This is a genomic window from Roseateles sp. GW821-FHT09G09 (assembly GCF_059415965.1).
Genome location: NZ_JBWKOG010000001.1, coordinates 620,596 through 676,601 on the forward strand (window position 1 = coordinate 620,596; position 56,006 = coordinate 676,601).

Here is a 56,006-nt window from a genome sequence, read left to right on the forward strand (position 1 = left end):
ATCCGCCCCGCCTGTTCACCCGATTGCTGCGTCCGTCCGGATGCCGTCCGGGGGCAACCTCTTCAACCGCCAATCCAAAAGCTTCCCATGACTGATATTCGCCGCACCATCTTGTGGGTGGTGTTCACGATGTCGCTGGTCCTTCTGTGGGACGGCTGGCAGCGGCACAACGGACAGCCTTCGCTGTTCCACCCGGCGCCGGCGAAGGTCGCCACCGCGCCGGCCGGCCCGGCCTCGGCCGCGTCCGCCGCCGCGCTGCCGGCTGCTGCCGGCGCTTCCGCGGCCGGTTCGACCGCCGCGGCCCCGGCACCGATCAAGAACGAGCTGGTCACCTTCACGACGGACGTCGTCAAGGCCACGATCGACACCCGCGGCGGCAGCCTGGTGCGCGTCGAGCTGCTCAAGCACGCCGACGACACCAACCCCAGCGGCCATGTCGTCGTGCTGGACCCGGTCCGCAACTACAGCGCCCGCTCCGGCCTGCTGAACGTGCCGAATGCGCCCAGCGACCAGACGGTGCTGACGCTGGTCGACGGTCCGCGCGAGCTGAAGGACGGCCAGGACACGCTGACCGTGCGCCTGGAAGCGGACCAGGGCGGCGTGAAGCTGGTCAAGACCTACACCTTCAAGCGCGGCGACTACGCCATCGCGGTGAACCACGAGGTGACCAACACCGGCACCGCGCCGGTGACGCCGCAGCTGTACCTGCAGTTGGTGCGTGACGGCCACATCGACCACACCGGTCCGTCGTTCGCGCCGACCTCGTTCTCGGGTCCCGCGATCTACACCGACAAGGCGAAGTACCACAAGCTGTCGTTCGACGACCTGAAGAAGGGCAAGGCCGAGTACGAGAAGAACGCCGAGGACGGCTGGGTCGCGATGGTCCAGCATTACTTCGTCAGCGCCTGGATCCGCAACGAGGCAGGCCCGCGCGAGTTCAACGTCCGTCCGCTCAACGAGAACCTGTACACCGCCGGCGTGGTGATGAACTTCGCCACCGTCGCGCCCGGCGCGTCGGCCAAGCTGGACGACGTGCTCTACGTGGGTCCTCAGGAAGAGAAGAAGCTGGAAGTCCTGGCCCCCGGCCTGGAGCTGGTGAAGGACTACGGCATCTTCAAGATCCTGTCCAAGCCGCTGTTCTGGCTGCTGGACGTGCTGCACTCGCTGCTGGGCAACTGGGGCTGGGCGATCATCCTGCTGGTCGTGATGCTGAAGGCCGCGTTCTACGGCCTGAACGCCAGCGCGTACCGCAGCATGGCCAAGATGAAGGCGGTGAACCCGCGCATCCAGGAAATGCGCGAGCGCATGAAGGACAAGCCGCAGCAGATGCAGCAGGAGATGATGCGCATCTACAAGGAAGAGAAGATCAATCCGCTGGGCAGCTGCCTGCCGATCTTCCTGCAGATGCCGTTCTTCATCGCGCTGTACTGGGTGCTGCTGTCGAGCGTCGAGATGCGCGGCGCCCCGTGGGTGATGTGGATCCACGACCTGTCCAAGCCGGACAGCCTGTTCGGTCACCTGTTCGGCGCGCCGATCGGTCCGCTGCCGCTGCTGATGACGGCGTCCAGCCTGCTGCAGGTGTGGCTGAACCCGCAACCGGCCGACCCGGTGCAGGCCAAGATGATGTGGATCATGCCGCTGGCCTTCAGCGTGATGTTCTTCTTCTTCCCGTCGGGCCTGGTGCTCTACTGGCTGGTGAACAACATCCTGTCGATCGCCCAGCAATGGATGATCAACAAGCAGATCGGCGGAGCCGCCGTGAAGAAGTAAGGGTGACCGTCGCGGGAGGGGTTCGGCAATTCCTCACGCGCAGCCCCGAGCCCCCGCACACCGGGGGCTTTTTTTCGCCTGTGCGAGGGTGCTTAATGGGCTTCATGCGGGGGTCGCTTCTCCACCCGGCTTGAGGGGGTGGAGAACCGGAGGCGCCAGGCGTCGGCTCACGAGAGACGGCGACGAGGCCTACCCCGCGCCATCCACGACAACGGCGATGCCGCCCACGGGCGCATCGCCGTTTTTCATGGGCGCTGCGAGACAATCGGGCCCATGCTGTCGCGCCACCAGGACCCCATTGCCGCCATCGCCACCGCACCCGGACGTGGGGCGGTCGGCATCGTGCGGGTGTCCGCGCCTCAAGACCTGACCCCGCTGGTGACGGCGATCTGCGGCCGGGCGCTGAAGCCGCGCGAGGCGACCTATCTGCCCTTCCGCAGCGCGTCGGGCGAGGCGATCGACCACGGCTTGGCGTTGCTGTTCCCGGCCCCGCACTCGTACACCGGTGAACATGTGCTGGAACTGCAGGCTCACGGCGGACCGGTGGTGTTGCAGCTGCTGCTGGCGCGATGCCTGGAGGCCGACCCCGCGTTGCGGATGCGCTTGGCCGAGCCCGGTGAATTCACGCGGCGCGCGTTCCTCAACGGCAAGCTGGACCTGGCGCAGGCCGAGGCGGTCGCCGACCTGATCGATGCGAGCACCGAAGCCGCCGCCCGCAGCGCCGGTCGCGCGCTGGCCGGCGCGCTCAGCGGCGAGGTCGGCGGCTTGCGCGAAGCGTTGATCCAGCTGCGGATGCTCGTCGAGGCGACCTTGGACTTCCCGGAGGAGGAGATCGACTTCCTTGAGCAGGCGGATGCGCTGGGAAAGCTGCGGCGCTTGCTGGTGCGCGTGGAAGCCTTGCTGGACCGCAGCCGGCAGGGCGCGATCCTGCGCGAGGGCATCAAGGTCGTGCTGGCGGGGCAGCCGAACGTCGGCAAGAGTTCGCTGCTGAATGCGCTGGCCGGCGCCGAGCTGGCGATCGTGACGCCGATTCCCGGCACGACGCGGGACAAGCTGAGTCAGACGATCCAGATCGACGGCGTACCGCTGCACATCAGCGACACCGCTGGGCTGCGCGACACCGAGGACGAGGTCGAACGCATCGGCGTGGCGCGCAGCTGGGATGCGATCGCGGACGCGGACGTGGTGCTGTTCCTGCACGACCTGACACGCGTCGGCCATGCGGACTACGAGTCCGAGGACGCCGACATCCGCGGACGCCTCGCGAGTGTCGACCCGGCGCGGATCCTTCAGATCTACAACAAGGCCGATGCGCACGCGCCGACGTCGTTGCCTGCAGGCGCGCTCACGCTGTCGGCGAAGACCGGCGAGGGCCTGGATGCGCTGCGGCGCAAGCTGCTGGAGCAGGTGGGCTGGCACGCCGTGCCGGAGGGGCTCTTCATCGCCCGTGAGCGCCACGTGCAGGCGCTGCGCCGGACGCGCGAACACATCGAGCTGGCGCTGCTCCAGGCCGAGTCGCAGCCGCCGGCGCTGGATCTGATGGCGGAGGAGTTGCGCCTCGCGCATGACGCGCTGGGCGAGATCACCGGAGCGTTCACCGCCGATGACCTGCTGGGGGAGATCTTCAGCAGGTTCTGCATCGGGAAGTGATGGGGTTGTTCAAGGACGTTCCAGGTGATCTCATGATGGCCCTGACCCGGTCCAATTTCTATTCACGCAAACTTCTGACGCTAGAGAAATGAAAAAGCTGCTCTGCTTGATTCTCGCCACCGTTGCACTCGAAGCGTCTGCTGGCGGTTCCATCACCGCCAAGGTTCTCTCGGTGAGAACGGATCAGGACGGAAAGGGAATGATCATGTTCGACAAGTCGGTGGTTGGAACCGTTGCTGGCTGTCGAGTCGCGGACTATTCAAATGCGCTGGCATTCAATGCCAATACGCCCGGTGGGCGGCTGATTGCCGCCATGGCTTTGACTGCGAAAGCAACTGGCGCGGAGGTGACTGCTTATGGAACCGGAACGTGCGCGACGTACGGCTCTTACGTCGAGGATATGGACTACGGCGCCCTCCGCTGAGGATAGGCGCCACGCATTTGTCCAGTGGCGGGGGCTGTCGAGCTCGAGAACATCTTCCAGCAGTTCAATGAGGCCGCCCTGGAGCGCGCGCTGGGCACCGAGATGAGCCATCACCTGGGCTACGCGCCCGGCACGAGGCTGGCCTGACGGTGAGAGTGATCCAGGGATTCCTCGCCGCGATGCACTCGGTGGACGTGTCGCCCGAGCTCATTAGCCGTGGCAACGAGGAGGCGATGACCGAGGTCCCGGCCTGGCAACGCTGCCGCTAGAACCGATGTATCAGGTGGTGTTCTTTGACGCGCTGCGCGTCAAGATCCGAGAGGATGCCGTGGTGCGCTCCAAGGCCGTGTATTGGGCGTTGGGCGTGCTGCCCGACGGCACACGCGACGTCCTCATGCGCGCACCGACGGGCTCAAGGGCATGCCCGAGGCACCGGAATCGGAGTTCCCGTCCACAACGCTGCAGGCCTGCATCGTGCACCTCATCCGCAATAGCCTTGACCTCGCCAGTTTGAAGGATCGTAGGGCGAGTTCGCTGCGGCCATCAAGCCGGTCCGTGAACGCTGAGGCGGCTGAGGTCGAGGTGGACGTGTTTGAGGCGGGCCTCTGGGGGCAGAGATTCCCCACCATCGTCAGCGCTTGGCGGAGGGCCTGGGACAAGGTCATCCCATTCTTGGCTTCCCCGCCCAAAGTGCGTCGCGTGATCTACACGACCAATGCCATCGAGAGCGTGAACGCGGGACTGCGAAAGAACATCAAGACTCGCGAGCACTTCCCCAGCGACGATGCGGCGACCAGGCTGATTTGGCTGGCCGCGCAACATCACCGAGGACTAGGGACGAGCGGCCCCAACTGGAAGTCCGCGATGAACCAGTTTGCGATCCTGTACGAGGATCGCTTCAAGAAACTGACCCCGTAACATCGTCCACCCGCTTCACGTGTTCGGTGAAGGTTCAATCAGCCGCACACACAGAAATTCGGACAGGCCCGGTGGCGGCGACGCAAAGCGAGCGATGGACCGCTGAAATCAGCGAGCGGTGCTCAGTGCCCGTCGAACTCGACGAGCGAGAACACCTTCAGTCCTCCGTCGCGCAGGCGTTTCGACCCGCCCAGTTCCGGCAGGTCCACGATCGCCGCGCCTTCGATGACCTCCGCGCCAAGGCGCTCCAGCAAGCGCTTCCCAGCCATCATCGTGCCGCCGGTCGCGATCAGGTCGTCGATCAGCAGCACGCGGTCGCCGGCTTTCACCGCATCCGTGTGCATCTCGACCGTGGCGCTGCCGTACTCCAGCTCGTAGGTCTCCTGCAAGGTCGTGAAGGGCAGCTTGCCCTTCTTGCGGATCGGCACGAAGCCGACGTTCAGCTCATACGCCAGCACCGAACCGATGATGAAGCCCCGCGCGTCCAGGCCGGCGATCGCGTCGGGGCGGGCATCGAAGTAGCGATGCACGAACTGGTCGATTAGCACCCGGAACGCCCGGGGATTCGAGAGCAGCGGCGTGATGTCGCGGAACTGCACGCCCGCTGACGGCCAGTCCGGCACGGTGCGGATCTGCTGCTTCAGGAAAACGATGGGATCCTGGGTGGGGTCGGCGTGCGGCATGGACGCGATTGTCGCGCTGCCGTCGTCGCGGCCTTGTGGCGCCGCCGGTTCAGGCCGTCTGCTGCTGGCAGATCAGGCGCGCCCGGCCCGCCTGCTTGGCCTCGTAGAGTGCGGAGTCCGCCGTCTGGATCAGGCGTTGCGCCGCGTCGCCGTTCTGCGGTATGAAGGACGCCACCCCGATCGACAGGCTCACCGAACGTCTGACCGGCGAGCCCACATGCTCGATCGCGGCCAGCCGCACGCTGTCCAGGCAGCGTTGCGCGACCACCTGGGCGCCGGCCAGGTCGGTGTCGACCAGCAGCACCGCGAACTCCTCGCCGCCGTAGCGGCAGACCGATTCGCCGCCGCGGCCCGCGCAGCTGCGCAGCAGCGTCGCGACGCGGCGCAGGCAGTCGTCGCCGGAGACGTGGCCGTAGCAGTCGTTGTATTGCTTGAAGTGGTCGATGTCGACCATCAGCAGCGCGAGCGGCCGGTTCGCCCGGGTGGCGCGGTGCCATTCCGTCTGCAGCAGCTGGTCGAAGAGCCGCCGGTTGCCCACGCCCGTCAGGCCATCGGTCGTCGACTGCCGCGCGAGCAGTTCGTTCGCGCGCCGCAGCCGCTCCTCCTGGCGCTTGCGCTCGGTGAGGTCCGTGACGATGCAGACATACAGGTGGATGGTGTCGGTGCGGACCTCGGCGAGCGCCAGTTGCAGATGCAGCGCCTCGCCGCTGCGATGCCGTGCCGTGAACTCGCGGGGCTGGCCGAGCAGTGCGCGCGGGTCCAGCGCGGCGTCGGGTGTCGCGCCGGGTTCGGGGGTCGTCGCGGTCGCGGCGCCGAGCAGCATGCCGAGGTGCACGCCCTGCAGCTCCGCCGCGGTGAAGCCGAACAGCAGCTCGCAGCTCGGATTGGCCTCGAGTACATGGCCGCCCGAATCGAGCGTCAGGATGCCGTTGGCCGCCGATTCGATCGTCGCCCGGAGCTGGGCCCGGCTGGCGGCCAGGCGCTGCTGCTCGTGGATCAGGTCCGTCACGTCCATCCGCACGCCGACGATCCCGCCCGACGGCGTGCGCGACTCGTAGATGCGCAGCCACATGTCGTCGTGCACGCGCTGCAGCAGCGGCGACATCTGCTGGCCGCGCGCCTGCTTGCGCTCCTCGAGCCATTCGGGCTCGCGGCCGCGGGCCTCGGGGATGCCGCCGCGCGCGAGGGATTCGCGCACCAGGTCCTCGAAGGTGCACTTGTGCTGGAAGTGCCGCAGCATGTGCGGATAGATCTCCACCAGGCGCTTGTTGTAGGCGATCAGGCGGTCCTCGGCGTCGAAGATCTCCACGCTGGCCGGCAGCGCGTCGATGGCTTCCTCCATCGTGCGCTGCGCCAGCCTGGCCCGGGCCTGCGTGCGTGCCAGCGTCGACACGACCGCCGCCGCCAGCAGCACCGTCAGGACCAGCGAGGCCATCCCGATCCACGCCAGCCAGCCGTCCACCGCATAACCGCCCAGGGTCACCGTGAGCACGATCGCCTGCAGGCCGACCAGCAGCGCGAACGCGAGCAGCGGCCAGGTGCGGACTTCGGCGAATCGGTTCATCGCGGGAGCGGCGCTCGGGAGAACGCCCGGAAAAAAGGGTGGCTGATCCTAGCCACCGCGCTCCTCGATGGAAACCGCTCTCCGGGGGGAGAAGCGGGTTCCAGCGACGTCCCCCCGTTGGTGGGGTGCCACGCTTTTTGCGTGACGGTGTACGGAACCTCAGCCGCCGCGGGTGACCGGCATGTCGCCGGCGTTGGGCAGCGTCATGTGGCGGGCCAGCTCCAGCTTCGCCAGGGAGTTGCGATGGACCTCGTCCGGACCGTCGGCGAAGCGCAGCGTCCGCTGGCCCGCCCACATGTAGGCCAGCGGCGTGTCGTCGCTGACGCCCATGCCGCCGTGGACCTGCATCGCCCAGTCGATGACCTTGAGCGCCATGCTCGGCGCCACGATCTTGATCATCGCGATCTCGGCCTTGGCGACCTTGTTGCCGACCGTGTCCATCATGTAGGCCGCCTTCAGCGTCAGCAGGCGCGCCTGCTCGATGCTGCAGCGCGATTCCGCGATGCGTTCCTGCGTCACCGTCTGCTGCGCGATCGTCTTGCCGAAGGCGACCCGCGAGACCGCCCGCTTGCACATCAGTTCCAGCGCCCGCTCCGCCGCGCCGATCGACCGCATGCAGTGATGGATGCGTCCCGGGCCGAGGCGGCCCTGCGCGATCTCGAAGCCGCGCCCCTCGCCCAGCAGGATGTCGTCCACCGGCACGCGCACGTTCTTCAGCTCGATTTCCATGTGGCCGTGCGGCGCGTCGTCGTAGCCGAAGACGCTCAGGTGGCGCTTGACCGTGATGCCCGGCGTGTTGGCCGGGACCAGCACCATCGACTGCTGTTCATGGCGTCCCGCGTCGGGATTCGTCTTGCCCATCACGATGTACAGCGCGCAGCGCGGATCGCCGGCGCCCGACGACCACCACTTCGTGCCGTTGATGACGTACTCGTCGCCGTCGCGATCGATGCGGCATTGGATGTTGGTCGCGTCCGACGAGGCCACGTCCGGCTCCGTCATCAGGAAGGCGGAGCGGATCTCGCCGCGCAGCAGCGGCTCGAGCCAGCGGTCCTTGTGGGCCTCGCTGCCGTAGCGCTCGATCGTCTCCATGTTGCCGGTGTCCGGGGCCGAGCAGTTGAAGACCTCGGGCGCCCAGTACACGCGGCCCATGATCTCGCACAGCGGCGCGTACTCGAGGTTGGACAGGCCTTCCGGCGCGCGCGGCGAGCGCGGCAAGAACAGGTTCCACAGCCCGGCGGCGCGCGCCCTGGGCTTGAGTTCCTCGATCACCTTCGTCGGGATCCAGGCGTTGCCGCCGCGGCGGTTGGCCTCGATCTCCTCGTGGTAGCGCCGCTCGTTGGGATAGATGTGCTCGTCGAAGAACGCCAGCAGGCGCTCGCGCAGTTGCTCAACCTTGGGGCTGTAGTCGAAGTTCATGGGGAGGTCCTTCAGCCGCGTTGGCTGCGATAGCGGAGGTACTGCGCGTACAGCGCTTCCATCGTGGTGGCCCGCTCGTCCGCATGCAGCGGATGCGACGGGGCGAAATTGCAGACGCGCAGCAGCCAGCTGCCGGGGGAGTCCCCGGTCGGCGGCGCGACGTCCAGCACGTTGATGCAGGCCGGCGACTGCACCCAGCTGCCCAGCATCAGGCGCTGGCCGCCGGTCACCGCATGCGACAGGATGGCCGCGTTGACCACGCCGTGCAGGACCAGCAGCGCGCAGTCCCAGTCGGGATCGGCCTGCAGCCGCGCGACGCCGCCCAGCACGCGATCGAGCAGCTCGCCGACGCTCTCGCCGTTCAGGAAACGTTGCGACTCCGCGACCGGGCTGCGCTGAAGGCCGTTGAAGGCCTGGGGGAGGTCCTCGTCGGGAATGTCGCCGAGGCGGCCGCCGCGGATCTCCTGCCACTCGGGCCAGGTTTGCGGGGTCAACTCGGCTTGGCCGGAATGACGCAACACCAGGTCCGCGGTCTCCACGGTACGCGGCAGGCCCGACACGATCGCGCGGTCGAAGCGCACGCCGGCGGCGCGGAAGGCCTCGCCGGCGGCCTGCGCCTGGGCGATGCCGTCGTCGTTGAGTCGCACCTGCTCGGGCAGCACCGGTCGGCCGGTCGAACCGTCGAAGTAGGTCACCGCGCCATGGCGCATCAGGTAGATGCGGCGGCGTTGCGGGCTGCGGGGCTGGGTGTCCAACATGAACGGCAGTGTGGCGCAACGGCAAGGACCACGGTGTCACGCAGGCGGCATGCCGCAGCCGGGCACAATTCGCCCGCCGCGCGATGCGGCATCGCCGACTCCGTTCCTCCCGCCGCCCTTCTGACGCCTTGGTGACAAGCCCTTTCCCGACGCCCTTCCATCGCCCGCACGGCTCGCAGGCAGCCGGTGAAGTCCCGCTGCGCGATGACATCCAGGTGTTGCGCGCGATCGCCGTGCTGTGGGTGCTGCTGTATCACGCGCAAGTCCCGGGCGCGTCGGGCGGCTACCTCGGGGTCGACATCTTCTTCGTCATCTCCGGCTACCTGATCACCGGCTTGATCCAGCGCGCGCTGCAGCGCGGCGACTTCTCCTTCCGCGCGTTCTACGGGCGCCGCGCGCGACGGCTGCTGCCGGCCGCGTATGTGGTGCTCGGCGCGACCCTGCTGGCGGCGCCGTGGGCGCTCAACCGCAGCGAGCAGATCGACTTCGTCGGCCAGTTGCTCGGGGCGCTGGGCTTCGCCAACAACCTCGTGCTGTGGAAACAGACTGGCTACTTCCAGGGGGCTTCCGACCTCAAGCCGCTGCTGCATTTCTGGTCGCTCGCACTCGAGGAACAGTACTACCTCGTGCTGCCGGCGCTTCTGTTCTTCAGCCCGGCGCGCCTGCGCACCGGCGTCGCCGTCCTCGTCACGGCGGCCAGCCTCGGCTTGCTGCTCTGGTGGCAGCCGATCGACGCCAGCGGCGCGTTCTACCTGCTGCCGACCCGCGCGTGGGAACTGGGTCTGGGATCGATCGGCGCATTGATGAGTGGCCCGCGTGCGGGGGCGGCCACGGCATCCGCGCAGCGCGCGCTGCGATGGCTCGCATGGCCGGCAGGGGGCCTGCTCCTCGTCGTGCCGATCGTGCCGCAGTGGTTCGGCACCGCGCATCCCGGACCGGCGGCGTGGGTCGTCGGACTCGCGACGCTGGTCCTGCTGTTGCGCGAGCCCGCCAACCTGCCGCGCGCGGCTGCGCCGCTGGTCCGCATCGGCGACTGGTCCTATGCGCTGTACCTCGTCCACTGGCCGCTGATCGCGATCCTGCACAACGCCTGGGTCGGACTGAAGGCCGATCCGCACGCGCTGATGGCCTGGCGCCTCGGCGCGGTGCTGCTCGCATTTCCGCTGGCGTGGGCCTTGCATCGCGCTGTCGAGCGGCCGGCCAAGGCGCTGCTCACGGGCCGACGCGGCGCGCTGATCCTGGGAACCGGCACGGTGTTGCTCGCACTTGGCGGCATTGCCTTGGCGCTGCACAAGCCCGCGCCGGGTTCGATCGACTTCGTTGAACTGCGCAAGGCCAACTATGGGCTGTCGGCCAACTGCGATGCCGAAGCCCCTTTCGACGGCAGCGAGGAGTGCCGGACGCGGCGCGGCGCGAGGTGGCTGGTGTGGGGCGACTCCTACGCGATGCACCTGGTGCCGGGACTGGTCCGCGTGGCCAGCGACCAGGGGCTGGCGCAGGCGACGAAGTCCTCGTGCGGACCGTTCCCCGGCCTGACGCCGGTGCGGCCGGAGATCGGGCGCGGCAACAGCTTCGCGTCGCCCTGGATCGAACAGTGCCAAGCCTTCAACGCGTCGGTGCTGGCCTGGTTGGAGCGACATCCCGAGATCGACACCGTGGTCCTGTCGAGCCTGCTGACGCAGTACCTGGATGACGCGAAATACGAGCTCCAGCGCACGCGAGGCGGGGAACGCCTGCGCGGTGAGCCGGCGATGCGCGCCGCGCTGCTCGACGACATGAGCGAGACCGTGAAGCGGCTGCGTGCGATGGGCAAGCGGGTGATGGTGGTGGCGCCGCCGCCCTCGGCGCCCTTCGACATCGCAGGATGCCTGGAGCGACGCCAGGCGCGTCGCTGGACGATAGGCGCGACGCCGGGCTGCATGATCGACGAGACCGACGACACCCGCCGCCGCGTGGCCGAACACCGCTTCATCGCCGATCTGGCGAAGTCGGATGCGCGCCTGCCCGTGCTGCGTTTCGAGCCGTTGCTGTGCGACGGCACCACGTGCCAGGTCGAGCGCGACGGCGTGCCGCTCTACCGCGACCAGGGCCACCTGAGCCGCGAGGGTTCGCGGCTGCTGATGCCGGCCGTGATGTCCGAGGCGACCGGCGAGACGCAGATTGCGATGACAGGAAACCTAACAGTGTTCGATCGAGGCATCGCGCTGACCCGATGACTCCCTCTCCCGCAAGCGGGAGAGGGAGTGCACAGACCGCGCCCACCGCGGACTCGAACTCGGACTCGGCGCCGTGGCTTCAGCCCACCAACAACCCGTGTTCAGCGCGCGCCAGCGCCTCGGGCGTCCCGGACACGACGAGCGTGTCGCCCCCCTGAAGCACCAGGTCGTCGCTCGCGTCCTTCACCGCCCCGTTGGGCCGGCGCACCGACACCACGCTGACGCCCCAGGCCACCAGCCCGATCTCCCCGAGCGTGCGTCCTTCGAGGATGCTGGCCATCGGCAAGCTGATGGACTGGAGTCGGGCCTGATCGCGCTCTTCGGACGTGTCGTCGTCCGCGCCATGGAAGTAGCCCCGCAGCAGCCCATAGCGACGATCCCGCGCATCCCGCGCGATGCGCAGCACCCGGCGCATCGGCACGCCGACGAGCGCGAGCGCGTGGCTCGCGAGCATCAGCGAGCCCTCGATCGCTTCCGGCACCACCTCGGTCGCGCCGGCGGCGCGCAGCTTCTCGAGGTCGGTATCGTCGATCGTGCGCACCACCACCGGCACATGCGGCGCGTGCCCGCGGACCTCGTGCAGCACCTTCAGCGCCGACGCCGTGTCGTGGTACGAGATGACCACCGCGCTCGCCCGTGTCAGGCCGGCGGCGATCAGGCTGGGCAGCCGCGCCGCGTCGCCGAACACGACGCTCTTGCCCGCCGCGGCTGCCTGCCGCACGCGATCGGGGTCCAGGTCCAGCGCCATGTACGGGATGTGCTCGGTCTCCAGCAGCGTCGCCAGGTTCTGCCCGCTGCGGCCGTAGCCGCAGATGATCACGTGGGCGTCGGTCTTGATCGACTTCTTGGCGATCGTCGTCAGCTGCACCGACTGCAGCAGCCAGTCGCTGGCCGACAGCTTCATGACGATGCGGTTGCTGTGCTCGATGATGATCGGCGTCAACAGCATCGACAGCACCATCGCCGCCAGCACCGGGCTGACCCACTGCGCCGCGATCAGGTTCTGTTGGGCGCCCAGGGTCAGCAGCACGAAGCCGAACTCCCCCGCCTGCGCCAGATAGAGGCCGGTGCGCAGCGCGACGCCTGTCGGCGCGCGGAACAGCTTGGCCAGCCCCGCCACGAGCACGAACTTCGCCAGCGTCGGCACCAGCGTCAGGATGATCACCAGCGGCCATTGGAAGACCAGCGTCTGCCAGTCCAGCCGCATGCCGATGGTGATGAAGAACAGCCCCAGCAGCACGTCGTGGAAGGGCCGGATGTCCAGCTCCACCTGGTGCTTGTATTCCGTCTCCGCGATCAGCATGCCGGCCACGAACGCGCCCAGCGCCAGCGACAGCCCCGCGTGTTCGGTCAGCCAGGCCAGGCCCAGCGTGACCAGCAGCAGGTTCAGCATGAAGAGCTCCTGGCTCTTGCGCCGCGCCACCAGCGTCAGCCAGCGCCGCATCAGGTGCTGGCCGCCGGTCAGCAGCAGCACCAGCAGCACGACCGCCTTCAGCGCGGCCCAGCCGAGCGATTCGATCATCTCGGCGCCGCTGCCGCCCAGCGCCGGGATCAGGACCAGCAGCGGCACGACGGCCAGATCCTGGAACAGCAGCACGCCGATCACGCGCCGGCCGTGTTCGCTTTCCATCTCCAGCCGTTCGGACATCAGCTTCACGACGATGGCCGTCGAGCTCATCGCCATCGCCGCCCCGAGCGCCAGCGAGCCCTGCCACCCCAGATCCCAGGCCCAGCCCAGCATCCCGAACAGCCAGCGCAGGAAGAGGTTGCCGGCCATTGTCCCGCCGATGGTCACGACCACCTGCAGCAGCCCGAGCCCGAACACCATCGACCGCATGCTGTGCAGCTTGGGGAGGTTGAATTCCAGGCCGATCACGAACATCAGGAACACCACGCCGAACTCGGCCAGGTGCTGCACGCCGGGCACATCGCTGGCGAGCGCCAGCGCGTTCGGACCGATCACCACGCCCACCACCAGGTAGCCCAGGATCGGGGGCAGCTTCAGCGAACGGCACACCACCACGCCCAGCACGGCGGCGATCAGATAGATGAGGGTCAGGTCCAGCGCGGTGAGCATGGCGGCGATGGTACTGGGCCGCACCCCCGGGCAGCCCCGGATGGGACAAGTCGGCGCGTCGTCGGCGCCCGCCGCCCGGCGTCCGTCGCATTCCACACACACCCCGGCGTGCGCGGCGCGGGGCGCGCCCCGTCCGCGGGGGCTTGGCTTTGGTCACTTCCCAGGCGCAAACTACCTGCCTTATGCATGGGGCGCATGCCCGCATGTGCACTCGGCTTTGCCGCACGTGGCGGACGGGCAGGGCTTCGGGGTACCGTTCGCGCCACCGAAAAGTTACGGAGCATTTCATGCCCAACCTGTCTTTCGTTTCCCCCACGCGCAACAGTCCCTGGGGCACCTACCTGTCCCAGATCGACGCCGTCGAGCCCTACCTGGGCAAGCTGGCCCGCTGGGTGGAAACGCTGCGCCGCCCCAAGCGCGCGCTGATCGTGGACATCCCCATCGAACTCGACAACGGCACCATCGCCCACTTCGAGGGCTATCGCGTCCAGCACAGCCTGACCCGCGGTCCCGGCAAGGGCGGCGTGCGCTACCACCCGGACGTCACGCTGGAAGAAGTGATGGCGCTCTCCGCCTGGATGACGGTCAAGAACGCCGCGGTGAACCTGCCGTACGGCGGCGCGAAGGGCGGCATCCGCCTGGACCCGAAGACGCTGTCGATGAAGGAGCTGGAGAAGGTCACCCGCCGCTACACCAGCGAGATCGGCATGATCATCGGCCCGACGCAGGACATCCCCGCGCCTGACGTGAACACCAACGGCCAGATCATGGCCTGGATGATGGACACGTACTCGATGAACGTCGGCGCGACCGCCACCGGCGTCGTCACCGGCAAGCCGATCGCGCTGGGCGGTTCGCTCGGCCGCGTGGCCGCCACCGGCCGCGGCGTGTTCGTCGTCGGCCGCGAAGCGATGCGCCGCCTGAACGTGAACCTGGAAGGCGCGCGCGTCGCCGTGCAGGGCTTCGGCAACGTCGGTTCCGTGGCCGCCAAGATGTTCGCCGCCAACGGCGCCATCGTCGTCGCGGTGCAGGACCACACCGGCACCATCCTGAACGAGAACGGCCTGGACATGACCGACCTGCTGGACCACCTGGCCCGCACGGGCGGCGTGGGCGGCTTCAAGGGCGCGGACCGCATCGACAACGAGAACTTCTGGGACGTGAAGTCGGACATCCTGATCCCGGCCGCCCTGGAAGGCCAGATCACCGGCGAACGCGCCAAGCGCGTGCAGACCCGCGTCGTGATCGAGGGCGCGAACGGCCCGACCACCCCGGACGGCGACGCCGTGCTGGCGGACCGCGGCATCATCGTCGTGCCCGACGTGATCGCCAATGCCGGCGGCGTGACCGTGTCCTACTTCGAATGGGTGCAGGACTTCTCGTCGTTCTTCTGGACCGAGGACGAGATCAACGTCCGCCTGGACAAGATCCTCGTCGGCGCGTTCAAGGGCATCTGGGACACGGCCGAACAGCACAAGATCCCGCTGCGCACGGCGGCCTTCACGGTCGCCTGCACGCGGGTGCTGGAAGCGCGCGAAGAGCGCGGCCTGTACCCCTGACCCAGTGACCGCGGTGTCTCGCGGTTCCCCGCGGTTTCTCGCGGTTACGACGAAACGGGCGCCTCGGCGCCCGTTTTTTTCGTCAGTGCGTGATCTTCGTGCCGAGCACCGCGAGGAACTGCGCGATCCAGGCGGGATGCGCCGGCCAGGCCGGCGCGGTGACGAGCTTGCCGTCGGTGACCGCCTGGTCGACCGGGATGTCGGCGTAGCTGGCGCCGGCCAGCTCGACTTCCGCCGCACAGGCCGGGTAGGCCGAGACCTTCCTGCCGCGGATGATGCCGGCCGCGGCCAGCAGCTGCGCACCGTGGCAGATCGCCGCGATGGGCTTGTCGGCCTGCGAGAAGTGCTGCACCAGCGGCAGCACGCCCGGCATCGTGCGCAGGTACTCAGGCGCCCGGCCGCCCGGGATCACGAGCGCGTCGTAATCCCCCGGCTTGATGTCGTCGAAACTGGCGTTCAAGGTGAAGCGGTGACCCGGCTTCTCGGAATAGGTCTGCGCGCCTTCGAAATCGTGGATCGCCGTCAGGACGAAGTCCCCGGCCTTCTTGCCGGGGCAGATCGCATGGACCTGGTGTCCCACCGCCTGCAGCGCCTGGAACGGCACCATCAGCTCGTAGTCCTCGACGTAATCGCCGGCCAGCAGCAGCAGCTTCTTGCCCATCGCATCTCTCCAGAGTCGGTTGCAGGAGCGCCGATTCTGGGAGGCCGCGATGCCCAGGTCGATGAATCCGTCAGGTACCCGCGTCGGCGTCACGGGCTCGCAGCCACGGCGCCGCGACGACGGCCAGCGTCCAGCAGATCCAGCCGGTCCACATCGTGTGGCTCGGGTAATGCGCGCCGCGCGCCATCTGCGCGAAGCCGTAGGTCACGCCCATGGTCAGCACCGCGCCCAGCGCGACCCGCGCCTGCCGCGGATAGGCGCGCCGCAGCATGAAGAAGAGGCTGAAGAAGGCGAAGGCGGAACTCGCATGTCCCGAGGGAAAGCAATGGCCCGGCCCGCCGTCGCGCAGGCCGAAGCGCCAGTGCGACACGTAGTGCGCGACGCCGCCGAACTCGGCGAGGTCCCAGGGGCAGCTCGTCGTGCTGCCCTGCTTCATCAACGGGATCAGGATCAGGCTGACCGCCGTCAGCGCGACCGCGCCCCAGCGTTCGCGCCGCGTGAGTCCGGGCCACAGGGGTCGGACCGCGTTGATCAGCAGCATCACGACCAGGCCCGTGGCCATCCAGCGGCCGCCCTGGTGCAGGAGGCCCGAGGTCATCCAGTGGTCGCGCAGCGCGAAGCCATGCGCGTCGGCGAAGAGCCGCACGACGGCGAGGTCCCACCCGGCCAGGTCCCAGAGCATCAGCGCCGCCAGGCCCGCCAGCGCGACGAGCCAGCCGCGCCGCAGCGCCGGGAGCGACATCGCCCCGACGGGCGACAGGACCGGCGTCGCGGTCGAACCGGCGCCGAGCTGAAGGGAGGACAGAGGATGCGGCTTCACGGGGCGCAGTGGGCGCCGCGGCGCTGAAGTCGCCCTGAAGCCAAGCTGAAGGCCGGCTGAAGACGCAGGTCGCTTCGCACATCGGCGGCGGTGCTCGCGCGACCTGTCGACGGCTGCTATCTTCCCGGTTCGACGATCCGGCCCGAAGGCCCCTGCCATGCGACTGCTGCTGCTCGAAGACGACGAACTCCTTGGCGAGGCCTTGCGCGACTTCCTCGGTGCCGAGGGCCACGCGGTGACCTGGGCCCGCCGGCTGTCCGAGGTGCTGCCGCGGCAGCACGAGGAATTCGAGGCGCTGCTGGTCGACTGGCAGCTGCCGGACGGCTCCGGCCTGGACTGGCTGCGCGGGCTGCGCCAGCGCGGCGTGTCGACGCCGGCGCTGATGCTGACCGCGCGCGACCTGCTGGCCGACCGCCTCCAGGGCCTGGACAGCGGCGCCGACGATTACCTCGTCAAACCCTTCGCTCCGGAGGAGCTCGCCGCCCGGCTGCGCGCGGTCAGCCGCCGCCACGTGGGCGCGAGCAGTTCGCAGCGGCGCTACGGCGACGTGGTGCTCGACCTTGCCGCCAAGCGCGCGGCGCGTGACGGCCACGCGGTCGAGCTGACCGCCCGGGAATGGGCCGTGCTCGAGGCGCTGGCGCAGCGCGGCGGGCGGCTGTATCCGAAACGCGAGCTCGAGCTGCAGGTGCTCGGCGACGACGCCGAGGTGGTGAGCAACGCGCTGGAGGTCCACGTGTCCAGCTTGCGGCGCAAGCTCGGTCGCGAGTTGATCGAGACCGTCCGCGGCCTGGGCTACCGGCTCGGGCTGGAGGCCGCGTGAATGTGCAGGGAAACGAGGAGGTGAACGCGCCCACGGGCCCGCGCCGCCCCTCGATCGCCGGCCGCCTGGCGCGCCAGCTGCTGCTGATTTCCGCCTTCTGGGCGCTGCTGGCCGGCGTCAGCGTCTGGCTGGTCGTGCAGGAGGAGGTGGACGAGCTGCTCGACGAGACGTTGCAGGCGTCCTCGCAGGTGCTGGGACAGCTGCTGCGCCAGAGCAGCGCCATGCCGGCCGAGATCGCGGACAACGACGACCTCAGCACCCACTTCGCGTGGCAACTGGTCGGGGCGGACGGCGCGCTGTTGCACCGCTCGCCCCTGGCGCCGGTGAACGCGTGGAAGCTGCCGCCCGGCTTCAGCGACTGGCAGGACGACGGCACCGACGGCGACGACTGGCGCGTCCACGTGCGCCCGCTGCCGACGGTGGCCGGACCGGGCTGGCTGATGGTGGCGCAGACCAGCGCCGAGCGCAAGGAAGTGCGCAGCCGCGTCGGGCTCGCCAGCGCGTTCTCCGCCTTGCTGGTCGGCGGGCTCTGCATGATGTGGATGAACCGGCGCGCCCGGGCCGAACTGGCCCCGCTGGCCGAGCTGTCCAGCGCGCTCGCCGGCTACGACCCGCTCGATACCCGGCAGCTGCTGCCCGAGCAGCACCGTCAGGAACTTGCGGGGATCCGCGCCGCCGTGCTCGACCTCGGGCAACGCCTGGCACAGCGCGTGGCCAACGAGCGCGCCTTCAGCGCCCATGCGGCGCATGCGCTGCGCACGCCGCTCGCGGGCATGGATGCGCAGCTCGCGATGGCGCTGCGCGAGGCGCCGCCCGAATCGCGCGCCCGGCTGCAGCGCACCCGCGAGGCGGCCGACCGCCTGCGACGGGTCGTGACCGCGTTGCTGACGCTGTTCCGCACCGGCATGAGCCTGCGCTGGCAGCGCCTGGACCTGAACGAACTGCTGTCGCTGCTGCCGCTGCCGGACGGTCTCGCGCTGGACCTGCCGGAGGACGACACCGGCATCGACGCCGATCCCGATCTGCTGGCCGCCGCGTTGATCAACCTGATCGACAACGCGTGGCGGCACGGCGCCTCGCAGGTCCAGCTGCGCCTGCATCGGCAGCCCGACGGCGGCCTCCTGCTGGCGCTCACCGACAACGGCGAGGGCACGGCCGACTGGCAGCGCGTGGACCTCAACGACGCGCTGGAGCGCCAGCAGTACGAAGGCCGCATGGGACTGGGACTCATGATGGCCGACCTGGTGGCGCGCGCCCATGGCGGCGACCTGCGCCTGCCCCCCGTGGACGGGGGCTTCGGCGTGGCGATGCGGCTGGGGCCGGCGCCGGACTGAAGCGACCCCGGCGGCTACACTTTCGCCCTTATGACGACCCATGCCGCCCTCACCCATTCCCGCGCGCTCGACGTGGCCCGCGCGGCCTTGAAAGTCGAGGCCGACGCGCTGCTGGCGCTCGGTCCGCGCCTGGGCGATTCGTTCGAGCAGGTCGTGCGGACGATCCTCGACAGCGCCGGTCGCGTCGTCGTGATGGGCATGGGCAAGAGCGGCCACGTCGGCCGCAAGATCGCCGCCACGCTGGCGTCCACCGGCACGCCCGCGTTCTTCGTCCATCCCGGCGAAGCCAGCCACGGCGACCTCGGCATGGTCACGCCCGGCGACATCGTGCTGGCGCTGTCCAATTCCGGCGAGAGCGACGAGCTCAACGCCATCATCCCGGTGCTCAAGCGCCTGGGCGTCACGCTGATCGGCATGACGGGCGGCCTGTCGTCGTCGCTGGCCAAGCATTCGGACTTCGTGCTGGATTCGCGCGTCGAGCAGGAAGCCTGTCCGCTGAACCTGGCGCCGACCGCCAGCACCACCGCCCAGATCGCCCTCGGCGACGCGCTGGCCGTGGCGCTGCTCGACGCCCGCGGCTTCCGCGCCGAGGACTTCGCCCGCTCGCATCCGGGCGGCTCGCTCGGCCGCCGCCTGCTGACGCACGTGCGCGACCTGATGCGCAGCGGCGACTCGCTGCCGCGCGTCACCGCCGAGCTGCCGCTGCTGGAGATGATGCGGGTGATGTCCGACAAGGGCCTGGGCTGCGCCGTGCTGGCCGATGCCGACGGCAAGGTCGGCGGCATCTTCACGGACGGCGACCTGCGCCGCCTGATCGAACGCGGCACCGACCTGCGCGGCCTGACCGCCGGACAGGTGATGCATCCAAATCCGCGCACGGTCGCCGCCGACGCGCTGGCCGTGGTCGCGGCCGACCTGATGGAGCAGGCCCGGATCACGCTGGTCCTGGCGGTCGACGACGAACAGCGGCTGGTCGGCGCGATCAGCATCAACGACCTGATGCGCGCGAAGGTGATCTGATGAGCGGCACGCCTTCCTATACCCCGGGCAACCCGGCGGCGGCGATGCCGGCGGTGGTGCGTGAACTCAAGCCCGCGCTGTCCTTCCCGCCCGAGCTGCTGCTGAAGGCGCAGGGTCCGGCGCTCGGCCTCAAGGCCGCGATCTTCGATGTGGACGGCGTGCTGACCGACGGCCGCATCTACCTGAGCGAAGCGGGCGAGACGATCAAGGCGTTCGCGACGCTGGACGGTCACGGCATGAAGCTGCTGGCGCAGGGCGGCATCGTGCCGATCGTGATCACCGGACGGGACTCGCCGGCGGTGCGTCGCCGGGTCGCCGATCTGGGCCTGCCGCACGCCGTCTACGGTGCGAAGAACAAGCTCGCCGCGGCGCAGCCGCTGCTCGATCAGCTGGGCCTGCAGTGGGACGAGGTCGCCGCGATCGGCGACGACTGGCCCGACCTGCCGCTGATGGTGCGCGCGGGCTTCGCCTGCGCGCCGGCCCAGGCCCATGCCGAGGTCAAGGCGGTCGCGCACCATGTCACCGCCGCCGCCGGCGGCCACGGCGCCGCGCGCGAGTTCTGCGACCTGCTGCTGATGGCGGCCGGCCAGTACGCGCGGCTGCTGCACGGTCACCTCGAGACGCTGGACGGGAGCGGTCACTGATGGCGGCGCTGGTTCCGCCGCCGACCGCGCCGCGCCGCCGCGCCCAGCCCTTGCTGGGGCGCCTGCAGTCGATGCTGGCCAACTATGTGCCGCTGCTGCTGATGGCGATGCTGGCCGGCTTCACCTGGTGGCTCATCAAGAACACGCCGCAGCTCGAGGCCCCGCGCGAGAAGGCCGCACCCAAGCATGAGCCGGACTACCGGATGAACGGCTTCGAGGTGCAGCGCTTCAGCAGCGACGGCCGGCTCACCGGCCGGATCATCGGCACCGAGATGCGCCACTACCCCGACAACGACACGCTGGAGATCGACAGCCCGCAGCTGCGTGCCTACGGCAAGCTGGACGAACTGCTGGTCGCGGACGCGCAGCGCGGCGTGTCCAACGGCGACGGCAGCGAGGTGCAACTGCTCGGCGACGTGAAGGTCAAGCGCTTCCCCGACGGCGATACCTCGCAGCCGCCCGACCTGGAGCTCTACGGCGAGTTCCTGCATGCCTTCGTGCCGCAGCAGCAGATCCGCTCCCACCTGCCGGCGCGGGTCGTCGGCATGGGCGGCGAGATGCAGGTCAAGAGCTTCGTCTACGACCAGGTGACCGGTCGTCTGACCTTCAGCGGCGGCGGTCGTGCGACCTTCGCCGCGAAGCCCGGCGTGCGTCCGTCGCTGAAGCCCGCCAAGGCCGGCGCAAAAGCCGGTGCACAGGCCGGCGCACAGGCGGCCGCCAAGCCGGGAACTGCGGCCTCCGCCGCCACCGCCGCCGCTCGCAAGCCATGAACCGACTTGTCTACATCACCGGTGCCTCCAGCGGCATCGGTCAGGCGCTCGCGCTGCAGTACTACCGCGAAGGCTGGAACCTGGCGCTCGTCGCGCGCCGCGTCGAGGAGTTGAGCGCCTGGGCCGAGCAGCAACAGCTGACCCCGTCGCGCTGGCGCGTGTACCGGGCCGACGTCAGCGACGTCGAGGCCATCGCGGCGACAGGCCGCCGCTGCATCGCCGAGCAGGGCCTGCCCGACGTCGTGATCGCCAACGCCGGCATCAGCATCGGCATGGACACGGCGATCTACGAGGACCTCGCCGTGATGCAGCGCCTCTACGCCACCAACAACATCGGCCTGGCCGCGACCTTCCACCCCTTCATCAGCGCGATGCGCGCGCGCCGCAGCGGCACGCTGGTGGGCATCGCCAGCGTCGCGGGTATCCGCGGCCTGCCGGGACATGGCGCTTACTGTTCCAGCAAGGCCGCCGTGTTCAGTTATTGCGAGAGCCTGCGGGGGGAATGTCGGCCCGATGGCGTGAAGGTCGTGACGATCGCGCCGGGGTATGTCGATACCCCGCTGACGCGCGAGAACCGCTACGGGATGCCCTTCCTGATGCAGCCGGAGGACTTCGCGCGCAAGGCCTACGGCGCGATCGAGGCGGGCGCGCGGGTGCGGTTCATCCCGTGGCAGATGGGCGTCGTGGCGCGCCTCATGCGGCTGCTGCCAGGCGCGGTCTTCGACCGCCTGCTGGCGGGACGGCCGCGCAAGCATCGTCAGGGCGAGAGCTGACGCCGCTTCACTGCCACGGCTGCTGGCCCTCACCCCCACCCTCTCCCGCAAGCGGGAGAGGGGGCAAGACAAGACCCTGGCACTGCTGGCGCTGCGAGCTCTGCCGGCGCTTGCCGGGCCCGCGGGCAGGATGTTGATCGATCAAAGAAAAAGGCGCTCCGAGGAGCGCCTTTCTCATTGCGAGGCGGGATGAACCCGCCTGCCGTGCGTGGCTCAGTAGCCGCCGCGACCGCCGCCGTAGCTGCCGCCGCCGCCACCACCGTAGCCGCCACCGCCGCCGCCGCCGTAACCGCCGCCGCCGCTACGGCCACCGCCGTAACCGCCGCCGCCGCCACTGCGACCACCGCCGCCGCCACCACCGTAGCCGCCGCCACCACCACCGCCGTAGCCGCCGCCACCGCTGCGGCCACCGCCGCCGCCGAAGCCGCCACCACCGCTGCGGCCACCGCCGCCGCCGAAGCCGCCACCGCCGCCCGGACGGTCTTCACGCGGACGAGCCACGTTGACGACGATCGCGCGGCCGTCGAGGGCCTGACCGTTCATGCCGTTGATGGCAGCCTGCGCTTCATCGTCCGTCGACATTTCCACGAAGCCGAAGCCCTTGGAACGTCCGGTCTCACGATCCATCATCACCTTGGCGGAAATGACGGTGCCGAATGGCGCGAATGCCTCCTGGAGCGACTCATCTCGCACGCTGTAAGCGAGGTTGCCCACGTATAGCTTGTTTCCCATGGGGGAAGCCCTTTCAAAACCAAATAACCCAATGTGCTGCTTCAACCCATCGTGAACCACTCATACGAAGGCGCTGCATTCAGGCGATCCGATTATGTGTGACAGGATTGGCGGTTCGCAACGCGTCAAGCTGGTTGTTGTTTTTCAGCTTATGCGCACAAACCCCGAGCAGTGTCGGAAGCGCTCAACAATCCCCGCCTCCGGCCTCTTGGTGGGGCAAATCAGGTTCCTGACTCCCTCCATTCACGCCTAGTGTTTTCCACTATGCGGTTGCCAGCCGCTGAAATCGCACAACGTGTCGCCCATCGCCCCCCCGCTCCCCCTTCCGGACGAAGTCCCCGCCGCACCGCGGATGCGCATCGTCTCGCTCGTCCCCTCGGTGACGGAACTGCTGTTCGCACTCGGATTGGGGCCGTGGATCGTCGGCCGAACCGGTTTTTGCATTCACCCCGCGCCGGCGGTGTCAGCAATATCAAAGATCGGTGGGACGAAGGACGTCAACCTCCCCAAGTTGCGTGCGCTGGCCCCCACCCATGTGGTGGTCAACGTGGACGAGAACCGGCTGGAGACGGTGGAGGCGCTGCGCGCTTTCATCCCCCATTTGGTGGTGACGCATCCGTGTGGGCCGGAAGACAACCTCCGCTTGATCGCGCAGATCGTCGAGATGGTGGAGGTTTTTGCCGCCGAACTGGGGGTCAGGTCTGAACTCGCCGGCAGAAAAGTGGCGTCGATGGGCGGAATTTCCTACCTCGAAGGGGCGCTGCCGGATGTCCCCGATCTTCGTGACCGGGCCGGACGCCTCGCCGCCGCCTTGCGGGAGGAACTGGCCGCCTGCCGCTCGTTCCTCGCCGGGCACCCGACCGAACACACCGGCCGCCGCGTGCTTTACCTGATCTGGCGCGCCCCCTGGATGACGGTGGCGCGGGACACCTACATCGCGCGCATGCTCGGCGAAGTCGGCTGGCACACCTGGCCGCCGGTCGACGGCGGTCCGCACGGCGCGGCGCGTTACCCGGTCGTGACCGGTGAGGAAGCCTGGCTGGCGGAGATCGACGAGCTGCTCCTCAGCTCGGAGCCCTACCGCTTCGGCGAGGCGCATCTGGCCGAAGCGCAGGCGCTCTGCCCGAACGCCCGGGTGCGGCTGGTCGACGGCGAACTGGTCAGCTGGTACGGCCCGCGCGCGGCCGAAGGCTTGCGTTACCTCCGCAGGCTGGCCGAAGGGAAATCCGGCGCAACTCCGCGATGATCGCGGACATGAGCACGTCTTCCGCCGCCACGTCTCCCATGTCTCCCATGTCGTCCGCGCCATCGCCTGCCCCGTTCGCTGGCCAGGTCCTCCTGCTGGAGGACGATCCCGCGATCGCCCAGACCGTCTGCTTCGTGCTGGAGCGCGAGGGCTACCGGGTCCGCGCCTGCGGCTGGCTGCACGAGGCGCGCAGCGCGCTGGCCGCGAACGCGCCGGATCTGGCGATCCTCGACGTCGGCCTGCCGGACGGCAACGGCCTGGACCTGTGCCGCGAGTTGCGCCAGGGCCTACTGGCGCGCCTGCCGGTGCTGGTGCTCAGCGCCCGCAGCGAGGAGGGCGACAAGGTGCTGGGCCTGGAGCTGGGCGCCGACGACTACCTCGCCAAACCCTTCAGTAACCGGGAACTGGTCGCGCGGGTGCGGGCGCTCCTGCGCCGCGCCCAGGCGCCGACGGAGCCTGCGCCGCCGGCTGTCGCGGGCTTCGTCGTCGAGGCCGAGGGCTCCCGCGTGCGCTTCCATGGCGAACTGCTGCCGCTCACGCGCCGCGAGCTCGGCCTGATGCTGCGGCTGCTGAAGGCGCCCGGACGCATCCACAGCCGGGACAGCCTGCTCGACGCCGTCTGGGGCATGGACGCCGACAGCGGCGACCGCACCGTGGACACCCACATCAAGACCCTGCGCGCCAAGCTGCGCCAGGTGCGGCCCGACCTCGACCCGATCCGCACGCACCGCGGCATGGGTTATTCGCTGGAGTGACGGCGGATGCGCCTCGGCCTGCGCCTGTTCCTCGGCTTCTTCCTGGTGGCGGGGCTGAGCGCCTTCATCCTGCTGCGCGTGGTGCTGGGCGAGTTCAAGCCCAGCGTGCGCGAGGTGATGGAGGACATGATGGTCGACACCGCCAACCTGGTGGCCGCGCTGGCGCGCGACGAGCTCGCCGCGATGCCGCCGGGCGGCACCCTCGCCGGCACGCGCTTCGCGCAACGGGTGCACGACTATGCGCAACGTCCCGTCGATGCGCTCATCCTCACGACCCGCAAACGCACGCTGGATTTCCGGATCTACGTGACGGACGCGACCGGACGCGTCGTGCTCGACACCAGCCCGGTGCCGGCGGTGGGCGAGGACTTCTCGGCCTGGAACGACGTGGCCCGCACGCTGCGGGGCGAGTACGGCGCGCGCTCGACCCCCGAGCGGCTGAGGCCTTACGGCCATGCCGCCGACCTGGGCAACGGCAAGGACGCGCAGGGCAGCCCGGTCATGCACGTCGCGGCGCCGGTGCTCGTGGACGGACGCACGATCGGCGTCGTGACGGTCGCCAAGCCGGCGGCCGCCGTCCAGCAGATCATCTACCGCGCCGAGCGCCGCATCTGGATCGCGGGCCTCGGCCTGCTGGCCGTTTCACTGGCCGTCGGGGTGGCCGTGACCGCGTGGATGATCCTCACCGTGCGGCGGCTGCGGCGTTACGCGCAGGAGGTCCAGCTCGGGCAGCGCCAGCCGCCGCCGAAGGTGCCCGGCGAACTCGGCGATCTGGCCCAGGCCATGGACGCGATGCGCGAGCGCCTGGACGGGCGGGAGCACCTGGAGCACATGGCACGGGCGTTGACGCATGAACTGAAGAGCCCGCTGGCGGCGCTGCGCGGCGCCGGCGAACTGCTGCAGGACGACCTGCCCGTCGCCGACCGGCAGCGCTTCGCCGCGCAGGTGGTCGCCCAGAGCGAGCGCATGACGGAGCTGGTCGAACGCCTGCTCGCGTTGTCCACGCTGGAACTGCGGCGCGGACCGGAGCGTCCCCGTCCGGTGGCGCTGGTCGGCGCGGTCGACGAGGCGCTGGCCCAGTTGGGCGACCGGCTCGCGCAGCAGGGGCTGGCGGTGCGCTGGCTGCGCCGCGACGCGGTGGAGCTGCTGGCCGACGCCGAGATGCTGGCGCTGGCCATCAGCAACCTGCTGACGAACGCGATCGACTTCGCGCCGGCGGGCTCGGAGCTGGCGCTGCAGGTCGGCATCGAACCCGCGAGCGATGCACACGGCGCTCACGCCTTCTTTGAACTGCGCGATCACGGCCCCGGCGTGCCGGCGGGCGCGTTCGCGCAACTGGGCGAGCGTTTCTTCTCGACCGCCCGGCCCGGCAGCCTGCGCAAGGGCTCCGGCCTGGGCCTGGCGATCGTGCGCCAGATCGCCGGCCTGCACCGCGGCGAATTGCGCTTCGAACCGGCCGAGCCGGGACTGCGGGTGCGGCTCGCCTTCCCGCTCTTCACGGCCGCTTCACAAACTTCGTCCTGAACTCACCGCCGCTGCCGAGACTGCCGCCTTCCGTGGACTGCCGATGGGCAAGGAGAAGGACGATGCAGAAGAAGGCGCTGTGGTGGAAGCTGGTGATCCTGGGCGGCGTGACGCTGTTGCTGCTGGTGGTGCTGATGCGGATCGGCTGGCTGGTCGACGAGCGCCAGAATCGCCAGCGCGATGCCGAAGCCAGCGTTGCCGCAGCCCAGGCGGGACCTCAGGTCCTGCTCGGCCCGATGGTGCAACGCAGCTGCACGGAGGAGTGGGAGTCCGTCAGCGGCACCGGCAAGGACCTCACGAAGACCCCGGAGCGGCGCGACTTCGTGCTCTCGGCGGTTCCGACCGAACTGAAGGTCGACGGTGCGCTGAATCAGGAGCAGCGCGAGCGCGGCCTGTTCAAGGTGAACGGCTACGCCGGCGAAGTGACGCTGCAGGCGCAATGGGCCTCGCTCGGTGCGCTGACGCCGGTGGCGGAACACAAGGGCAAGGTGGACTGCGAGGACCCGCGCGTGATGTTCGCCGTCAGCGACGCCCGGGGGCTGCGCGCCGTGAGCGTCAAGCGCGGCGCCCAGACCCTGCAAGTCCGGCCCGGTACCCGTCACGACAGCTACTCGCACGGGTTCCACGCGTCGCTTCCGGACCAGGCGGTCGACCAGCCGCTGACCTTGTCGTTCGCGATCAACCTGGTGGGAATGACAGATTTCGGCATCGTGCCGGCCGCCTCGGTGACGCAGGTCAAGCTGCGCTCGAACTGGCCGCATCCGAGCTTCGGCGGACGTTTCCTCCCGATGTCCAAGACCATCAGCGAGCGCGGCTTCGAGGCGCAGTGGCAGGTCACCGAGCTCGCCACGACGGCACCGCGTGACCTCCTCGCCGGGTTCTCGCTGCCCGGTGTCGAGCGCGACCCCGATGCCGGTCGCGCCTATGCGCCGAACCCGGTGCCCGGGCGCGAGCGCGCCTCGGGCGTCGTGGCCGACACGCTGGCGTTCTCGATGATCGACCCGGTCAATCCGTACGTGATGAGCGACCGCGCCATCAAGTACGGCCTGATGTTCATCGTGCTCACCTTCGTCAGCGTCGGCCTGCTGGAACTGCTGTCCCGCCGCCGCGTGCATCCGGTGCAGTACCTGCTGGTCGGTCTCGCGATGACGCTGTTCTTCCTGCTGCTGCTCAGCCTGTCGGAACACCTGAGCTTCGCGCTGTCCTATGCGTTGGCGGCGGGCGCGGCGATCGGACTGCTGACCTTCTACGGCGCGGCCATGCTCGGCACGGCGCTGCGCGGCCTGGGCTTCGGCGCGCTGGTGGCGGTGCTCTACGGCGCGCTGTTCATCCTGCTCAACCTGGAGAAGGCCTCGCTGGTGGTCGGCGCCTCGCTGCTCTTCGCGGTGCTGGCGGCGGTGATGATGCTGACGCGACGCATCGACTGGTACGCGCTGAACGGGCGCACTGCGGAGCGCCCGGAAGAAGAGCCCATCGGCTCTTGGTGACAACGTGCTTGCCGGCCGCCCGTGCCTCGGTCAGCATGGGTCTTCACAGACCCATCACGACAAGAGAGACATGGGCGGAGACAACGCAAGCAAGGACCGCGAAGCGGCGCCCGAAACCGGCTCGGGCCGCTTCGACTTCATCATCGTGGGCGCCGGCACCGCCGGCTGCCTGCTGGCCAACCGCCTCAGCGCGGACACCTCCAAGCGCGTGCTGCTGCTGGAGGCCGGCGGCCGCGACGACTACCACTGGATCCACATCCCCGTCGGCTACCTGTATTGCATCGGCAATCCGCGCACGGACTGGCTGTTCAAGACGGAGCCCGACGCGGGCCTGAACGGGCGCAGCCTGCGTTATCCGCGCGGCAAGGTGCTGGGCGGGTGCTCGAGCATCAACGGCATGATCTACATGCGGGGCCAGACCCGCGACTACGACGGCTGGGCCGAAGCGGCCGGCGACGACGCGTGGCGCTGGGACGCGGTGCTGCCCTACTTCCGCGAGCATGAAGACCACTGGCGCCTGGACGAGGGCGCCGAACGGCCTACCGGTTTCGACCCCGCGATGCACGGGCACGGCGGGGAGTGGCGCGTGGAGAAGCAGCGCCTGCGCTGGGCGGTGCTGGACGCGTTCGCGGCGGCGGCGCAGGAGGCCGGCATTCCCGCGACGCCCGACTTCAATCGCGGCAACAACGAGGGCGTGGGCTACTTCGAGGTCAACCAGCGCAACGGCTGGCGCTGGAACACGGCGAAGGCCTTCCTGCGCCCGGCCTGCTACCGGCGCCCCAACTTCGAGATGTGGACCGGCGCGCATGCGCAGCGGCTGCTGTTCGAGCAGGCCGACGGCGAGGTCCGGTGCGACGGCGTGCTCGTGCGCACGCCTCACGGGCTGGAGACGGTCCGCCTGAACCCCGGCGGCGAGGTGCTGCTCGCGACGGGTGCGATCGGTTCGCCGCAGCTGCTGCAGCTGTCGGGCCTCGGGCCGGCGGCGCTGCTGCAACAGCACGGCATCGAGGTCGTGAAGGATCTGCCCTGCGTCGGCGCCAACCTGCAGGACCACCTGCAGATCCGCGCGGTCTTCCAGGTCGACGGCGTCAGCACGCTCAACACCTTGGCGTCGAGCTGGTTCGGCAAGGCGCGCATCGGACTCGAGTACGCGCTGCGCCGCACCGGCCCGATGAGCATGGCGCCGTCGCAGCTCGGCGCGTTCGCGAAGAGTGGGCTGGACAAGGACTGGCCCGACCTGCAGTACCACGTGCAGCCCTTGTCGCTCGACGCGTTCGGCGAGCCGCTGCACGCGTTCAACGCGTTCACGGCCAGCGTCTGCAACCTGAATCCGACCAGCCGGGGCACGGTGGCGATCCGCAGCCCGGACGCGGCCGACGCGCCGCTGATCGCGCCCAACTATCTCAGCACCGCCGAGGATCGCGAGATCGCCGCACGCAGCCTGCGGCTGACGCGACGCATCGTCGAGCAGCCGGCGCTGTCGCGTTATCGGCCGCGCGAGCACAAGCCCGGTGTCGAGTTCCAGACCGACGAGGAACTGGCCCGCCTGGCCGGCGACATCGCGACGACCATCTTCCATCCGGTCGGCACCTGCCGCATGGGCCGGGCGGACGACCCGGCCGCCGTCGTCGACAGCCGCCTGCGTGTGCGGGGCGTCGCCGGCCTGCGGGTCATCGACGCGAGCGTCATGCCGACGATCACCAGCGGGAACACGAATTCGCCCACGCTGATGATCGCGGAGCGCGCCGCCGCCTGGCTGCGCGCCGGGGAGTGATCCAGACGCCGATCAGGCGCTGAAACGTTCCTCGATGTAGGCCAGCAGCGTCCGGATCGTCTGCGCCTCGCCGCCGACCGGGCGTCCCGGTCGCGCGATGTCGTTCCAGGCGAACAGGTCGATGTGCAGCCAGTCCTGCTCGGCCGGGACGAAGGCTTCCAGGAAAAGCGCCGCGTTGATCGCGCCGGCCAGCGCGCTGCGGCCGGTGTTCACGATGTCGGCGATGTTGGACGTGATGCCTTCCTTGTAGGGCGCCCACAGCGGCATGTGCCACAGCGGATCGTCCATCTTCAGGCCCAGGTCGACCAGGTCGCGCGCCGTGTCCATGTGCTTGGAGAACAGCGCCGGCAGCTGCGCGCCCAGCGCGATGCGCGCGGCGCCGGTCAGCGTGGCCAGGTCGATGATCAGCTCGGGCCTGGACTCGGTGGCGTAGGCGAGGGCGTCGCACAGGATCACGCGGCCTTCGGCGTCGGTGTTGCCGATCTCGATGTGCAGGCCCGCGCGGGTCTTGATCACGTCGCCCGGACGGTAGGCGTTGCCGCTGATCGAGTTCTCCACCGCCGGGATCAGCACCTGCAGGCGCACCGGCAGCTTCAGCGCCATGATCAGCGTGGCCAGGCCCAGCGTGTTGGCCGCGCCGCCCATGTCCTTCTTCATCTGGCGCATGCCGTCGGCGGGCTTGATGTCCAGGCCGCCGGTGTCGAAGCACACGCCCTTGCCGACCAGGGTCAGCCGGGGGTGCTTGTCGCTGCCCCAGTTCAGTTCGATCAGGCGGGGCGCGCGGGTGCTCGCGCGGCCGACGGCGTGGATCGCCGGGAAGTTCTTCTTCAGCAGGTCGTCGCCGACGATCTCCTTGAACTTCGCGCCGTGCTGCTTGCCGACGACGGCCGCGGCCTTCGACAGCTCTTCCGGGCCCATGTGCTCGGCGGGGGTGTTGACCAGATCGCGCACCGCGGTCATCGCGGTCGCGATCGCCAGCCCGCGCTGGCCGTCCGGGCTGCTCTTGATCAGCAGCTGGGCCGGTTCGCGCTTGCGCGGCTTGTACAGGTCGAACTGGTAGCAGCCCAGTTCCCAGGACAGCGCGGCGGCCTCGTCCTGCAGCGGCAGGCCGTCCGGCGACAGGGTGTAGGCGCCTTCAGGCAGCGCGAGCGGCAGCGCCGACAGCGCGAACGGGTGGGCGGCGTGGGCCACGCCGGCGAAGACCTGGGCGAGCTTGCCGTCCTCGCCCGGCACCAGGGCGAAGGTGTCAGGTGCGGCGGAGAAGCCCAAGGTCGCCAGCCATTGCTGGGTGCGCTTGGGCAGCTTCGGAGCCAGGGCTTGATAGGCGGCGCGATCCAGCGCCAGGATGGGCGTGGCGCGAGCCACCGAATTCTTGAATTGGACGTTCATCGATGCACCGGCTCGCCGCGGGTCGCGCGGATGGCCAGCCTTGGGGTTGGCGGTGGGCCATTCTCGCTCGGGCTGCCGTACTTCCGCCGCCGCTGGCCCTCACCCCCACCCTCTCGCGCAAGCGGGAGAGGGAGCAAGCAGAGCGCTGGCGAGCCTCCGTCTCCGCTCGCGGGAAAGGGGGTAGGAAGGGTGTCGGGGTGGCCCCCTCTCCCGCACCGCAGGAGAGGGTGGGGGTGAGGGCCGGGGTCTGGGAACCGCTCAGCAGGACTGCCGCAGACGAGACAGCAGCGACTGCGCCGCCGCGGTCGTACCGGCCGGCGCATTGGGACTGGCGGCGGACATCGCCGGGTTGTCCTGAGCGGCCTGGATCAATCGTTGAGCTGCCGCCGGCCCGGGCAGCACCGGCCCGATGAAGCACACCCGTTCGCCCTGACCGATCAGCAGCGTCGGGAAGGTCTCGACCTCCAGATCGTCGACCAGTTCCGAGTCGTCCTCGATGTCCACCCACAGGAAGCGGGCGCCGGGGTGCTGCTGGCGCAGCGTGGCGAAGTCGTCCCGATAGGTATCGCAGGTCCGGCACCAGGCGGCGCACAGGCAGGCGACCAGCAGGTCGGACGACCCCTCGGAAGCGGGCGCCGGCACCGGCGAGGAAGAGGAAACGGCGGACATGGGGTCGGAGCTTAGCCGAGTTGCCCCCGGCTCGAACCTGTTCGCAATACGTCCAAGGCACCGTCCTGGTGCCTGGCGGGTGAGGATGGCGCGAGCTTTGTTCAGATTTGTGAGCAGCCTGTCAACGGCCTCCCGACGGGCTGCGTTAGCTGGCACAAAGCGGTCATTGCAAGCGGTCTTCCCCCGCGACACGCCGCTGAAAGCCAAGAAGGTCCCCGACCATGATGAAGTCCCAAACCCGCACCGAATCCCAGCCGCGCCGCCTCCCGATGCCGGAACTGGCGCAGCACGACAAGGGCCGCAAGCACGAGGCCTTTGAAGTCGCCAGCCTCGGTTGCGACCGCCGCAGCGTCGCGCGCGCCCTGCGCTTCGACCGCAAGCGCTGATTCCGGGCGCCGGGCCGCTCCGAGTCCGGGCGGCGGCCTCCGCCCGCCAAGCGCCCCCCGCGCCGTCAGTCCTCGTCGTCCGAGGACTGCAACGGCGCCAGCAGCCGGTCGATTTCGTCGGCGCTGAACTTCTGCAGACGCTCTCCCCCGTCCCGGCCCAGCAGACCGTCCGCCAGCGCCCGCTTGCGGGCCTGCAGCTCGAGCATCCGCTCCTCGATCGAGCCCTCGATCGCCAGCTGATGGACGAAGACCGGCCGGGTCTGCCCGATCCGGTGCGCCCGGGCATGCGCCTGCGCATCGACCGCCGGGTTCCACCACGGGTCCACCTGGATGACGGTGTCCGCCGCCGTCAGCGTCAGTCCCACGCCGCCGGCCTTCAGGCTGACCAGCATCAGCGGCGCCTCGCCCGCCTGGAAGCGCCGGACCACCTCGCCCCGCTTGCCTTCCGGCGTGTCGCCGGTCAGCTTCATCAGTGGGATCCGCAGCTCGGCCATCGCGTCCTCGATCAGGGCCAGCATGCCGGTGAACTGGGAAAAGATCAGGATGGTCCGCCCCTCGGCGATCATCTCGGGCACCTTCTCCTGGATCCATGCCAGCTTGGCCGCTTCCATCCCCGGAGGGAGCGCGATGCCCGGCACCAGGCGCGGGTCGCAGCAGACCTGGCGCAGCTTGAGCATCGCGTCCAGCACCGACATCAGGCCGGTGCCGAAGATCTCCGAGTCCTTCAACAGCCGCCGCACGAGGTGGTCGGCGCCGATCCGGACGCTTTCATACAGCTGGCGCTGGCGCCCCTGCAAGGGGATGCGCTGGGTGAGGACCGTCATCGGCGGAAGGTCCTTGGCGACCTCTTCCTTCAGGCGCCTGAGGATGAAAGGCCGCACGCGGGAGGCCAGCTCCCGGGCGCGGCGGGCGTCGCCGGTCTGTTCGATCGGCTTGCGCCAGTGCCGCGCGAAGGATCGCGCCTCGCCGAGGTAGCCCGGCATCAGGAAGTCGAACTGCGTCCAGAGCTCGCCCAGGTGGTTTTCGAGCGGCGTGCCGGTGAGCACGAGGCGCTGGTTCGCCTGGAGCCGGCGCAGCGCCCGCGCCGCCCGCGAGCGAGGGTTCTTCACCGCCTGTGCCTCGTCCAGCACGAGGACTGAGAACGTCGGCTTCGAGAGCGCCCTTACCTCGCGCCACGCGAGGCCGTAGCTGCACAGCAGCAGGTCGATGTCGCCCAGGCGCTGCATCACCTGCGCCCGCTCGGCCGGATCGGACAGGGTCGCCACCCTCAGGTCGGGCGCGACGCGCGCGGCCTCCTGCGTCCAGTTGAAGATCAGGGAGGTCGGCGCGACGACCAGCGCCGGCGAGTTCAGCCGCCCGGCCTGCTTCTCGACCATCAGATGCGCCAGCGCCTGCGCGGTCTTGCCCAGGCCCATGTCGTCGGCCAGGATGCCGCCGAGCGCCTGGCGCGCCAGGTACTGGAGCCAGGCCAGGCCCTGCAACTGGTAGGGGCGCAGGGTGATGCCCAGCCCTTCCGGAGCGGGGTGTGCCGGCGGCGGTCCCGCATCGCGCAGGCGTTCCCACATCGTGCGCAGTTCATCGGCCCCGTAGACCTGCCAGCGGCTGTCCGGCATGTCGAGCGCCGCCAGCCGCGCCGCTTCCCACGAGGTGAGCTTGACCGGTCCGCGCCGTGAGCGCTGCGCGACCAGGACGTCCAGCAGGTTGAGCATCAGGCGCTTCAGCGGCGCCGCCGTCGAATGCAGCCGCCGGCCGCCCGGCGCTTTCAAGCTGATGATGGCATCGTCGTCGATGCCGGCGATCGCGTCGGCGTAGAGCCAGCGCCGGTCCTTGCGCAGCAGGTCCCAGATCATCGGCGCGAGGTCGACGCGCTGCCCTTGCACCGTCACGCCCAGGCTGAGCATCCACGAGCCCTTGCGGCGCGAGAGCGCCAGGGTCGGCAGGCGGTCGCCGGTGCCGGGGGCGATGGCGGTCTGGACGTCGACCGGCTCCTCGTCCTCCGGCTGGATCTCCAGCGACCACGCGTCGATCGCGACGCTGTGGTGCGCGAAGCCGGGCAGGAAGTCGACCTCCCAGCCGAGCTGGCGCAGGCGGGGCACCTCGTCGGCGGCGAAGTCGGGGAACAGGTCTTCCTGCTCCAGCGTCCAGCACGGGGTCAGGCCTCGCCCGAAGGACGCGTCGCGCCACTGCAGCATCTCGACGTCCACCGGGTGCAGCGGCAAGGCCTGCCATTGCTCGAGCGCCGCCGGATCCGCCGGCCAGCGCGCCAGCCGCAGCAGCGACACGCGATCGCCGCGCGGCCCCAGCTTCCCGTGCGGCCGCAGGCCGAGCAGGCCGTCGCCGCGGTTCAGCGTCTGCAGGATCAGTTTCGGGGGAAGCGGGGAAGGCGGCGCGGTCATCGAGGGTCATTGTCGACGCGCCGCCGACCGGCCGGCGCGATGCGCCGAGTCAACGCATCGAGGCAAAGCGCCGAGTCAAGGCACCGCTCAGCCTTCCTTGCTCTCCTTGCTGTCCTTCGGCGCACGCGGCTTGGGCAGGCCCGTCTTCGCGTAGTCCGCCGGCACGCGCATCAGCGCGGCCTCGGGTTCCGCGCGGCGGATGTTGCGCAACTGGTAGTTCTGTTCGCCGCTGCGCGGATCCTTGGTCTGGACGCTGACGGTGACCTTCAGGTCGGGAGACGTCCACACCTCGCGGGAGATGACGATCGGCTTCTCGTTGCCGATCTTGCCCGCCGGAATCGTGCGCGTCGTGCGTCCGCCGGTGACCTTGAGTCCGTCGATCTCCTTGGGCGGCAGGTTGCTCGGTGGCGCGTCCTGTCCGTTGAGGATCAGCGGCTCGATCCGCATCGCCACGGCCGGGGGCAGGGGCGACATCGGCGCCAGCGGGCCCAGGGAACCCGGCGGCGTCTCGACGCGGATGACGCGGACCTCCTGGCTGCTTTCCCCCGAGGCGATCACGACCGGCGTGGCGATGCGCGTGTTGACGTGAACCGACGGTGCTGTCGGTGCCGCCGGTGCCGCCGGTGCGGCCGGGGGCTTAGGCGCCTCGACGCGCTGCGCCGTCTCGCCCGGGCCGAAGCTCTCGCGCGCCCAGTCGCGCATCCGTCGACCGTATTCGCGCATCTTGTCGTTGTAGTCCCGCATCTTGTCCTGGTACTCGCGCATGCGTTCGCCGTACTCGCGCTGGGCCTCGGCGTCCACGCGCCCGCCGCCGAGATAACGCGCGGTCTTGCGTTCGGGATCGAGCAGCCAGTTCTCACCGCTGACGGCGTCGCGGAGATAGACCACCTTGCGCCCCTGGCGTTCGACTTCCTGGCGCGTCCGGCCTTCGCCGTCGCGGCACAGCTGGCTGGTCTGCTGATGGACGATGCGATTGCCGTCGGCCAGCGGCTGGACGGTTTCATGCACGGCCTGGGCGCAATACGGCGCACCCTTGACGACGCGTTCCGCGCTGAGGATGTGCATCGCGACGCCGGATTCGGCGATCAGTTCGGCGACGTCGGGCACCGGCGGCGTCGGCGGGACGGGCGGCACGACGGCGGGCATCACGGGCGGCGCGGGAGGCGCCGGCCGGGCGTCCGGTTCCGGCGATGCATGGGCGGGCTGGGCCTGGACCGCGATGGCGGCGAGCGCCAGGGCGAGGGTGGTGAGGGAAGTCTTCATGGCGGTCTCCAGGGAGGGAAACGGGTCGTTGTTCAAGGGAGCGGCGAGGGAATCTGGGAGTGGCGGGGTCGTAAAACTGCGGAACTGCGGAACTGCGGAACTGCGGAACTGCGGAACTGCGGCGCTGTGGTCCTGCGGTATCGGATCGATCAGGGCATGACCCGCATCGCGAGCACGTCGCCCGAGGCGTGCACCAGCAATTCGGCGCGCACCGGCGCGGCCGCGTCGGCGGGGTCGTAGGGCAGGCCCAGCAAGGCCAGGCGCTCGCGCGGGACCTCCGCGGGCACCAGCCAGGCGTTGCCGGTCCCGGCCTTCTCGAACGCGGCCCAGCGGTCGGCGGACACGAGCACGATGAAGCCGCTGCCGGGATTGCCCATGACGGTGGCGCCCGATTCCCCCGGCGGCGCGGAACCGAGCAGCCAGACGCAGGCAACCAGCACGGAGGCGCACAACGCCGGGCCGGCGAGCGCCCATCTCCAGCGGCCGGCCCGGGTGGCCTTCTGACGGGCGGCGAACTGCTGGCGCATCGCGCCGAGCACGGCGTCGTCGCGCTCGAACGGCGGCGTGCGCTGGCGCAGGTCCTGGGCCACGGCCCACAACCAGTCGGCCAGGCGTGCGGTGCGGGGCGGTGAGGTGTCGGTGGTCTTCATCATGCGGACTTCGATGAGCGTTCGATCGCGTCCGCCGCGGCGGACGACAGGGGCCGGGACTCTTGCTGCAACGCGGCCAGCAGGCGCGCCCGACCCCGGTGAAGCCGGGTGCGCAGCGTGTTGAGCTCCACGCCGGCGATGCGGGCCGCCTCGGCGTAGGCCCGCTCCTGCAGATCGACGAGCACGATGGCCTCGCGGAAGGTCCAGGGCAGGGTCTGCAAGGCCGCCCACACGCGCGCCTGGTCCTGTGCACGGACCAGCTGCTGTTCCGGCGCATCGGCGGGGTCGTGGCGGGCGTCTTCCGCGTCCTCGTCGTGGGCGACCGGCAGGTCCCGCCAGCGCGCCAGCAGGTGATGCCGCGCCATGCCGGCAAGGTAGGCACCGAGCGGACCTCTGCCCGCGTCCCAGCCTTCAGGCCGGCCGGCGAATTGCACGAAGGCCTCCTGCATCGCGTCCGCCGCCCAGTCGGACTGGCCGCACAGCGCCAGGGCGTAGCGGAAGACGCCGGGCGATTCGCTGCGATACAACGGTTCCAGCGCGCTCGCGTCGCCCTGGCGCAGCCGGCGCACCAGCGCTTCGCTGGCGGCGACATGAGAGGGCGGCGGGTCACGCTCGCTCCCGGCCAGGGAACCGGCGGGGTCAGGGCGGGCGCGGCCGGCCAGGCGGGTCCAGAAGCTCATCGGGCGTGCGGCGTGCGTTGCGTGGTGGGATGTTGAACGTATTGCGCGGGCGGCTCGAAAAGTTCCCGGCTCGCACACAAGAATTTCATCCACCAATGCGCGGCGGCGGTTCTGCTTCTGCCCGCCCCCTTGTTTCAGGGGAATGACACCGCCACGCCACACCGGGCGGCCCTCGCCCGGGGAGCGAGAACAGTGCACCGTGCGATGTTCGCAAATCGTTTTCGATGGGGCCATTTCGTGCAAGTGAGCGCCGGCCAACCGTTCCATCTTGGTGCATCCGCCAAGTGAAAACCCCAAGTGCGTGCACGGGGGCCGGGTCCTAGCATCCACCCCACTCGACGCGACACCCGTCCCGCGCCGGCGACAAGCCGGCACCAAGGGGGTTGCCTACGGGGGCTGAGGAGACAAAACAGATCAGACCAATTCGAACGAACAACAGTGACACTGTCACAATTCGCGGGCACCTGGATCAGGTGCCCGTTTTGTTTTCGTGGCCTGGTTTTGCGCGCATCCCGCGATCGTTCTCGGCCCGTGTCCGCGGCCCTGGAGCCGCCCTTGCGAGTCGTTGCAGATGATCGAGTTGTTGACCGCGGCCGTGGCGTCGCTCCTGGCCGGATTCGTCGATGCCGTCGTGGGCGGCGGCGGACTGATCCTGGTGCCTGCGCTGTTCAGCGTCTATCCGAACGCCGCGCCCGCCACCCTCTTCGGCACCAACAAGGGCGCCGCCATCTGGGGGACGGCCTGGGCCACCCACCAATATGCCAAGCGCGTGTCGCTGCCCTGGCTGGCGCTGATGCCGGCGGCGGCCGCCGCGCTGGTCGGCAGCTTCGCCGGCGCCTGGGCCGTGACGCAGGTGGACCCGAGCGGCCTGCGCAAGGCCTTGCCGGCGATCCTGCTGGGCGTGCTGCTGTACACGCTGGCGAAGAAGGACCTCGGCCGGCACCATGCCCCGCGCCACGAGGCCGCGACACAGACGCTGATCGCCAGCGTCATCGGGCTGACGATCGGCTTCTATGACGGCTTCTTCGGGCCGGGCACGGGCAGCTTCTTCGTGTTCCTGTTCGTGCGGCTGCTGGGGTTCGACTTCCTGCACGCCTCCGCCACGGCCAAGCTCATGAACACCGCCACCAACTTCGCGGCACTGGTGCTGTTCGCCGCCAAGGGCCACGTCTGGTGGCACGTCGCGGCCGTGATGGCCGTGGCCAATGTCGTCGGCAGCCTGGTCGGCACGCGCATGGCCCTGGCCAAGGGCGCGGGGTTCGTGCGGGGCATGTTCGTCGTCGTGGTGTCGCTGCTCATCCTCAAGACCGGTTACGACGCCTTCCTCCGCTGAACCCGGGACCGGCTGGCCGCGCACCGCCCCGCGGGCACGCCAGACGCCCTTCGAACAACACCCCGCCGGCTGTCCGCCAAAGGCGGGATGCCGGTGGCCCACCGCCCGGGCTACCATCTGACCAAACAACCGCTGACCACCATGCCTGTCGATCCTCAACTCCGCGCGCTGGATATCGAGATCCCCACCCAGCCGGACGTGCTGGTCAAGCTCTCGCTGCTGATGGCGGACGAGGACATCGACCTGCAGGCCGTCTCGGGTCTGGTGGAGACCGACATGGCGCTCGCCGCCGCGGTGCTCAAGGCGGTGAACTCGTCGCTGTACGGCCTGCGCGGCCGGGTGCAGACGGTGCACCAGGCGCTGACCTACCTGGGCATGCGCGAGGTCGCCGCGATCACCTTCGAGATGGGCCTGCGCGCGGCCTTCCCGCCGGCCGTCGAGCTCGAGCCCGTGTGGACCCGCGCCGCCAAGCGCGGCCTGCTGATGGGCCGCATGGGCCAGATGCTGGGCGTCGACCCGTGGGCGGCGCATTCGGCGGGACTGTTCGAGGAATGCGGCAAGGCGGTGCTCTACCGCCATGCGCCGGGGCATTACCCGGCGATGCTGCGCGCGACCGCCAGCGACAAGGAGCTGGTGCAGCTGGAACACACCGCCTTCGGCGTCAGCCACGACGCGCTGGGCGCGGCGCTGTGCGAGAGCTGGGGCCTGGCGCCCGCCGCGGTGGCCAGCGTGCGGTACCACGTGCAGCTGCAACATGAGCTGCTGATGCCCGAGGCGATGCAGCGCCGCGGCGTCGGCGCGATCTCGCTGGTCGCATGGACGCTGATGAACAAGCCGGAAGCGCTCGACGAGACGGTGATGGCCATCGCGCCGCAGGCGCAGCTCGACGAGACGCTGATGCTGCGCGCCGCGCGCCGTGTCGAGGAGCAGCTGCAGCAGGCCGAGTCCCGCGGCCGTTGACGCCCGACTCGACTGCCCGACGGCCCTGCCCGGCGCGTCTGCGGACGCGCCCGGCGGCTCACGACGCGATGCAGAGCCGATCGCGCCCCATGCGCTTGGCGAGGTAGAGCGCCTCGTCCGCCGCCTGCAGCAAGGCCAGCGGGCCCAGGTACGGATGACCCGGCTGCGAGGCCGCGAGGCCCGCGCTGATCGTCACGATCGCTTCGTCCGACGCGCCGTCCGGCAGCGCGCCATGCGGCACCGCCAGGGCTCGCCAGCCTTCGCGCAGCGCTTCCATCAGCCCCTGCGCGGCCTCGATGTCGAAGCCCGGCAGCAGTACCGCGAACTCCTCGCCGCCCAGGCGGGCGACGAGGTCGGTGTCACGCTGGAAATGCTCGGCGAGCAGCCGCGCGAGTCGACGCAGCACCTCGTCGCCGGCACTGCGTCCGTGACGCTCATTGAACGGCTTCAGGTGATCGACATCGAGGATCGCCAGCGCCAGTCGTCCCTGGTCGCGCTGGGCGCGCTTGAACTCACGCCGCAGCGCCGCATCGAACTCCCTCCGATTGGCGATGCCCGTCAGCGCGTCGTGGCGTTCCATCGAGGCCAGCTCGCGCCGCTTCACCTCGAGGGAGCGCTCCGCCTGCTGCAGCGCGTGATGCTGGCGCGCGATCTCTTCGCGCAGCTCGCGCCCGCGGGACTGCTCGCGATGGAGCTCGTCGCCCAGCGAGGTCCGCACATGGTCGAGCGCCTGCTCCAGCTGCAGCAACTCGCGCGGACGCGGTTCGCCGGGCTCGAGCCAGGTCAGGCTCTGCGGCGGCAGCGTCGGATCGAAGCGGCTCGCCTGCGCGGACAGGTGGCTCAACTGCCGCAGCAGCCAGCGGTCCAGCACGAGCGCGGCGACCAGGCCCAGCACCGTCGCCAAGGCCAGATGAAGCAACGCGGAGCGCAGCAGCGGGTCGTGCCTCAGCGTGTCGCCGACCGTCGCGGCCGAAGCTTGCAGGCGCAGCTCGCCGCTGCCGGCCAGTGAGAACTCGGCGATCTGACCGGGTTCCCCCTCGTCGTCGGCAAGGGCTCGGAACTGCTCGCCGCCGCGCGTGCGCAGTTCGACGCGACGCAGGTTGTGACGCGTCAGGATGTGATGCAGCAGGCCGTGCAGCGCCTCGGGCCGTTCCAGCCGCTGCTGGAGGCTGTAGGCCAGCGGGCCCGCATAGAGCAGGGGGATGGCGCTCAGCTCCGCGTCGGCTTCGGCGGCGCGACGCCGCGTGGTCTCGCGCAACTGCCAGCCGCTGGACAACGCCACCAGCAGCAGTCCGAACACGAACAGCGCCAGCAGCGGGCGGGCGCCCACCGAGATGCGGATGGCCTTGTGGGTCATGCGTGGATGCCGAGGTTGCGACGGAAGTCGCGCTATACGCCGTCAAGTCATCGTCAGGCCATTGTGCCGAGCCGTGTTCGCTGGTTTCCCCGGGGAAACTCCAGGCAGGGGCGGGTCGCAGAATGGCCCCCCACCACACCTCAGGGGGAGGCGATGAAACGAACTGGTGTGGCCGCGTGGCTGCTGCTCGGCGCGAACGCTGTCTGGGCCGATCCGGGTTACTACCTCGTGCGGCCGTACAGCGAGGCCGGTCAGGCCACGCTCGACCTGCGCTACTGGCATGTCGATCCGCCGGACGAGGCCGCCACGCTGTGGCCCGAAGTCGGCCTGCGCTACGGCGTGAACTCGCGATGGAGCACCGAGCTGCTGCTCAGCTGGATCGGCCCGACCTTGCATGAGCAGACCCTGAGCTCGATCAACTGGGTCAACCAGATCCTGTTCACGCAGGGCGACACGCCCTATGACCTCGGTCTGCATCTCCAGGTCATCCGCAATCGGGGCCAGGGCAACGCCATGGAAGTCGGTCCGATCTTCCAGACCGAATGGGGAATGACGCAGCTCAATCTCAACGTCTTCTTCAGCCACGACGCGGGGTCGCGACGTCAGAACCAGACGAAGCTCCAATGGCAGGCCTTGCACCGCTGGCAGCCCGGTTGGCGCCTCGGCGCGCAGGGTTTCGCCGAGCCGAAGTCGTGGCGGGCCGGACCGGTCGCGCGGATCGAACTCGGCGGACGCGCCGAACTGACGGCGGCCTACCTCTGGGGGAACACCTACCGCAGCCGTGGGGACATGCTGACCGCCTCCCTTCAGGTGGGCTTCTGAAACCTAGAATCCGCCCGCCCCGCACACCCTTCTTCCGAAGGCGCGCGGGGCAGCGTTCTCAGGGCGGGGTGGAAGTCCCCACCGGCGGTATCCGGGGCGCGGTCGACAGACCGACGACCCCGGGAGCCCGCGAGCGCCCGGCACCGCCCTTGTGGTGCCGGGGTCAGCAGACCTGGTGAGAGGCCAGGGCCGACGGTCACAGTCCGGATGAAAGAGATCGCGTCCATCGTCGGCCTCGCGGGCCGGCGCAAGCGTTCGCGCCTGCGCCGCCCGGCGGCCGCGTTGTGCGTGCGCGCCCTGATTCATCGTTCCAACCGAAGGGTTCACATGAATCAGACCAACCCCCTCCACTCTCCCTCCTCCGCCGTTCCGCGCGTGGCCATCGTGTCCGCGAGCTGGCATGCCGACCTGGTCGGTCGATGTCGCGAGGCCGCCGTCCGTGGGCTCGAAGCCAGCGGACCCGTCCGCGTCGAGACCTTCGACGTCCCCGGTGCCTTCGAGATCCCGCTCCACGCGATGAAGCTCGCGCGCAGCGGGCAGTTCGACGCGGTGCTCGCCTGCGCGCTCGTCGTCGACGGCGGGATCTACCGCCACGATTTCGTCGCGCAAGCCGTCATCGACGGGCTCATGCGGGTGCAGCTCGATACCGGCGTGCCGGTGTTCTCGGCGGTGCTCACGCCGCTGGCCTTTCATGAGCACGCGACGCATCACGGGTTCTTCCATGAGCACCTCGCGATCAAGGGCACCGAGCTCGCTGGCGCCTGCCGGGCGACGCTCACAGCCTTGCGCAGGCTCGAGGCGTTGAACGCCTGAGCGCCTCGCTGACGGCGCTCGCATGCCGTCGCCAAGCGCGGCCCTGCACAGGGTAGGAGGCCTCGCGTCCGCGAACCTCCCACCCTGTTCCGGGCCCGGTGAGACCCGTGGGGCGCGCTACGAGCGTGTCGCTGCGGCGGTCAGCTGGAGCGAGGTCACGAACTTCCTCGGCTGGCCAGTCACCGGATCGGTGAAGGCGATCTCGCGCGCGAGCAACTGCAGCGGACGCGTGAAGTCCACGCTGTCCTCGACAGGCTGCAGCACCGGATAGATGCGGTCGTTCTCGATGGGCAGGCCCAACGCGCACAGCTGCGCGCGCAGCTGATGCTTGACGCCGCTGTGCGGACGAAGTTCGTAGCGGGCGCGATCGGCGCCGAGCCGCTCGATCAGCGCGATGCGCGTGCGCGCATTCGGCACGGCATCCGGATCGTCGACCGTGCGCATCTGCATGAAATCGACCGGATGTTCCTCGAGCAGGCTTTCGTACTCGAAGGGCAGTCGCCCGTCGATGTCGTTCCGCCACGGCGCGATGGCTTCATAGACCTTCTCGACGTCACGATCACGGAACAGCCGCTGGTACGCGTCGCGCGTGGCCGGTTGCACCGAGAACAGGGTCAGCCCCGCCGTCTCGCGATCGAGCCGATGCACCGGACTCAGGTCCGCCAGGCCCGTGTCCCGGCGCAGCCGCGTGAGCAGCGTCTGCTGCACGTAGCGACCCTTGGGCGTGACCGGCAGGAAGTGCGGTTTGTCGGCGACGAGCAGGTGATCGTCGAGGTGCAGGATGCGGGCCTCGAAAGGCACCTGCGGCTCGTCCGCCAGCCAGCGCCAGTAGTAGAGGCGGCGTTGCGCGCGATGCGGCGCGTCGGGCGTCAGCGGCTTACCTGCCTCGTCGAGCACGTCGCCGCGGGCCATCCGGGCGGCCCAATCGTCGCGCGCGACCAGGGGCAGGCGTTCAGCCAGGAAGTCCAGCACCAGCGCCCACGGCCCCGGCGGACAGGCGAGCGCACTCGCGGCGACGCCGTCGCGCAGCGGCAGGGCAAGCTTGGTCGGACGTGCCATGGGGGAACGAAGCTTCAGCGGGTCGCGTCATTCACTCGATCTGCGCCGGACCCCGCGCGCGCTCGTCGAGGAAGCGGTTCAGGCGCTGCAGGTCGTCGGCGTCGATCGGCGCGCCGTTGCGCCAGGCCTTGATCCACGCCTCGCGCTGCGGGTCGGCAGCGAGCTGGCGCACGGCCTGGTCCATCGCCTCGATGGCGCGGCGACCTTCGGGCGTGCGGCTGCAACCGGCGGTGGCGACCGACGTGCTGCGGCCTTCGGCCAACGGCAGCTTGGCCAGCTCGGGCGGACCGGGATGCGTGGCGTTGTAGTCGTCCACGGTGATGGGGTACTCGAGCGTGTAGTCCATCCGCCTGGCCCGCAACATCGGCAGCAGGTGGGCGCCGCGGCCCGCGACGATCGAGCGCGGCGCGCGTTCCGGATTCGCGGCGAGCAGCTTGTCGATGCGCGAGCCGAAACTGCGGTCGCGCGGCAGCAGGCCGGTGAGATCGGTGCGGCGCAGCAGGTCCGCCAGCTGCAGCGCCTGCCCGTTGGGCTCGAAGCGCGACAGATCCTCGCGCCGCACGATCACATGGATCTGGCGCGACATCATCGGCGGGAAGAGCGTCGTGAAGTACAGCCATTGCAGCCGCTCGGGCGTGCGCACATGCAGCACGGAGCACAGCGTCTCGCCCTGGCGCACCTGCGCCTCGAAACGGGGAAGGCTGAGCTCGATGAACTCGTGCCGGAACTGCGGCATGCGCTCGATGAGCAGGCGCAGGAAGCCGTCGACCTCGCCCTGGCCGAGATCGTCGACGCGCTGCGGCGGCCTGCCGTCCCGATAGGCGAAATGCGGCGGCATGTCCTGCACCATCCAGCGCAGCAGCGCTGGCGCCGGCGGTGGCGACGGCTGCGCCGCGGCGGGCGTCACGGCACCGAGCGCCACGAGCCACCCGGCCACGAGGACCGGGACCGCCCCGGCCAGGCAGCCCGCGGCTGCGCGGACGCGACGGCCGGTCAGTCGCCCTCGACCCATTCCACCTTGGCGCCGAGGCGGGTGATGTTCTCGGCGAACTGCGGATGGGCGCGGCGGACCGGCGTCGCGTTGCGGATCACGGACTTGCCGGGGATGCTGGCGGCGACCATGAGCAGCGCGATCGCGACGCGGATGATGTAGGGGCTCTCGACCTCGGCGGGGCTGAGCGTCTTGCCGCCGAAGGTCACCATGCGGTGCGGATCGGACAGGAAGGCGTGGGCGCCGAACTTGGACAGCTCGGTGGTCCAGCCCATGGCGCCGTCGTAGACCTTGTTCCAGAACATCACGCTGCCTTCGGCCTTGACGCCGAGCGCGACGAAGATCGGCAGCAGGTCGACGGGCAGGTAGGGCCACGGCGCCGCTTCGACCTTCTGCAGGATGTTGCGGGTGAAGGGTTCCTTGACCTTGAGCTTGCCGTCGACGACGGAGCGGGACCAGCCGTCCTCGTGGACGATCTGGACGCCGAACTTGGCGAAGGTGCGGTCGATCAGCGGGAACTGCTCGGGCTGCGAGTTCTTGACCCGGACGTCGCCGCCGGTGATCGCGCCCAGCGCCAGGAAGGTGACGATCTCGTGGAAGTCCTCGGCGAAGGTGAATTCACCGCCGCCCAGCGCGGCGACGCCGTGGATGGTCAGGCGCGAGGTGCCCAGGCCTTCCAGCTTGGCGCCGAGCATCTGCATGAACTGGCAGAACTCCTGCACGTGCGGCTCGCTGGCGGCGTTCATCAGCGTCGACGTGCCATGGGCGAGCGCGGCGCAGAGGACGAAGTTCTCGGTCGTGGTGACGGAGGCGTAGTCGGTCCAGTGGTCGTTGGCGCGGAGCTGGCCTTCCACCTTCACCACCAGGCCGTCGGCGGCGCGGTCGACGTTCGCGCCGAAGCGCTGGAAGACCTCGACGTGCGGATCGATCTCGCGCGCGCCCAGGGTGCAGCCCTTGACGTCGTCCTCGATGCGGGCGGCGCCGAAGCGCGCCATCAGGCCGGGGACCAGCATGATGGAGGAGCGCATCTCCTCGGGCAGATGGTCCTTGGCCGGATCGAAGTGGGTGTCCAGGTGGTGCAGGTCCAGCACGCCGCTCTTGAAGTCCACGGACACGCTGCTGCCGAGCTTGCGGAAGACCTCCAGGATCTTCTTGACGTCGGTGATCTCGGGCACGCCGTGCAGCCGGACCGGCTCGCGGGTGAGCAGGGTGGCGCAGAGGATGGGCAGGACGGCGTTCTTGTTGGCCGAGGGAACGATGCGGCCCTTCAGGGGCGAACCGCCGTGGACGATGAGGTTGGACATGGCCTGGCGCGAGGGCGCGCGGATGAATTCGGTGGACGAGCGCGAATTATCGGGGGTCGCGGGATGGCCCGGCGCTCGGACGGGACATCGTCTTGCATCTTGCAACGCACCCCCGCAGCCGTCGCAGCCCCGCTTTGGGCGCCCGGCGTCGTTGCAGATCCTCGCCATAGCGCTGCTATGGCTCCGGTCTGCGCCTAGCCGGACATCCCAAATCGGAGCCGCGCCGGCCGCGGGGTGCCGCGCAGGTTAGGGAAGTCATGGTCGTGGCGTCGCAGTGCGCCTCGCGAGAATGCGCAGCCATGATGCCGCCCGTCGATCCGTCCACCCCCCCTGCCGTTCCTTCGGTGGCGGAAGCGCCCGTGGCGTCCCCTGCGCTGTCGCCCGTGCGCAAGCTGCTCGCGAAGCGGCGCGCCTCGTCGGACGCTCCCGAGGATCCCCGCGACTGGATCACCCCCGAGGACCTCAACGTCGCGCCGGCGCTGCTCGGCCTGCCGCTGGCCTCGCCCTGGCAGCGCGCGAAGGCGATGGCCGTCGACGTGGCGCTGGTGACGGTACTCTCGAACTTCGGCAACACGCCGCTGCTCGCCGGGTGCTGCTGGGTCGCGTGGCGCTGGTACAAGCAGCAGCGCGCCTCGCGCGGCGAGGTGCAGAAGGAGTCCGGCTGGCTCGGCTGGGCGCCGGCCTTGTGCCTGGTCGCCTTCGGGCTCTACACGAGCACGATGGAGCACATCGACGAGCCGACGAAACAAGCCCGTCGCGAGGCCGTCGCCGCCGCATCGACCGACAAAGGCGCCAAGGCCGACAAGGCCGACAAGGCCGACAAGGGCGAGGGCCAGGACGACGACACCACCGACGTCAACGAGGACGTCAGGGACCTCGTGAAGCACGCGATCGGGACCGCCTCGACGGCGGCCTCCGCAGCCTCGTCGCCGGCATTGGGCGGACTGGAGCGTGAGGTGGTGGAGCGCCTGGAGAAGGACAGCGAACTCCAGCGCAAGGCCGACCGCGTGCGCATCAAGGCGCTGCAGGAGGAGGTCCGCACGCTCAAGGACGAGGCCAGGCGCTCACCGCTCGAGAAGCTCCGCCATTGGTGGGAGGTCGTGGGCCTGAACCTCGTCTGGGCCTTCGTGTATTTCGTGGCCTTCCCGTTGATCTGGCCGGGCCAGACGCCGGGCAAGAAGCTGATGGGCCTGCGCATCGTCGAGCTGACCGGCAAGCCGCTCAAGCCGATGCTCTGCGTGCGCCGCTACGGCGGCTACGCGGCAGGCGCGACGACCGGTGGCATGGGCTTCCTGCAGATCCTGTGGGACGCCAACCGCCAGGGCCTGCACGACAAGGCCGCGCACACCGCCGTCATCGACGCGCGCAATCCGCGCCGCCTGCGGCTGACGGAAGACCTGACGGGCTGAGTTCAGCCCTTGGGATCGAGCCGCTTCGCCCGCGCGAGCCGCCAGGCCTCGGCGGGGTCGTCGCCGTAGACCTCCTCCGCCGTCGTCGCGGTCTCGCGGCGATGCGTGTCGATCGCGATCCGTTTGTCGAAGACGAAGCACTCGCCGCGCCAGTCCGCGTCGGCGTCGGGCATCTGCTCGAAGTAGTTGAGGATGCCGCCGTCGAGCTGCCGCACGGTCAGCCCGCGTTGCGTCATCCAGCCGGAGAGCTTCTCGCATCGGATGCCGCCGGTGCAGTACATCGCGACCGTCTTGCCCTCGCGCTGCCAGGCGTCGGCGTGGGCGTCGATGTAGGCCGGGAAGTCGCGGAAGTGCCGCACGCCCGGATCGACCGCGCCGTCGAAGTGGCCGAGTTCGAATTCGAAATGGTTGCGGTTGTCGAGGACGACGACGTCCTCGCGCCGGATCAGCTCGCGCCACTCACGCGGCGAGACATGCGTGTCGCGCGTGTCGGCCAGGCCGGTCACGCCGTTCAGTCCAAAGGCGACGAGTTCAGCCTTCTCATGCACCTTCAGCAGCGTGAACGGGCGCGTCGTGCAGAAGCTGCGCTTGAAGTGCAGGTCGGCGAACGGCGGCTCTGCGCGCAGTGCGACCTCGTAGGCCTGGAGCGCTGCCGGCGGTCCGCCGATCGCGCCGGTGATGCCTTCCGGCGACAGCAGGAGATTGCCGCCGATGGCGTGTCCCAGCGACGCGTTGACATCGCGCAGACGCTGCGCGAGCGCCGAAGTCTCGTCCAGCCGGACGAACTTGTAGAACGAGCTGTGCTCATGCGCGGGCGGGTGCTCGTGCTGTGGCTCGTGCGCTGGTTCGAGGGAGGACATCGGAGGGACCACTGAAGACGGACGCCGGAGGGCGAGGAGGTGCAATGAGGAACGGGACGCAGGACGCGATGGTACCGAGGTCCTTCCCTGGCCCGGGAGCAACCCGGGTGCGGGACTCGTACTTGCCCGCCTAGAATCCGCCACTCTTTTTTCGCCCTTCCGGGGGCCCACCGCCGTGTCCGATCGCCTCGCCGTCCTGCCCCAATACCTGATGCCCAAAGGGGCCATGACGCGGTTGGCCGGTCGCTTGGCGAGCGCTGAACTGGGCGGCTTCACGACCTGGACGATCAAGCGCTTCATCGACAAGTACGGCGTGAACATGGCGGAGGCGGCGCAATCCGATCCGACCGCCTACTCGACCTTCAACGACTTCTTCACGCGGGCGCTGAAGCCGGGCGCCCGCCCGCTGGCCGACGCGCCGCTGATCTGCCCGGTCGACGGCGCCATCAGCCAGTTCGGGCCGATCCGCTCGGACCAGATCTTCCAGGCGAAGGGCCATCAGTACTCGACCACCGCGCTGCTCGGCGGCGACCAGCAACTGGGGGCGCAGTTCCGCGACGGTCACTTCGCGACGATCTACCTGAGCCCGCGCGACTACCACCGCATCCACATGCCCTGCGTCGGCCGCCTCGTGCGCATGGTGCATGTGCCGGGTGACCTGTTCTCGGTGAACCCGACGACCGCGCGCGGCGTGCCGGGTCTGTTCGCGCGCAACGAGCGCGTGGTCTGCCTGTTCGAGGGCGAGCACGGCCCGTGGGTGCTGGTGCTGGTGGGCGCGACCATCGTCGGCTCGATGGCCACGGTGTGGCACGGCGTCGTCAATCCGCCGCGTCCGGGACGTCTGCGTACCTGGCACTACGAGAACGAACACTTCGCCTACAAGCAGGGCGAGGAAATGGGCCGCTTCCTGCTCGGCTCCACCGTCGTGCTGCTGTTCCCGAAGGACCTGCCGATGCAGTTCAACGCGCAGTGGCAACCGGGGGGCGCCGTGCGCCTCGGCCAATCGATGGCCACCCTGGGCTGATCGCGCCGGGCCTGGCGGCCCGCATCACCTGTCCCTCCGATGGGGGCCCGCCTTTGCGGGACAATCGCCGTTTTGCGAAACGACGGCGACGAGCTCCCATGACCCTGCGTGTCCTGACCGGCATCACGACCACCGGCACCCTGCACCTCGGCAACTATGTCGGCGCGGTGCGCCGCGCGATCGCGGCCAGCCGCGAGCCCGGCGCCGAGAGCTTCTTCTTCATGGCCGACTACCACGCGCTGATCAAGTGCGACGAGCCGGCCCGGATCGAGGCCTCGCGCCTGCAGATCGCCGCGACCTGGCTGGCCGCCGGCCTGGACACGAGCCGGGTCGTCTTCTACCGCCAGAGCGACATCCCCGAGATCCCCGAGCTGACCTGGCTGCTGACCTGCGTCACGTCCAAGGGCCAGATGAACCGCGCGCATGCCTACAAGGCGTCGGTCGACGCCAACGTGGCCGCGGGCGAGGACCCGGACGCCGGCATCACCATGGGCCTGTACAGCTATCCGATCCTGATGGCCGCCGACATCCTGATGTTCAACGCGCACCGCGTGCCGGTGGGCAAGGACCAGGCGCAGCACATCGAGATGGCGCGCGATGTGGCGCAGCGCTTCAACCACACCTTCAGGACGGAACTCTTCGTGCTGCCCGAGGCGAGCATCGACGAGGAGATGGAACTGCTGCCCGGCCTGGACGGGCGCAAGATGTCGAAGAGCTACGACAACGTGATCCCGTTGTTCGAAGGCGGTGCGAAGGCGTTGCGCGACGCGATCTCGAAGATCGTCACCGACTCGCGCCTGCCCGGAGAGCCCAAGGAGACCGAGGGCTCGCATCTCGTCCAGATCTACGACGCGTTCGCGACGCCCGCGCAACGCCAGAGCTTCCGCGCGGCGCTGCATGCCGGCCTGTCGTGGGGCGAAGCGAAGGACCAGCTGTTCGCGCTGATCGACGCGGAGATCGGTCCGATGCGCGCGCGCTATGACGCGCTGATGGCCAATCCCGAGAAGATCGAGGAGATCCTGATGGAAGGCGCCGCCAAGGCCCGCGCGATCGCGGGTCCGCTGCTGGCGCAGGCGCGCGAGGCCGTCGGCCTGCGCCGCTTCCAGCCGTTGGCAGCGCCGGTCGCCCAGGCATCCAAGGCGAAGTCGACCGTGCCCGCCTTCAAGCAGTACCGGGAAGCGGACGGCCTCTTCTACTTCAAGCTGCTCGCGGCCGATGGCACGCTGCTGCTGCAAAGCACCGGGCTGGCGCAGGGCAAGGAAGCCGGTCAGTGGGTCGCGAAGCTCAAGCGCGAAGGCGCAGCGGCGTTGGGCGATGCGCCAGTGTCCAAGGCGACCGGCGACGAGGTGCTGCTGCCAGCGCTGGAAGCGCTCGTGGCCGCAGAGTTGGAAGCGGCGGCGGCGAAGGGCTGAGCCTCGCCTCGGGGGACCGAGCGCGTCGGCAGGAGCCGGGGCTCCCCCGGGCTCATACGCTCGGCAGGCTCCGCTAAATCGCCCGGGGGAGCCCCGGCTCCCGCCGACCGGGACAGCGGGGCTTCCGTGTCGAAAGGAAACCCTGGATCAGGGTGCCAAGTCGATCACGGTCATCGAAGAAACCCGCTCGTTCCTCGACGTGAGGCGTCGTAGTCTCCGGCGTTGATTCCGTCACGATTCAATACACAACAAGGAGACCACCGATGTCCACGACGACCCGCCTGCCTGCCGACTCCCTGGCGCTGCAACGCCTCTATGCCTGGGAGCTGGACACGCCGGATCGGGTCACGCTGCGCCAACCGATGGGCAGCGGCGTGGTCAAGGACTTCACCTGGAAAGAGGTCGCCGATCAGGCCCGCCGCATGGCGGCCCACCTGAAGACGCTGGGCCTCGAACAGGGCTGGGAACCCGGCGCCCGCGTCGCGATCCTCTCCAAGAACTGCGCCTGGTGGCTGATGAGCGACCTCGCGATCTGGATGGCGGGCTACGTCAGCGTGCCGCTGTACCCGACGCTCGCCCCCGACACCATCCACCAGATCCTGACCCACAGCGAGGCCAGGCTGCTGTTCGTCGGCAAGCTCGACGGCTGGGAAGGGATGCGACCCGGCGTGCCGCTCGGCCTGCCCTGCATCTCCTATCCGGTGTCCCCCGACGATGTCCAGGACACGTACGACCACTGGGACGCGGTCTGCGCGGAGACGCAGCCGCTCAAGGGCAAGCCCATCCGCGCGGCCGACGACCTCGCCACCATCATCTACACCTCCGGCACGACAGGCACGCCGAAGGGCGTGATGCATTCGTTCGGCAACTTCGCGTGGGCCATCGCCACGGGGCTCAAGCGCATCCCGCTGAGCGAACGCGATCGCATGCTGTCCTATCTGCCGCTGGCGCACGTCGTCGAACGCGCGCTGGTCGAGCACGGCTGGCTCCACACCGGCATGACGGTGTACTTCGCGGAGAGCCTGGACACCTTCGCCGCCGACCTGCAACGCGCCCGGCCGACGGTGTTCTTCTCCGTGCCGCGGCTGTGGACCAAATTCCAGCAGGGCGTGCAGGCCAAGCTGCCGCAGGCCAAGCTCGAGCGGCTGCTGAAGCTGCCCTTCATCGGCAACCTGGTGCGCAAGAAGATCCTGAAGGCGCTGGGCCTGAACGAATGCACCTTTGCCGCCGGTGGTGCCGCGCCGATGCCGGTCGCGCTGCTGAAGTGGTATCGCGCGCTGGGTCTGCCGATCAACGAGGGCTACGGCATGACCGAGAACCTCGCGCTGTCGCACATCACCGTGCCGGGCCGCGATCAGATCGGCAGCGTGGGCCCCGCCTACGACGGCGTGCAGACGCGGCTGGATCCGATCACCGGGGAGCTGCAGATGAAGAGCCAGGCGCTGATGCTGGGCTACTACAAGCAGCCGGAGCTGACCGCCGAGACGCTCACCGCCGACGGCTGGCTGAAGACCGGCGACAAGGCGGAGATCTCCGACAAGGGCGCGCTCGCCGGCTGCGTGCGCATCACGGGCCGGGTGAAGGACCTGTTCAAGACGAGCAAGGGCAAGTACGTGTCGCCGGCGCCGATCGAGGATCGCCTGTCGACGAATCCCGCCATCGAGGCCTGCGCGGTGACCGGCGCCAACTTCGCGCAGCCGGTGGGCATCGCGATGCTGTCGCCCGAGGCCGCTGCGCGGGATCGCGCCGGGCTGGAGCAGGAACTCGCCGCGCATCTGGAGAAGGTGAACGCGCGACTGGATCCGCACGAGCAACTGGACTGCCTGATCGTCACGGCGACGCCGTGGACCGTCGACAACGGCCTGATCACGCCGACCTTCAAGGTGCGCCGCAACCGCGTCGACGAGGTCTACGGCCCGCGTCTGGAAAAGTGGATCGCCCAGCGCCGGAAAGTCATTTGGGCGGACTGAGGCGTCCGCGCGGCGGCTGACGCATGATGGGCGGATGAAACGCGGATCCCTCAAGCGCTGGGCCGCCCTGCTCAAGGGCGAGCTGCTCACCGTCTTCTACGCGGCGCGCGACCCGGAGGCGCCCTGGCTGGCGCGCTTCGTGGCGATCGCGGTCGCGGCCTACGCGCTCAGCCCCATCGACCTGATCCCGGACTTCATCCCGGTGCTGGGCCTGCTCGACGACCTCATCCTCGTGCCGCTGGGCTTCTGGCTGGTGCTCCGGCTGATGCCGCCGCAGGTGATCGCGCGGGCGCGCCTGCGCGCCGCCGAACAGCGCGGCCGGCTGCCGCGCAACCTCAAGGTGGGCGCGGCCATCGTCGTGCTGTGGGTGCTGCTGATGGCGCTGCTCGTCGTGTGGCTGATGGGCCGCGGCGGCCCGCCCGCCGGCGTCGTGTGAGCGGGCGCATCGGGCCGCGCATCAGCCTGCAGTTCAGTCCGGCCCGAGGCCCTTCTTCGCCAGCGTCTCGGCCACCCACTCGATGAACACGCGCATGCGCGCCGACACATAGCGGTTGGGCGAATAGACCAGGTAGACGGGCACCGCGTTGTGGTGCCAGCCGGGGAACAGCGGCACCAGCTCGCCGCTCGTGAGCTGCTCCTGGACCGCGTACTTCGCCAGCTGGACGACACCCAGCCCCGCCAGCCCGGCGGCGACGTAGGCATTGCTGTCGTTGACGTCGAGCCGGCGCCGGCCTTCGACCTCGATGCGCTCGTCGCCGCGATGGAACACGAACGGGAAGACCCGTCCGGTCCGCGACGAGAAATAACCGACGGCCTGGTGAGGTTCCCGGTCGAGGTCTTCCGGCGTTTCCGGCGTGCCGTGTTTCGCCAGGTAGGCCGGCGAAGCACAGGTGCAGAACTGGATCTGACCGACACGACGCGCGACGAGGCCGGCGTCCTGCACCGCGCCGACGCGCAGCACGAAGTCGACGTTGTCGACCAGCAGGTCGATCGCGCGATCGCTGACGCCGAGCGCGATCTGGATGTCGGGGTAACGCTCGTGGAAGTCGCCCAGCGCGGGGATCAGCACCCGCGAGCCGGTCAGCGTGGTCACGTCGACGCGGAGCCGGCCGCGCGGCCTGCTCTGGTCGTGGAGCATGCCCTGGTCGATGGCCTCGAGCTCGCTCAGCAGGGCCATGGTGCGCTCGTAATAGGCGGCGCCGTCCTGCGTGACGGTCACCTTGCGGGTGGTGCGCGTCAGCAGCTGGACCCGCAAGCGCGCTTCCAGCGCCTGCACCAGCCGCGTCAGGCTGGCCTTGGGGAGATCCATCGAGTCGGCCGCCTTGGTGAAGCTGCCGGTTTCCACCACCCGGGCGAACGCCCGCATTTGCACGATCCGGTCCATCCGATGCCCTTGATCAGGCGGCCCCGGAAGGGGGACTGCTGGGGGGCCGCGGGGCGATTCTCCGGGATTCCGCACGGTCGTGCGCGTTCCGCGCCGTAATCCTGGGTCACGCCCGCCGCCGGGGCGATTTCGACGGATGTCGTGCGAATGCTGGGCGAATGCCGGATGAATAGGTCGCGCTTGCCTTTCGAATATCTGCCAGAGGTCGGATAAGCAAATACTTAATTTCCGCTTAAGCAAAAGAAAACCCCCTCGGCGAGCAGCGGCTCATCCGAGGGGGAGGTATAGGCGGTCGGTGACGGACAGGAGGGAGGAGTGCGGAGAACCGCCACCGACCAGGGCCGGAGCCCTTGACCTCAAAAAGTGCTCTCTACCAATCTATTGTTCGAGTTCTCTCTCAGGGGGTTTCTTGCAGGCAGGTATCGGAAACAGGGGTCAGCGATCAGCGACCCGCGACGGCGGTGGCCGGAACGCTGCCGCCGAACTTCTTCACCAGGGTCGCGTAGTACGGCGAGCTGCGCAGTTCGGCGTACTTGGCCTTGGCGGCGTCGCGGCGGGCGTTGTCGTAGCCGTAGGTTTCCGACTGCTCGACGGCGGCCAGGCCGGACTCGCGGTAGATCTCCAGGTCGGCCAGCACTTCGGCGCGGCTCACGGCGCTCGGGGTGTTGACCGGCTGGGTGTGCGGGTTGTCGTTGGCCATCGCGTTGCCGGCCACCAGGGCGGCGGAAGCAAAGAGGACGGAAGCCAGGATGTTCTTGGAGGTCATGATCTTTCCTTTCAGATTCGGTCCCAGGGCAACAGCGAAGGGGCACGGGGTGGATGATTCGACCCGCCCGTTGCGCCAGGGATTCAACCCGGTGTCGTTTGAAATCTGCCGGTTGCCCGGAGGTTTCAAGTCGTCGCCGGTTGGAGATTCCCGGAAGCGGTTCTGGTGTGTCGATGGGATGAACTATGCGTCATAAGGGTTCACCCTTAAATCCATTCCTCCGCAACAGACCGTTGAAAAGATCGGAACAATCACTGCGCGAATATCGCGCGGTCCGCGCCGGGGGCGGGCATGATGGCGGCCTTTCGGGAGACGTCTCCGATGCTTGGCACCCACGACCTCGGCCTCTTCATCGCCTCCGGCCTGTTGCTCAACATGACGCCGGGGCCGGACTCGCTGCTGATCATGGCGCGCAGCGCCACGCAGGGCTTCCGCGCCGGCTCGGCCGCGGCGCTGGGCATCGGTGCCGGCACCTGCATCCACATCCTGGCCGCGGCGCTGGGGTTGTCGGCGTTGCTGTCCGCGTCCACGGCGGCGTTCACGGTGGTGAAGCTGCTCGGCGCCGCCTACCTGATCTACCTGGGCGCCGGCATGCTGTTCAAGCGACGCACCGCGGCGGACCGGACCGGCGCCGGGGGCGCACACCACGGCGAACACAGCGACGCCCACCGCAGCGCACACCGCGACGATGACCTGGCGCTGGCGCCAGGCGGAGGCCAGGAGGCGCTCCCGACCCCGCCCCCCGCCGCCCCGCTGCGCAAGATCTTCGCGCAGGGCTTCCTGACCAACGTGCTCAACCCCAAGGTCGGGCTGTTCTTCCTGGCCTTCGTCCCGCAGTTCATTGCGGCCGACGCGCCGAGCAAGGCGGCGGCGTTCCTGTTCCTCGGCGCCGTCTTCAACGTGAACGGGATGCTGTGGTGCCACCTGCTGGCCTGGTCGAGCGCTGTGGCGGGCGCCCGCGCGCGCGGGCAGGGGTGGGCACGCGCGCTCGGGCGATGGCTCAACCGCGGCATCGGTGCGTTGTTCCTGGCCTTCGGCGTGCGATTGGCGATGGCCGAAATGGCCTGATCCATCCGCGGTGCGCGTGGCGTTCGGTTTGCCCGAACCACGCCTGCGGGTTTCCCATCGCGGGAGTAGGCTTCCGCCATGACTGCCAAGACCCCACCCCTTGCCGGCGGCTCGACGTCGGCGTCCGGCGTCGCCGGGCACTACACCGCGCATGAGAAGCGTGACCGCATCCTGGCCATCGTCGGCGCCTCGTCCGGCAACCTGGTCGAGTGGTTCGACTTCTACGTCTACGCGTTCACGTCGATCTACTTCGCGCACGCGTTCTTCCCGAAGGGCGATCCGACGGTCCAGTTGCTGAACACGGCGGGCGTGTTCGCCGCGGGCTTCCTGATGCGGCCGATCGGCGGCTGGCTGTTCGGCCGCATCGCCGACCGCAAGGGCCGCAAGACGGCCATGATGATCTCGGTGCTGATGATGTGCGGCGGCTCGCTGGCCATCGCCTGCATGCCGACCTACGAAACCATCGGCGTCCTGGCGCCAGCGCTGCTGCTGGCGGCGCGGCTGTTCCAGGGCCTGTCGGTCGGCGGTGAATACGGCACCAGCGCCACCTACATGAGCGAGATCGCGCTGCGCGGCCAGCGCGGGTTCTACGCGTCGTTCCAGTACGTGACGCTGATCGGCGGCCAGCTGCTGGCGGTGCTGG

At 69.5% G+C, this 56,006-nt stretch carries 51 protein-coding genes, 1 pseudogene and 1 riboswitch (2 of these 53 only partly in view); of the genes and pseudogenes, 31 read left to right on the top strand and 21 right to left on the bottom strand.

Annotated features, from left to right (window positions below; all coding sequences use genetic code 11):
* From yidD to AC07O8_RS02760, 6 genes and pseudogenes are all read left to right on the top strand, one after another.
* Positions 1–95, top strand: partial view of a membrane protein insertion efficiency factor YidD gene (gene yidD, locus AC07O8_RS02735; RefSeq protein ID WP_495046575.1) — the 3' portion only. The gene continues 232 nt to the left of window position 1, outside the view; the window shows 95 of its 327 coding nt (coding positions 233–327); its start codon lies off the left edge, out of view; its stop codon occupies positions 93–95.
* The gene (gene yidC / locus AC07O8_RS02740; RefSeq protein ID WP_297525982.1) at positions 88–1,770 is read left to right on the top strand and encodes a membrane protein insertase YidC; all 1,683 of its coding nucleotides are present in this window, start codon (positions 88–90) and stop codon (positions 1,768–1,770) included. The genes yidD and yidC overlap by 8 nt, the downstream gene beginning before the upstream one ends.
* Positions 1,771–2,043: 273 nt before the next feature.
* Positions 2,044–3,420, top strand: a complete 1,377-nt coding sequence (mnmE, locus tag AC07O8_RS02745; RefSeq protein WP_495046576.1) for a tRNA uridine-5-carboxymethylaminomethyl(34) synthesis GTPase MnmE — start codon at positions 2,044–2,046, stop codon at positions 3,418–3,420.
* 88 nt (positions 3,421–3,508) lie between these two features.
* The gene (locus AC07O8_RS02750; protein ID WP_495046577.1) at positions 3,509–3,844 is read left to right on the top strand and encodes a hypothetical protein; all 336 of its coding nucleotides are present in this window, start codon (positions 3,509–3,511) and stop codon (positions 3,842–3,844) included.
* 24 nt (positions 3,845–3,868) lie between these two features.
* Complete coding sequence (locus AC07O8_RS02755) at positions 3,869–3,991, top strand: hypothetical protein (RefSeq protein WP_495046578.1); 123 nt, start codon at positions 3,869–3,871, stop codon at positions 3,989–3,991.
* Positions 3,970–4,762: pseudogene (locus tag AC07O8_RS02760) on the top strand (transposase); the annotation flags it as partial. The gene AC07O8_RS02755 and the pseudogene AC07O8_RS02760, both read left to right, overlap by 22 nt.
* A 122-nt stretch (positions 4,763–4,884) precedes the next feature.
* Here AC07O8_RS02760 and AC07O8_RS02765 read toward each other — a convergent pair.
* The 4 genes from AC07O8_RS02765 to AC07O8_RS02780 form a co-directional block, all read right to left on the bottom strand.
* Entirely contained in the window at positions 4,885–5,445 is a 561-nt protein-coding gene (locus tag AC07O8_RS02765) for an adenine phosphoribosyltransferase (protein ID WP_495046579.1), read from the bottom strand.
* A gap of 49 nt (positions 5,446–5,494) precedes the next feature.
* Entirely contained in the window at positions 5,495–7,009 is a 1,515-nt protein-coding gene (locus AC07O8_RS02770; protein ID WP_495046580.1) for a sensor domain-containing diguanylate cyclase, read from the bottom strand.
* Positions 7,010–7,168: 159 nt separating this feature from the next.
* Positions 7,169–8,428, bottom strand: a complete 1,260-nt coding sequence (locus AC07O8_RS02775; RefSeq protein ID WP_495046581.1) for an acyl-CoA dehydrogenase family protein — start codon at positions 8,426–8,428, stop codon at positions 7,169–7,171.
* An 11-nt stretch (positions 8,429–8,439) separates the two neighbouring features.
* A complete protein-coding gene (locus tag AC07O8_RS02780) occupies positions 8,440–9,186 on the bottom strand; it encodes a histidine phosphatase family protein (RefSeq protein WP_495046582.1) in 747 nt (248 codons plus the stop codon).
* A 131-nt stretch (positions 9,187–9,317) separates the two neighbouring features.
* On the opposite strand from AC07O8_RS02780, the gene AC07O8_RS02785 reads away from it, so the two are divergent.
* On the top strand, positions 9,318–11,402 hold the full coding sequence (locus AC07O8_RS02785; protein WP_495046583.1) for an acyltransferase family protein: 2,085 nt from the start codon (positions 9,318–9,320) through the stop codon (positions 11,400–11,402).
* A gap of 79 nt (positions 11,403–11,481) precedes the next feature.
* Here AC07O8_RS02785 and AC07O8_RS02790 read toward each other — a convergent pair whose 3' ends face one another.
* Positions 11,482–13,479, bottom strand: coding sequence for a monovalent cation:proton antiporter family protein (locus AC07O8_RS02790; protein WP_495046584.1), 1,998 nt, complete (start codon positions 13,477–13,479; stop codon positions 11,482–11,484).
* 287 nt (positions 13,480–13,766) lie between these two features.
* On the opposite strand from AC07O8_RS02790, the gene AC07O8_RS02795 reads away from it, so the two are divergent.
* Positions 13,767–15,038: a Glu/Leu/Phe/Val family dehydrogenase gene (locus AC07O8_RS02795; RefSeq protein WP_088408129.1), complete on the top strand. Its 1,272-nt coding sequence runs from the start codon at positions 13,767–13,769 to the stop codon at positions 15,036–15,038.
* An 82-nt stretch (positions 15,039–15,120) separates the two neighbouring features.
* Here the strand turns inward: AC07O8_RS02795 and AC07O8_RS02800 are convergent, their stop codons facing one another.
* Positions 15,121–15,699 carry a DJ-1/PfpI family protein gene (locus AC07O8_RS02800; RefSeq protein WP_495046585.1) on the bottom strand — a complete coding sequence of 193 codons (579 nt, stop codon included), beginning with the start codon at positions 15,697–15,699 and terminating at the stop codon, positions 15,121–15,123.
* 70 nt (positions 15,700–15,769) lie between these two features.
* Positions 15,770–16,519 (bottom strand): phosphatase PAP2 family protein, encoded by a 750-nt coding sequence (locus AC07O8_RS02805; protein ID WP_495046586.1) that lies wholly within the window; start codon positions 16,517–16,519, stop codon positions 15,770–15,772.
* A 157-nt stretch (positions 16,520–16,676) separates the two neighbouring features.
* Between AC07O8_RS02805 and AC07O8_RS02810 the strand changes: the two genes are divergently transcribed.
* From AC07O8_RS02810 to AC07O8_RS02835, 6 genes are read left to right on the top strand one after another with little or no spacing between them, the layout of a single operon-like run.
* Positions 16,677–17,339: a response regulator transcription factor gene (locus tag AC07O8_RS02810; RefSeq protein WP_495046587.1), complete on the top strand. Its 663-nt coding sequence runs from the start codon at positions 16,677–16,679 to the stop codon at positions 17,337–17,339.
* Entirely contained in the window at positions 17,336–18,673 is a 1,338-nt protein-coding gene (locus AC07O8_RS02815; protein WP_495046588.1) for a sensor histidine kinase, read from the top strand. The genes AC07O8_RS02810 and AC07O8_RS02815 overlap by 4 nt, the downstream gene beginning before the upstream one ends.
* A 30-nt stretch (positions 18,674–18,703) precedes the next feature.
* The gene (locus AC07O8_RS02820; RefSeq protein WP_495046589.1) at positions 18,704–19,693 is read left to right on the top strand and encodes a KpsF/GutQ family sugar-phosphate isomerase; all 990 of its coding nucleotides are present in this window, start codon (positions 18,704–18,706) and stop codon (positions 19,691–19,693) included.
* A gap of 44 nt (positions 19,694–19,737) precedes the next feature.
* The gene (locus tag AC07O8_RS02825; protein WP_495046966.1) at positions 19,738–20,337 is read left to right on the top strand and encodes a KdsC family phosphatase; all 600 of its coding nucleotides are present in this window, start codon (positions 19,738–19,740) and stop codon (positions 20,335–20,337) included.
* On the top strand, positions 20,337–21,107 hold the full coding sequence (lptC, locus tag AC07O8_RS02830) for an LPS export ABC transporter periplasmic protein LptC (RefSeq protein ID WP_495046590.1): 771 nt from the start codon (positions 20,337–20,339) through the stop codon (positions 21,105–21,107). The genes AC07O8_RS02825 and lptC overlap by 1 nt, the downstream gene beginning before the upstream one ends.
* Complete coding sequence (locus AC07O8_RS02835; RefSeq protein WP_495046591.1) at positions 21,104–21,880, top strand: SDR family oxidoreductase; 777 nt, start codon at positions 21,104–21,106, stop codon at positions 21,878–21,880. The genes lptC and AC07O8_RS02835 overlap by 4 nt, the downstream gene beginning before the upstream one ends.
* Positions 21,881–22,093: 213 nt before the next feature.
* On the opposite strand, the gene rbp is transcribed toward AC07O8_RS02835, so the two are convergent.
* Entirely contained in the window at positions 22,094–22,612 is a 519-nt protein-coding gene (gene rbp, locus AC07O8_RS02840) for an RNA-binding regulator (RefSeq protein ID WP_067280428.1), read from the bottom strand.
* 352 nt (positions 22,613–22,964) lie between these two features.
* On the opposite strand from rbp, the gene AC07O8_RS02845 reads away from it, so the two are divergent.
* The 5 genes from AC07O8_RS02845 (at position 22,965) to AC07O8_RS02865 (ending at position 29,398) form a co-directional block, all read left to right on the top strand.
* A complete protein-coding gene (locus tag AC07O8_RS02845) occupies positions 22,965–23,858 on the top strand; it encodes a helical backbone metal receptor (RefSeq protein WP_495046967.1) in 894 nt (297 codons plus the stop codon).
* Between the two features lie 38 nt (positions 23,859–23,896).
* Entirely contained in the window at positions 23,897–24,613 is a 717-nt protein-coding gene (creB, locus tag AC07O8_RS02850; RefSeq protein WP_495046968.1) for a two-component system response regulator CreB, read from the top strand.
* A 6-nt stretch (positions 24,614–24,619) separates the two neighbouring features.
* Entirely contained in the window at positions 24,620–26,137 is a 1,518-nt protein-coding gene (gene creC / locus AC07O8_RS02855; protein WP_495046592.1) for a two-component system sensor histidine kinase CreC, read from the top strand.
* A 62-nt stretch (positions 26,138–26,199) separates the two neighbouring features.
* Positions 26,200–27,624, top strand: a complete 1,425-nt coding sequence (creD, locus tag AC07O8_RS02860) for a cell envelope integrity protein CreD (protein ID WP_495046593.1) — start codon at positions 26,200–26,202, stop codon at positions 27,622–27,624.
* Positions 27,625–27,694: 70 nt separating this feature from the next.
* A complete protein-coding gene (locus AC07O8_RS02865; protein WP_495046594.1) occupies positions 27,695–29,398 on the top strand; it encodes a GMC family oxidoreductase in 1,704 nt (567 codons plus the stop codon).
* 12 nt (positions 29,399–29,410) lie between these two features.
* Here AC07O8_RS02865 and AC07O8_RS02870 read toward each other — a convergent pair whose 3' ends face one another.
* Both AC07O8_RS02870 and AC07O8_RS02875 read right to left on the bottom strand, forming a co-directional pair.
* On the bottom strand, positions 29,411–30,787 hold the full coding sequence (locus AC07O8_RS02870; protein WP_495046595.1) for a leucyl aminopeptidase family protein: 1,377 nt from the start codon (positions 30,785–30,787) through the stop codon (positions 29,411–29,413).
* 258 nt (positions 30,788–31,045) lie between these two features.
* Positions 31,046–31,456 carry a thioredoxin family protein gene (locus tag AC07O8_RS02875; protein ID WP_495046596.1) on the bottom strand — a complete coding sequence of 137 codons (411 nt, stop codon included), beginning with the start codon at positions 31,454–31,456 and terminating at the stop codon, positions 31,046–31,048.
* Between the two features lie 221 nt (positions 31,457–31,677).
* Between AC07O8_RS02875 and AC07O8_RS02880 the strand changes: the two genes are divergently transcribed.
* Positions 31,678–31,842: a hypothetical protein gene (locus tag AC07O8_RS02880; protein WP_157522821.1), complete on the top strand. Its 165-nt coding sequence runs from the start codon at positions 31,678–31,680 to the stop codon at positions 31,840–31,842.
* A gap of 65 nt (positions 31,843–31,907) precedes the next feature.
* Here the strand turns inward: AC07O8_RS02880 and AC07O8_RS02885 are convergent, their stop codons facing one another.
* From AC07O8_RS02885 to AC07O8_RS02900, 4 genes are all read right to left on the bottom strand, one after another.
* Positions 31,908–34,238, bottom strand: a complete 2,331-nt coding sequence (locus tag AC07O8_RS02885; protein WP_495046597.1) for a DEAD/DEAH box helicase — start codon at positions 34,236–34,238, stop codon at positions 31,908–31,910.
* Positions 34,239–34,325: 87 nt separating this feature from the next.
* Positions 34,326–35,501 carry a hypothetical protein gene (locus tag AC07O8_RS02890; RefSeq protein WP_495046598.1) on the bottom strand — a complete coding sequence of 392 codons (1,176 nt, stop codon included), beginning with the start codon at positions 35,499–35,501 and terminating at the stop codon, positions 34,326–34,328.
* Between the two features lie 149 nt (positions 35,502–35,650).
* Entirely contained in the window at positions 35,651–36,154 is a 504-nt protein-coding gene (locus tag AC07O8_RS02895; protein WP_495046599.1) for a hypothetical protein, read from the bottom strand.
* Positions 36,151–36,831, bottom strand: coding sequence for an RNA polymerase sigma factor (locus AC07O8_RS02900; RefSeq protein WP_495046600.1), 681 nt, complete (start codon positions 36,829–36,831; stop codon positions 36,151–36,153). Before AC07O8_RS02900 ends, AC07O8_RS02895 begins: the two co-directional genes overlap by 4 nt.
* A gap of 571 nt (positions 36,832–37,402) precedes the next feature.
* Here AC07O8_RS02900 and AC07O8_RS02905 point away from each other — a divergent pair.
* Positions 37,403–38,164, top strand: a complete 762-nt coding sequence (locus tag AC07O8_RS02905) for a TSUP family transporter (RefSeq protein WP_495046601.1) — start codon at positions 37,403–37,405, stop codon at positions 38,162–38,164.
* A 141-nt stretch (positions 38,165–38,305) separates the two neighbouring features.
* The gene (locus AC07O8_RS02910) at positions 38,306–39,124 is read left to right on the top strand and encodes an HDOD domain-containing protein (protein WP_495046602.1); all 819 of its coding nucleotides are present in this window, start codon (positions 38,306–38,308) and stop codon (positions 39,122–39,124) included.
* A gap of 58 nt (positions 39,125–39,182) precedes the next feature.
* Here AC07O8_RS02910 and AC07O8_RS02915 read toward each other — a convergent pair whose 3' ends face one another.
* Positions 39,183–40,481 (bottom strand): GGDEF domain-containing protein, encoded by a 1,299-nt coding sequence (locus AC07O8_RS02915; RefSeq protein WP_495046603.1) that lies wholly within the window; start codon positions 40,479–40,481, stop codon positions 39,183–39,185.
* Positions 40,482–40,634: 153 nt separating this feature from the next.
* Here AC07O8_RS02915 and AC07O8_RS02920 point away from each other — a divergent pair, with 153 nt between their 5' ends.
* Both AC07O8_RS02920 and AC07O8_RS02925 read left to right on the top strand, forming a co-directional pair.
* On the top strand, positions 40,635–41,303 hold the full coding sequence (locus AC07O8_RS02920) for a hypothetical protein (RefSeq protein ID WP_495046604.1): 669 nt from the start codon (positions 40,635–40,637) through the stop codon (positions 41,301–41,303).
* Between the two features lie 50 nt (positions 41,304–41,353).
* A riboswitch (FMN riboswitch) is annotated at positions 41,354–41,526 on the top strand.
* A gap of 104 nt (positions 41,527–41,630) precedes the next feature.
* Positions 41,631–42,116: a 6,7-dimethyl-8-ribityllumazine synthase gene (locus AC07O8_RS02925; RefSeq protein ID WP_495046969.1), complete on the top strand. Its 486-nt coding sequence runs from the start codon at positions 41,631–41,633 to the stop codon at positions 42,114–42,116.
* A gap of 117 nt (positions 42,117–42,233) precedes the next feature.
* Here AC07O8_RS02925 and AC07O8_RS02930 read toward each other — a convergent pair whose 3' ends face one another.
* From AC07O8_RS02930 to AC07O8_RS02940, 3 genes are read right to left on the bottom strand one after another with little or no spacing between them, the layout of a single operon-like run.
* Entirely contained in the window at positions 42,234–43,175 is a 942-nt protein-coding gene (locus tag AC07O8_RS02930) for a pseudouridine synthase (RefSeq protein WP_495046605.1), read from the bottom strand.
* Positions 43,176–43,206: 31 nt separating this feature from the next.
* Positions 43,207–44,112: a TIGR02285 family protein gene (locus tag AC07O8_RS02935; RefSeq protein WP_495046606.1), complete on the bottom strand. Its 906-nt coding sequence runs from the start codon at positions 44,110–44,112 to the stop codon at positions 43,207–43,209.
* 56 nt (positions 44,113–44,168) lie between these two features.
* Positions 44,169–45,470: a UDP-N-acetylglucosamine 1-carboxyvinyltransferase gene (locus tag AC07O8_RS02940; protein ID WP_495046607.1), complete on the bottom strand. Its 1,302-nt coding sequence runs from the start codon at positions 45,468–45,470 to the stop codon at positions 44,169–44,171.
* 299 nt (positions 45,471–45,769) lie between these two features.
* Here AC07O8_RS02940 and AC07O8_RS02945 point away from each other — a divergent pair, with 299 nt between their 5' ends.
* Positions 45,770–46,879, top strand: a complete 1,110-nt coding sequence (locus AC07O8_RS02945; protein WP_495046608.1) for an RDD family protein — start codon at positions 45,770–45,772, stop codon at positions 46,877–46,879.
* 2 nt (positions 46,880–46,881) lie between these two features.
* Here AC07O8_RS02945 and trhO read toward each other — a convergent pair whose 3' ends face one another.
* Positions 46,882–47,739: an oxygen-dependent tRNA uridine(34) hydroxylase TrhO gene (trhO, locus tag AC07O8_RS02950; protein WP_495046609.1), complete on the bottom strand. Its 858-nt coding sequence runs from the start codon at positions 47,737–47,739 to the stop codon at positions 46,882–46,884.
* A gap of 175 nt (positions 47,740–47,914) precedes the next feature.
* On the opposite strand from trhO, the gene asd reads away from it, so the two are divergent.
* The 4 genes from asd (at position 47,915) to AC07O8_RS02970 (ending at position 52,581) form a co-directional block, all read left to right on the top strand.
* Positions 47,915–48,763, top strand: a complete 849-nt coding sequence (asd, locus tag AC07O8_RS02955; RefSeq protein ID WP_495046610.1) for an archaetidylserine decarboxylase — start codon at positions 47,915–47,917, stop codon at positions 48,761–48,763.
* Between the two features lie 98 nt (positions 48,764–48,861).
* Positions 48,862–50,175 (top strand): tryptophan--tRNA ligase, encoded by a 1,314-nt coding sequence (locus AC07O8_RS02960; RefSeq protein WP_495046611.1) that lies wholly within the window; start codon positions 48,862–48,864, stop codon positions 50,173–50,175.
* A gap of 263 nt (positions 50,176–50,438) precedes the next feature.
* The gene (locus AC07O8_RS02965) at positions 50,439–52,145 is read left to right on the top strand and encodes an AMP-binding protein (RefSeq protein ID WP_495046612.1); all 1,707 of its coding nucleotides are present in this window, start codon (positions 50,439–50,441) and stop codon (positions 52,143–52,145) included.
* Between the two features lie 34 nt (positions 52,146–52,179).
* Complete coding sequence (locus AC07O8_RS02970) at positions 52,180–52,581, top strand: YkvA family protein (RefSeq protein ID WP_495046613.1); 402 nt, start codon at positions 52,180–52,182, stop codon at positions 52,579–52,581.
* Positions 52,582–52,614: 33 nt separating this feature from the next.
* Here the strand turns inward: AC07O8_RS02970 and AC07O8_RS02975 are convergent, their stop codons facing one another.
* Both AC07O8_RS02975 and AC07O8_RS02980 read right to left on the bottom strand, forming a co-directional pair.
* Positions 52,615–53,511: a LysR family transcriptional regulator gene (locus tag AC07O8_RS02975; protein WP_495046614.1), complete on the bottom strand. Its 897-nt coding sequence runs from the start codon at positions 53,509–53,511 to the stop codon at positions 52,615–52,617.
* A gap of 460 nt (positions 53,512–53,971) precedes the next feature.
* Complete coding sequence (locus AC07O8_RS02980) at positions 53,972–54,295, bottom strand: DUF4148 domain-containing protein (protein WP_495046615.1); 324 nt, start codon at positions 54,293–54,295, stop codon at positions 53,972–53,974.
* 321 nt (positions 54,296–54,616) lie between these two features.
* Here AC07O8_RS02980 and AC07O8_RS02985 point away from each other — a divergent pair, with 321 nt between their 5' ends.
* Both AC07O8_RS02985 and AC07O8_RS02990 read left to right on the top strand, forming a co-directional pair.
* Positions 54,617–55,363: a LysE family translocator gene (locus AC07O8_RS02985; RefSeq protein WP_495046616.1), complete on the top strand. Its 747-nt coding sequence runs from the start codon at positions 54,617–54,619 to the stop codon at positions 55,361–55,363.
* A gap of 78 nt (positions 55,364–55,441) precedes the next feature.
* On the top strand, positions 55,442–56,006 hold the start of the coding sequence (locus AC07O8_RS02990) for an MFS family transporter (RefSeq protein WP_495046617.1). Its footprint extends 779 nt past the window's final position; only the first 565 of its 1,344 coding nucleotides appear in the window; it begins with the start codon at positions 55,442–55,444; its stop codon lies beyond the right edge, outside the window.

Bases quoted from the DNA above. Each gene is read 5' to 3' on its own strand.
- yidC (WP_297525982.1), top strand. From the start codon at position 88: ATGACTGATATTCGCCGCACCATCTTGTGGGTGGTGTTCACGATGTCG.
- mnmE (WP_495046576.1), top strand. From the start codon at position 2,044: ATGCTGTCGCGCCACCAGGACCCCATTGCCGCCATCGCCACCGCACCC.
- AC07O8_RS02750 (WP_495046577.1), top strand. From the start codon at position 3,509: ATGAAAAAGCTGCTCTGCTTGATTCTCGCCACCGTTGCACTCGAAGCG.
- AC07O8_RS02765 (WP_495046579.1), bottom strand. From the start codon at position 5,445: ATGCCGCACGCCGACCCCACCCAGGATCCCATCGTTTTCCTGAAGCAG.
- AC07O8_RS02770 (WP_495046580.1), bottom strand. From the start codon at position 7,009: ATGAACCGATTCGCCGAAGTCCGCACCTGGCCGCTGCTCGCGTTCGCG.
- AC07O8_RS02775 (WP_495046581.1), bottom strand. From the start codon at position 8,428: ATGAACTTCGACTACAGCCCCAAGGTTGAGCAACTGCGCGAGCGCCTG.
- AC07O8_RS02780 (WP_495046582.1), bottom strand. From the start codon at position 9,186: ATGTTGGACACCCAGCCCCGCAGCCCGCAACGCCGCCGCATCTACCTG.
- AC07O8_RS02790 (WP_495046584.1), bottom strand. From the start codon at position 13,479: ATGCTCACCGCGCTGGACCTGACCCTCATCTATCTGATCGCCGCCGTG.
- AC07O8_RS02795 (WP_088408129.1), top strand. From the start codon at position 13,767: ATGCCCAACCTGTCTTTCGTTTCCCCCACGCGCAACAGTCCCTGGGGC.
- AC07O8_RS02800 (WP_495046585.1), bottom strand. From the start codon at position 15,699: ATGGGCAAGAAGCTGCTGCTGCTGGCCGGCGATTACGTCGAGGACTAC.
- AC07O8_RS02810 (WP_495046587.1), top strand. From the start codon at position 16,677: ATGCGACTGCTGCTGCTCGAAGACGACGAACTCCTTGGCGAGGCCTTG.
- AC07O8_RS02820 (WP_495046589.1), top strand. From the start codon at position 18,704: ATGACGACCCATGCCGCCCTCACCCATTCCCGCGCGCTCGACGTGGCC.
- AC07O8_RS02825 (WP_495046966.1), top strand. From the start codon at position 19,738: ATGCCGGCGGTGGTGCGTGAACTCAAGCCCGCGCTGTCCTTCCCGCCC.
- lptC (WP_495046590.1), top strand. From the start codon at position 20,337: ATGGCGGCGCTGGTTCCGCCGCCGACCGCGCCGCGCCGCCGCGCCCAG.
- AC07O8_RS02835 (WP_495046591.1), top strand. From the start codon at position 21,104: ATGAACCGACTTGTCTACATCACCGGTGCCTCCAGCGGCATCGGTCAG.
- rbp (WP_067280428.1), bottom strand. From the start codon at position 22,612: ATGGGAAACAAGCTATACGTGGGCAACCTCGCTTACAGCGTGCGAGAT.
- AC07O8_RS02845 (WP_495046967.1), top strand. From the start codon at position 22,965: ATGCGCATCGTCTCGCTCGTCCCCTCGGTGACGGAACTGCTGTTCGCA.
- creB (WP_495046968.1), top strand. From the start codon at position 23,897: ATGTCTCCCATGTCGTCCGCGCCATCGCCTGCCCCGTTCGCTGGCCAG.
- creC (WP_495046592.1), top strand. From the start codon at position 24,620: ATGCGCCTCGGCCTGCGCCTGTTCCTCGGCTTCTTCCTGGTGGCGGGG.
- creD (WP_495046593.1), top strand. From the start codon at position 26,200: ATGCAGAAGAAGGCGCTGTGGTGGAAGCTGGTGATCCTGGGCGGCGTG.
- AC07O8_RS02865 (WP_495046594.1), top strand. From the start codon at position 27,695: ATGGGCGGAGACAACGCAAGCAAGGACCGCGAAGCGGCGCCCGAAACC.
- AC07O8_RS02870 (WP_495046595.1), bottom strand. From the start codon at position 30,787: ATGAACGTCCAATTCAAGAATTCGGTGGCTCGCGCCACGCCCATCCTG.
- AC07O8_RS02875 (WP_495046596.1), bottom strand. From the start codon at position 31,456: ATGTCCGCCGTTTCCTCTTCCTCGCCGGTGCCGGCGCCCGCTTCCGAG.
- AC07O8_RS02880 (WP_157522821.1), top strand. From the start codon at position 31,678: ATGATGAAGTCCCAAACCCGCACCGAATCCCAGCCGCGCCGCCTCCCG.
- AC07O8_RS02885 (WP_495046597.1), bottom strand. From the start codon at position 34,238: ATGACCGCGCCGCCTTCCCCGCTTCCCCCGAAACTGATCCTGCAGACG.
- AC07O8_RS02890 (WP_495046598.1), bottom strand. From the start codon at position 35,501: ATGAAGACTTCCCTCACCACCCTCGCCCTGGCGCTCGCCGCCATCGCG.
- AC07O8_RS02895 (WP_495046599.1), bottom strand. From the start codon at position 36,154: ATGATGAAGACCACCGACACCTCACCGCCCCGCACCGCACGCCTGGCC.
- AC07O8_RS02900 (WP_495046600.1), bottom strand. From the start codon at position 36,831: ATGAGCTTCTGGACCCGCCTGGCCGGCCGCGCCCGCCCTGACCCCGCC.
- AC07O8_RS02905 (WP_495046601.1), top strand. From the start codon at position 37,403: ATGATCGAGTTGTTGACCGCGGCCGTGGCGTCGCTCCTGGCCGGATTC.
- AC07O8_RS02910 (WP_495046602.1), top strand. From the start codon at position 38,306: ATGCCTGTCGATCCTCAACTCCGCGCGCTGGATATCGAGATCCCCACC.
- AC07O8_RS02915 (WP_495046603.1), bottom strand. From the start codon at position 40,481: ATGACCCACAAGGCCATCCGCATCTCGGTGGGCGCCCGCCCGCTGCTG.
- AC07O8_RS02920 (WP_495046604.1), top strand. From the start codon at position 40,635: ATGAAACGAACTGGTGTGGCCGCGTGGCTGCTGCTCGGCGCGAACGCT.
- AC07O8_RS02925 (WP_495046969.1), top strand. From the start codon at position 41,631: ATGAATCAGACCAACCCCCTCCACTCTCCCTCCTCCGCCGTTCCGCGC.
- AC07O8_RS02930 (WP_495046605.1), bottom strand. From the start codon at position 43,175: ATGGCACGTCCGACCAAGCTTGCCCTGCCGCTGCGCGACGGCGTCGCC.
- AC07O8_RS02940 (WP_495046607.1), bottom strand. From the start codon at position 45,470: ATGTCCAACCTCATCGTCCACGGCGGTTCGCCCCTGAAGGGCCGCATC.
- AC07O8_RS02945 (WP_495046608.1), top strand. From the start codon at position 45,770: ATGATGCCGCCCGTCGATCCGTCCACCCCCCCTGCCGTTCCTTCGGTG.
- trhO (WP_495046609.1), bottom strand. From the start codon at position 47,739: ATGTCCTCCCTCGAACCAGCGCACGAGCCACAGCACGAGCACCCGCCC.
- AC07O8_RS02960 (WP_495046611.1), top strand. From the start codon at position 48,862: ATGACCCTGCGTGTCCTGACCGGCATCACGACCACCGGCACCCTGCAC.
- AC07O8_RS02965 (WP_495046612.1), top strand. From the start codon at position 50,439: ATGTCCACGACGACCCGCCTGCCTGCCGACTCCCTGGCGCTGCAACGC.
- AC07O8_RS02970 (WP_495046613.1), top strand. From the start codon at position 52,180: ATGAAACGCGGATCCCTCAAGCGCTGGGCCGCCCTGCTCAAGGGCGAG.
- AC07O8_RS02975 (WP_495046614.1), bottom strand. From the start codon at position 53,511: ATGCGGGCGTTCGCCCGGGTGGTGGAAACCGGCAGCTTCACCAAGGCG.
- AC07O8_RS02980 (WP_495046615.1), bottom strand. From the start codon at position 54,295: ATGACCTCCAAGAACATCCTGGCTTCCGTCCTCTTTGCTTCCGCCGCC.
- AC07O8_RS02985 (WP_495046616.1), top strand. From the start codon at position 54,617: ATGCTTGGCACCCACGACCTCGGCCTCTTCATCGCCTCCGGCCTGTTG.